Below are 57,671 nucleotides of genomic sequence, written 5' to 3'. Positions count from 1 at the left end.
TACTTTTTCCTGCCAGCAGTGCATCAAGCCAGTGATATGGCGTGAAATGCGCCGCATCATTCACGGCCGCTTCTACCCGGGGTAATGTCAGTTTCCCGTCCGGATAAAGCAATGAAAGGCGTTCCAGGGATTGTGCTAAAGCCAGTAAATTGCCTTCGTAGCAGTAGCATAGTAGCTGATTGGCGGGCTCATCGAGCTCAAGCGAAAGGGCTTTTGCACGGCGGGTTACCCAGCGTGGGAGCTGTGCCTGCTCCGGCGTCTGGCAACTGACAAACACGCCTTTATCACTCAGCGCTTTAAACCACGCGCTGTTTTCCTGGCCTTTGGTCAGTTTTGTGCCGCGAAGGACCAGCAAAATATCATCGTGCAGCAGCGTGGTCAGCTTCAGTAACGGTTCTGCCATTGGCGCGGTTGGGCCATTTTCAGGCAGCATCAGCATCAGTGTCTGCCGGCTGGCAAACAGGCTCAGTGCCTGACAGGTGCTGAAAATTGAATCCCATTCGGTATGGGCATCGAGAATAAACGTGTAGTGTTCCTGAAAATCAGCCAGCTGCGCTGCTTTGCGGATGCTGTCCTGACTTTCCTGCAAAAGAAGCGGATCATTGCCACATAACACATAACAAGCGCGCAGCCCCTCACGGAGCTGCGCGTCGAGTTGTTCCGGATAAACTCGGATCATTGTGCCGTTGTGCTGGCCGGTGTCGTTGATACCGCAGGGGTAACAGACGACGGGGACGTCATGGCATCAGAGGATTTGCTGGCAGAGGAACCGGTAGTGATCACTTCTACCTGACCATCAACTTGCTCTGCTTTACGCATTTCCGACGCGTGGACCGTTAATAATTTACGGATCAGTTGTTGAGCGGCCTGCTGACGCATCTCCTCCAGGATAATCTCCTGTTCGTTATCTTTTGCCAACGCCGTTAACGGGTTATCAAAGAATGAACGGAAGACGGTCACGTGGAGCGGATAGATGTCTTTACCCGGCATCAGAACCGTCGCGCTGACGCTCATCTGCATCTGATACTCAGCCGTTTTACCGTCCTGGAATACCGAGGCAGTAGTCTGACCGCTTAGTTCAGGCCCGATTCGCAGTGATGGAATATCTTTGTGCTTACCGGTTGGATCATCAACGATCGTCACATTGCTTAAACGCAATTGTGAACGGATATCCCGCGTTAACGGCCCGTACGGATCCCCGCTGTCCAGAACGATAGTTTGCAGTTCGTCAGGCACATTGGTTTTTCCACGTAAGTGGAATCCACAGCCTGCGGTAACCATAACTGCTGCGGTCAGCAGCAGTGTCACTATTCGATGTCGCACAGCTCCTCCTTGACTCAACCTACAACCAGGTTAAGCAGTTTGCCCGGGACGTAGATTACTTTGCGAACCGTAACCCCATCCAGATATTTAGCGACCAAATGTTCTTCTGCCGCACGCTCGCGCACTTGTTGCTCGGTAGCATCAGCGGCTACGGTGATTTTAGCACGCACTTTACCGTTCACCTGCACAACGACCAGTTTGGAGTCTTCGACCATAGCCTGTTCATCAGCCTGTGGCCACGGTGCGGTATCCACATCACCTTCGCCGTTGAGCGCCTGCCAGAGGCTGAAGCACACGTGCGGAGTGAACGGATAAAGCATGCGAACCACGGCCAGCAGGGCTTCCTGCAGCAGGGCGCGATCTTGTTCGCTTTCCTGCGGCGCACGGCCCAGCTTGTTCATCAGTTCCATCACAGCGGCAATCGCGGTGTTGAAGGTCTGACGACGGCCGATATCATCGGTCACTTTCGCAATGGTTTTATGCACATCACGACGCAAATCTTTCTGCGCTTCGTTCAGTGACGCAACATCCAGCGCGGCGGTGGCACCTTTTTGTGAATGCTCAAAGGCCAGTTTCCAGACACGTTTGAGGAAGCGGTTAGCCCCTTCAACGCCGGACTCCTGCCATTCCAGCGTCATTTCTGCCGGAGAAGCGAACATCATAAACAGACGTACGGTGTCTGCGCCGTATTTCTCGACCATAACCTGAGGATCGATGCCGTTGTTTTTAGACTTGGACATCTTGCTCATACCGGCATACACCAGCTCACGGCCCTGCGGGTCGGTCGCTTTAGTGATACGGCCTTTCTCGTCACGCTCAACGGTGGCATCTACCGGGGAAACCCAGACGCGTTCGCCGCTGTTGCCGGTGTAATAGAAGGCATCAGCCAACACCATGCCCTGACACAACAGACGTTTTGCCGGTTCGTCAGAATCAACCAGACCCGCATCGCGCATCAACTTGTGGAAGAAGCGGAAGTACATCAGGTGCATGATGGCGTGTTCGATACCGCCCACATACTGATCAACCGGCAGCCAGTAGTTGGCCGCAGCCGGATCCAGCATACCTTCATCGTATTGCGGACAGGTGTAGCGTGCGTAGTACCAGGAAGACTCCATGAAGGTGTCAAAGGTGTCGGTTTCACGCAGACCCGGCATGCCGTTCACGGTGGTTTTTGCCCACTCAGGGTCAGCTTTGATTGGGCTGGTGATGCCGTCCATGACCACATCTTCCGGCAGAATGACCGGCAGTTGATCTTCTGGTGTCGGGATCACGGTGCCGTCTTCCAGCGTGATCATCGGGATAGGGGCGCCCCAGTAACGCTGACGGGAAACCCCCCAGTCGCGCAGACGGTAGTTAACTTTGCGCTGACCGACACCCTGAGCAACCAGTTTGTCAGCAATGGCATTGAAACCGTCTTCGTGGTTCAGCCCGTCGAATTCGCCTGAATTGAACAGCGTGCCTTTCTCGGTCATCGCTTCTGCGGTGATTTCAGGATGGCTGCCATCGGCGTTCAGGATAACCGGTTTGATTTGCAGGTTATATTTGGTGGCGAATTCCCAGTCACGCTGGTCGTGACCCGGAACGGCCATCACTGCGCCGGTGCCGTATTCCATCAGAACGAAGTTAGCGACCCAGATTGGCAGCTTTTCACCGGACAGCGGGTGAATAGCAAACAGGCCGGTTGCCATGCCTTTTTTCTCCATTGTCGCCATTTCTGCTTCGGCCACTTTGGTATTACGGCATTCGTCGATGAAATCGTTCAGGGCAGGATTGTTTTGTGCACCTTGTTGCGCCAGCGGATGACCCGCGGCTACGGCGACATAAGTCGCGCCCATGAAGGTGTCCGGACGGGTGGTGTAAACCGTCACTTTTTCGTCGCTGTCTGCCACGTCAAAAGTGATTTCCACGCCTTCGGAACGGCCAATCCAGTTGCGCTGCATGGTTTTCACCTGCTCCGGCCAGCTTTCCAGCGTGTCCAGATCGTTAAGCAACTGATCGGCGTAATCGGTGATTTTGATAAACCACTGTGGAATTTCTTTGCGTTCTACTTTGGTATCACAACGCCAGCAGCAGCCGTCAATCACCTGTTCGTTCGCCAGAACGGTCAGATCATGCGGGCACCAGTTCACCGCGGAAGTCTTCTTATAAACCAGGCCTTTTTCATACAGCTTGGTGAAGAACCATTGTTCCCAGCGGTAGTAATCGGGTTTGCAGGTCGCAATTTCGCGATCCCAGTCATAGCCGAAGCCCAGCAGTTTTAGCTGGTTCTTCATGTATTCAATATTTTCGTACGTCCATGGCGCAGGGGCAGTGTTGTTTTTCACCGCCGCGCCTTCAGCTGGCAGGCCGAATGCATCCCAGCCGATTGGCTGCAGAACGTTTTTACCGAGCATGCGCTGATAACGGGAAATCACGTCACCGATGGTGTAGTTGCGCACGTGCCCCATGTGGAGGCGGCCTGACGGGTAAGGCAACATGGAGAGACAGTAGTACTTCTCCTTGCCAGGCTGTTCGGTAACTTTGAAAGTTTGCTTCTCTTGCCAGTGAAGCTGAACGTGTGACTCGATGTCTTCTGGACGGTATTGCTCTTGCATGGCGGCCGGTGGTCCTGTGAGTGAAAACAGCTACGCCTGTAGCTCAAAAAGTTTTAATCAAAAGATCCGCATAGCATAGCCGATAAGCAGAGGCAGCAACAACACCCAGCGACGGGCTAACGGGGATTTCTGCCCGCATATGGCCCATTATTCACAATCTGCGAAGCAGGCCGGGATAATCTTCGCCACGGATCAGGGATTTACGACTAAAATAAAGACAAGTAAGCAACTGCCGGGTGAACGGTTATGTGTGTTCAAGGAGAGGAAATGATGAGCAATATTACCCAAAATTACCGTCAGTTAGTCACTTCGCTGACTGAGCGATTAAAAAATGGTGAACGTGATATCAGTGCGCTGGTACAGGATGCCCGCGTACGTTTGCAGGAGGAAGGCAAGCTGTCTGAAATCCAGATTGAACAGTTAACCTCCGCCGTGCGGCGTGATTTGCATGAATTTGCCCGTAATTATACCGAGAACCAGCAGGCCGTCGCTGATGACAGCACCGACAGCGTGTTTATGCGGGTACTGAAAGAAAGTCTGTGGAAAGAGCTGGCGGACATGACCGACAAAACGCAGCTTGAATGGAAAGAAGTCTTTAAAGACGTAAATCATCACGGTGTGTATCACAGCGGGGAAGTGGTGGGGCTGGGGAATCTGGTGTGTGAGAATTGCCAGTTCAGCCTGGCGGTGTATACGCCTGAAATCCTGAGTAAATGCCCTAAATGCGGACATACTGAATTTTCACGCCATGCTTTTGAACCTTGATTGATAAGTCAGCCTGCACCGGGTTCTCCCGGTAGCAGGCTGAATCATCTTATCAGTGCAGAATTTTTGCCAGGAAGTCACGGGCACGATCGGATTGCGGATTATTGAAGAAGTCGTCTTTATTCCGGTCTTCCACAATTTTTCCTTCATCCATGAAGATCACGCGGTTAGCCACTTTGCGGGCGAAGCCCATTTCGTGGGTCACCACCATCATCGTCATGCCTTCGTTTGCCAGCTCAACCATGACGTCCAGCACTTCGTTGATCATTTCCGGATCGAGCGCGGAGGTCGGTTCGTCAAACAGCATGGCGATAGGATCCATACACAGTGCACGGGCAATCGCCACGCGCTGCTGCTGTCCCCCGGAAAGCTGACCGGGGAATTTGTTGGCGTGCGCAGATAACCCCACACGATCCAGCAGTTTCAGCCCTTTGTCTTTTGCTTCCGCCTGATTACGTTTCAGCACTTTGACCTGAGCCAGCGTCAGGTTGTCGATGATGGACAAGTGCGGGAACAGTTCGAAATGCTGAAACACCATGCCGACTTTCGCCCGCAGCTGCGCCAGATTGGTTTTCTTGTCGTTCACCTGCGTGCCGTTAACCAGAATCTCCCCTTTTTGCACGGGCTCGAGGCCATTAACGGTTTTAATCAGCGTCGATTTACCTGACCCGGACGGCCCGCAAACCACCACAACTTCACCTTTTTTAACTTCGGTACTGCAATCGGTGAGCACCTGGAAGTGCCCGTACCATTTAGAAACATTCTTCAGTGAAATCATGAAACGGTCCTTTTCTTCAAATAGCGCACCAGCAAGGAAGCGGAAAGGCTGATAACAAAGTAAATAAGTCCTGCAAACAACACCATCTCCACCAGCGTACCGTCACGGTCACCAATGTTGGAGGCGCTGCGGAAGAAGTCTGCGAGGCCGAGCACATAGACCAGCGAGGTATCCTGGAACAACACGATGGCCTGCGTCAGCAGCAAAGGCACCATCGCACGGAAGGCCTGCGGCAGGATAACCAGCTTCATCGACTGCCACTGGGTCATGCCCAGCGCCAGTGCGGCAGAAGACTGCCCGCGGGCGATACTGATGATCCCTGCACGGATAATCTCTGAGTAATAAGCCGCTTCAAATAACGCAAATGCCACCATCGCGGAAATCAGGCGGATATCGGTTTTCGGTGACAGCCCGAGCACTTTCTGCAGAAAGCCCGGCACAATCAGATAAAACCACAACAGCACCATCACCAGGGGAACGGCACGGAACAGATTGACGTACGCCGTGGCAAACCAGCTGATCGGTTTGAAGGTCGACAGACGCATTACCGCCAGCAGGGTACCCCAGAGGATCCCCACGACAATCGCCAGTGAAGTGATCTTGAGGGTAATGACCATGCCTTGCCACAGATAGGGCAGGCCGGGGCCAATAGAACTCCAGTCAAATTCATGCATATTTATTTACCTCCCATGTTGCCCGGCAGGCGGACTTTACGTTCTACAAAATGCATCAGCAGCATAATCACCGCATTAATGAGGACGTAGGCGACGGTAATGGCAGTAAATGATTCATACGCATGCGCAGAGTAATCAAGCAGCTTACCGGCCTGTGCCGCCATATCCACCAGACCGATGGTTGAGGCAATGGCGGAGTTTTTCACCAGATTGACCATCTCGGAGGTCATCGGTGGCACGATCACACGGTAGGCATTTGGCAGCAGCACATAACGGTAGGTTTGAGGCAACGTCAGCCCCATCGCCAGACCGGCATTGCGTTGTCCGCTGGGTAACGACTGGATGGCGGCGCGTACCTGCTCGCACACGCGGGCAGCGGTAAACAGGCCGAGACAGATAACGGAAGAAGTGAAGAACTGCACGTTCGGCGCGAGTTCTGATTTGAACCACATGCCGATGTTTTCCGGCAACAGCTCAGGCACCACCAGATACCAGATAAAGAATTGCACAATCAGCGGCACGTTACGGAACAATTCAACGTAACAGGTACCGATGCCGGAGAGAAAACGGTTGGGGACGGTACGCAAAATACCGAACAGGGAGCCGACGAAGAAGGCAATAATCCAGGCACAAATCGACAACGCGACCGTGACCTGAAATCCATTCCAAATCCAGCCCAGATAGGTGGTATTGCCGAAGGGGGCGTCTTGCAGGAAGATGCCCCAGTTCCAATCTATTGACATAAAAACTCCATGACACGGGTAATAAACTACCCCTCTGAGTGATGACGTAACCATAAACATGGGTGAGTGGCGGAAAAAATGCGGGGTGGGGAACGACCACCCCGCATCTGGTCTGTCTGTCCTTTCGGACCATCATCACAAGCTGGTTGGCCAGCCTTTATTTTTAATACCCGGTACTACCCGTCTGCTTACTATTACAGTGCTTTATCGTTTGGTGCTTTGAACAGGGCTTTCATGTCGTCAGACAATTCAAAGTTCATGTTCAGGTTTTTCGGAGGAATAGGTTTTTTGAACCAGGTTTCAAACCACTTGGTTGCTTCACCGGAGGTTTGCGCCTTCACGATGGTGTCATCAACCAGTTTTTTGAATTCCGCATCGTCTTTACGCATCATGCAGCCGTAAGCTTCTTTCGACTGCGGCGTACCGATGATTTCCCAGTTATCAGGTTTTTTGGCTTTGGCACGTTCGCCCGCCAGCAGTGCATCATCCATCATGAACGCTACCGCACGGCCTGTTTCCAGCGTACGGAAAGAGTCACCGTGGTCTTTGGCGCTGATAATGCGCAGATCCAGTTTCTTCTCTTCGTTCAGTTTGTTCAGCAGCACTTCAGAGGTGGTGCCGGAGGTGACCACGACGGTTTTGCCTTTCAGGTCAGAGAAATCTTTGATGTCTGAGCCTTTTTTGACTAACAGACGGGTGCCGATAACGAAGATGGTGTCTGAGAAGGCCGCTTGTTGCTGACGTTCCAGATTATTGGTGGTTGAACCACACTCAAAATCGTAAGTGCCGTTTTGCAGCAGCGGGATACGGTTTTGCGAGGTGATTGGCATCATTTTTACTTGCAGGTTTGGCAGGTCCAGCTTTTTCTTGACTGCATCAACGATAGCGTTGGAATAGTCCTGTGAATAACCTACGACTTTCTGTTCGTTATTGTAGTAAGAGAATGGCACCGAGGACTCACGGTGACCGACGACGATAACGCCATTATCTTTAATTTTTTTCAGAGTGCCGGTCAGTTCTTCCGCGTGGGCAAAGCTGCTTGCGGCAACGCTTGCCAACAGTACTGATAACGCCAATTTGCGCAATTGCATGTCCAACTCCTTGCTGTCATTAGGGATCCAAACTCAGGGATCAGAAAGTGCTAATGCCTCGTCATATGAAGCTAGAAAATAACTGAATGTGAAATTTATGAAACAACATTGTTTCTTTTTTGAGACGGGGCGCGCACCAAATCAAAGCAGACAACAGGCCATGCACTTCAAAAGTGCATGAGGAACAGCCTTTTTGTACCAAAATGATGCAAGACGTCAAAAAATGTCACTAATCAGATATCTTTCAAACAGATGTAGCAAAACGCGTGCCAGTTGGCCTGATTTAACTTCGAAGGCAAATTAAAATTCAGCGCTTAATACCGCCTTTCAAACAATCGGCAGCAGGTAACAGGGAGGGATTTTGCAGGCAGGGAAGGGGGTGCGACAAAAAAGAACAGGCGCCCGAAGGCGCCTGACAGTATAGCCCTGTCTTAACAGGGCTTATTGATGACTTACGTCAGGGGATGATCTGGCCTTTACGACGTCCCAGCCAGATAGCCACAACGGCCATGAGCAGGGTCACAAACCACACCGGCCACCAGCCCATGCGTGCGTAAGGGGTCATGCCGGTAGTTGGCGTAACCTTCACGTTCAGCACCTGACGGGTAAACTGCGGGATTTCAGCCGTAACGTCACCCTGCGCATTCACAACCGCGGTAACACCGTTGTTAGTGCTGCGCAGCAGAGGGCGCCCCAGTTCCAGTGAACGCATGCGCGCCATCTGGAAATGCTGCCACGGACCAATCGAATGGCCGAACCAGGCATCGTTGGAAATCGTCAGCAGAAAGTTAGTATCCGGTTGCAGGTTATCGCGCACCTGTTCACCAAATACCACTTCATAGCAAATCGCGGTGGTCAGATTAAGGCCGCTGACCATCAGTGGTTTCTGGACGTACGCCCCGCTGGTCAGCCCCGACATCGGTAAATCGAAGAACGGTGCCAGAGGGCGCAGTATGGTTTCCAGCGGCACGAATTCCCCGAACGGTACCAGATGATGTTTGTTGAAACGGTTGTCGTCCGGATAGCGATAAGACTGCTCGCCGCCGAGCACAATGGCGCTGTTATACACCTTCATGCCTTCTTCATTGCGACGGGCATCAATAACGCCGGTAACCAGCTGCGTACCGTGCGAGCGGTAAATGTTATCCACCATACTCAGGAAGGCTTGCTGATCGGATTCAATATCTGAAATTGCTGATTCCGGCCAGATGATCATATTGGCTTTGCCAAGGTACGGGCGGCTGAGATCCAGATAGGTTTGCAAAGCACTTTCCAGCGCTTTCGGATCCCACTTCATCGACTGTGGAATGTTGCCCTGAACCAGCGCGACATCCACCGTTTTGTCCGTCTGTTCCTGATACCAGTGAACGTAACGCAACGGCCACGGCAGCATTAACATGGCCAGCGCAATGATTCCCGGCGTGATGCGCCGCTGGTGGAATGCGTAAACCAGCAGGCCACTCAACGACGTCAGCAGCAGCGTAATGCCATCAACACCGGTGATCGGCGCGAGGCCTTTCAGCGGACCGTCGATCTGGCTGTAGCCAAATTGCAGCCACGGGAAACCAGTCAGCACCCAGCCACGCAAAAACTCGGTGATTTGCCATAGGGCGGGCGCGGCAAGCGCCAGTTTCCACCAGGTTGTCTTCGGCCACAGTTTGCTGAATACGCCGGCAAACAGCATGGTGTAAAGCGACAAATACGCCGCCAGCAAAACCACCAGAAACAGGTTGATGGCTTCCGGCATGCCGCCAAAGGTGGCGATACTGACATACACCCAGTTTACGCCACTGCCAAAAAGACCCATTCCCCAGAAGAAGCCGATCAGCGAGGCCTGAGACGGGCGGCGATCCAGCGTTAATGCCAGCAGGCCGCAGAGCGAGACAATCGCAGCAGGCCAGAAGTCATAAGGGGAAAAGGAGAACGTGCCACAGGCACCGAATAAGAGCGCCAGCAGGGCGCGAACCCGCTGGCGTTGGTATAAAGAGGCAATTGCCATGGAGAATTATTCTTCCAGTATTGGTTGCGGCGCGTCGTCCGGTATTTTTACGTGAACCTGAATGATACGGCGGCTGTCTGCCATCGCAACCTTGAACAGGTAACCGTCAATTTCAATGCTTTCACCACGGGCCGGTAAATGGCCGAATGACTGCATGACCAGACCACCAATAGTATCAACTTCGTCGTCACTGTAATTTGTCTGGAACACTTCATTGAAGTCTTCAATCGGCGCGAGGGCGCGAACAGTATACGTGTGACGGCTGAGCTGGCGGATATCCAGATCTTCCGCTTCGTCATACTCATCATCGATTTCGCCGACAATCAGTTCGAGGATATCTTCGATGGTTACCAGACCGGAAACGCCGCCGAATTCATCAACGACAATCGCCATATGATAACGCTGGGAGCGGAATTCTTTCAGCATGCGGTCGACGCGTTTGCTCTCAGGAACTACCACGGCGGTTCTCAGCACTTTATCGATGCTGAATGGCTCAGACGTTGTGCGCATAAACGGCAGCAAGTCTTTGGCCATCAGGATGCCTTCAATGTGATCCTTATCTTCGCTGATCACCGGGAAACGTGAGTGGGCAGATTCGATGATGACATCGAGGCACTCTTCCAGCGGTTGATTGCGTTTAAGCGTGATCATTTGAGAACGGGGGATCATGATGTCCCGGACGCGCTGCTCGGCGATATCCATCACGCCTTCCAGCATGTCACGGGTATCGGGGTCGATCAGATCGTTTTGTTCTGAATCACGGATCAGCTCAACCAAATCGCCACGGTTTTTCGGTTCACCGTGAAAAAGTTGGCTAAGGATAAGGGAAAAGAAGCCCTTCTTGGGACTGGGGCTGTCACTATTTTGTGAATGGTCATCGCTCATGGCGTTTGGTTTGTTTTACTCGTGTTAGTGAAAAATATTTAGCTCGCTTAGTAAACGCCGATGGAAAGGAGAACTCTCCTTTCCATCGGGTTGCTATAGACAGAACTAATCTCAGTTATCTTCTTTCTCTGAAATATACGGGTCCGGATAACCCAGCCCCTGCATGATCTCAGTTTCAATCGATTCCATTTCTTCGGCTTCTTCGTCAACGATATGGTCATACCCCAGCAAATGCAAACTGCCGTGAATAACCATATGTGCCCAGTGTGCCAGCAACTCTTTTTCCTGCTCTTTGGCTTCCTTCTCGACGACCTGACGACAAATGATCAAATCGCCCAGCAGCGGCATTTCCATGCCCGGAGGAGCTTCGAACGGGAAGGATAACACGTTGGTCGGTTTATCCATGCCACGATACGTCATATTAAGTTCATGGCTTTCAGGGATATCGACCAGACGAATGGTGACTTCTGATTCTTCCTGAAACTGTGGAAGCACGGCTTCCAGCCATGTCTGGAAGTCATTTTCTGACGGTAAACCTGCTGTCTCTTCACAGGCAATTTGTAGATCGAGGATTACCGTATTCATTGACTGACCTGTTGGGATGAAATGTGTTCATGTTTACGCTCTGCGGTAATCGCATCGCGGCGTTTCTGATCTTCTTCTTCCCAGGCTTCGTACGCGACAACGATACGCGCCACGACAGGGTGGCGAACCACGTCTTCACTGTGGAAAAAGTTAAAGCTTAGCTCTTCAACCGACGACAGCACCTCAATGGCGTGGCGCAGACCGGATTTCTGATGGCGCGGTAAGTCAATTTGCGTCACGTCGCCGGTGATCACCGCTTTGGAGTTGAAACCAATACGGGTCAGGAACATCTTCATCTGTTCAATAGAGGTGTTCTGGCTTTCGTCGAGAATAATAAAGGCGTCATTGAGTGTACGGCCACGCATGTAGGCCAGCGGGGCGACTTCAATCACGTTGCGCTCAATCAGCTTTTCGACTTTCTCGAAACCGAGCATTTCGAACAGTGCGTCATACAGCGGGCGCAGGTACGGGTCAACTTTCTGGCTGAGATCGCCAGGCAGGAAGCCCAGTTTTTCACCGGCTTCTACTGCCGGGCGGGTCAGAAGAATGCGACGCACTTCCTGACGCTCCAGCGCATCAACGGCAGCGGCCACCGCCAGATAGGTTTTACCCGTACCCGCCGGACCGATACCAAAGGTGATGTCGTGATCGAAAATATTGGCGATGTACTGCGCCTGATTCGGCGTACGCGGTTTCACCATCCCACGTTTGGTTTTGATGATGACCGATTTGCCGTAGTCAGGCACACTTTCTGCGGTTTGCTCAAGCACCCGGCTTTCTTTAATGGCCAGATGGATTTTCTCAGGATCGATATCCTGAGTTTCACCACGCACCGGTGCCGTGTCGACGTATAAATCACGCAGGATGTCTGCCGCTGCGGCGACGGCCAGGCTTTTACCGACCAGTTTAAATGCGTTATCACGACGGTTGATTTCCACGCCCAACCGGCGTTCCAGTTGTTTGATGTTGTCATCAAACGGCCCGCACAGGCTCATCAGGCGCTGATTGTCTTCGGGCTCCAGTAAAATCTCTTGTGTTACAACGTTCAAACGAATCCTCTGGGCCACTTTGGACCTGTTGCGATTTTACCCGGCTGCGAACTGCTGACAGCCGTTAACCATACCTGAGTTAATAATACATCCCCTTGGCAAAATATGCTGCGCTGCGGCGAGCGTTGCAGGGACCTTCATTCGAATATGCGGCCTGTCACGAAAAATTAAACCCTTCTGACGGCCGTAATGTGGAAATTCATAAATGAAAACAGGACGCCAAAGCGCCCTGTGCAGGTTTTTTAATGCATTACTTTGATGATTCAGGGTTGATACATTCCAACGCCTAATTCATTTTCTTTACGCGTACGGGCGATCACAGATTGCGGCGATTCATGCAGGCGCAGCGCCATTTGCTCTTCGGTCCGCACGACTACGCCACGCAACGAGTTGGTATACACATCGACGATTTCTACGTCGACAAATTTACCAATCATGTCGGGGGTGCCTTCAAAGTTGACCACGCGGTTACACTCCGTGCGCCCGGTCAGCTCCATAATATCCTTACGCGATGTTCCTTCGACCAGAATACGCTGAACTGTGCCGAGCGTGGCGCGACTAAAGCGCATGACCTGTTGCGTAATTCTGTCCTGCAACAGCGCCAGACGCTGTTTCTTCTCGTCCATAGCGACATCATCGACCATGTCTGCAGCGGGGGTGCCGGGGCGTGGTGAGTAGATGAAGCTGAAGCTGACGTCGTAATTGACCTGTGCAATCAGGTCCATGGTGCGTTCAAAATCATCGTGGGTTTCGCCAGGGAAGCCGATGATGAAGTCAGAACTGAAATGGATATCCGGACGGGCAGCGCGTAATTTGCGGATGGTCGATTTGTATTCCAGCACCGTATGAGGGCGTTTCATTATGGTCAGGATTCGGTCCGAACCGCTCTGAATTGGCAGATGCAGGAAGCTCACCAGCTCCGGCGTATCTTTATACACCTCAATGATATCGTCAGTGAATTCAACCGGATGGCTGGTGGTAAAGCGAATGCGGTCAATGCCGTCAATCGCGGCAACCAGACGCAGCAATTCTGCAAACGTACAGATCCCACCTTCAAACGCTTCGCCGCGATAAGCGTTCACATTCTGCCCGAGCAGATTAACTTCACGTACGCCTTGCGCCGCCAGTTGCGCGACTTCAAACAGAACGTCATCACAAGGACGGCTGACTTCCTCGCCACGTGTGTAAGGCACGACGCAGAAACTGCAATATTTGTTGCACCCTTCCATAATAGAGACGAACGCTGTCGGGCCATCGGCACGGGGTTCTGGTAAACGGTCGAATTTTTCGATTTCCGGGAAGCTGATGTCCACGACAGGGCTGTGCGTTCCGCGCACATGATTCACCATTTCCGGCAGGCGGTGCAGGGTCTGCGGGCCGAAGACGATATCCACGCACGGCGCGCGCTTACGCAGTAACTCACCTTCCTGAGAGGCCACGCAGCCGCCGACACCGATAATCACATCCGGGTTTTTCTTTTTGAGTAATTTCCAGTGGCCGAGCAGACTGAACACTTTCTCCTGAGCTTTTTCCCTGATTGAACAAGTGTTGAGCAGGAGAATATCTGCCTCTTCAGCATTATCCGTCAGCTGATAACCGTGGGTGCTTTCGAGAAGGTCTGCCATTTTGGATGAATCATATTCATTCATCTGGCAGCCCCAGGTTTTGATGTGCAGTTTTTTAGTCATCAGCGTGTCAGTACTCAATACGGAGGAAAAAACGGATGTTTGGCAATGCCGTAATGCATAGCGCAGTTCAGGGAAACTATTGTAAACCCTCACTCCGGTGGTGACCAGTGCAGGAAAGCAGCTTAGGTTCGGATACAGACACAAAAATCCGGTACACTTTGCTCAATGAACTGAATAAAAAGCCGGAATAAAATGAATAATCCTGAGAAGTTATTTGATGCAGTGATTGTCGGTGGCGGGATGGTGGGGGCCGCGGCGGCGCTCGGTCTGGCACAGCAGGGCCTGCAGGTGGCATTGATCGAGAATGAAGAGCCTGCCGGATTTGACCCGTCAGCACCGGCTGATTTACGCATCTCCGCCATTGGCTGTGCATCTGCACGCTTTTTACAGAAACTGGGTGCGTGGCATGCCGTTGAAAAAATGCGCTCCGTGCCTTACCGCCGCCTGGAAACCTGGGAGGTCGATGGCTCCGAAGTGAAGTTTGATGCGCAGTCCCTGGGGTTGCCGGAGCTCGGGTTCATGGTAGAAAACCGTGTGCTTCAGCTTGCTCTGTGGCAGCAGTTTGATGCCTGTCCGAATCTTGCCCGTTTTTGCCCGGCAAAATTGCGCCATCTCTTAAAGCATGACGACAATACCTGGTCGCTCCAGCTAACCACCGGTGAGCTGCTGCATACGCAGCTGGTGATTGCTGCTGATGGGGCAAACTCGCTGGTGCGCCAGCTCGCGGGGATTGGAGTGGATGGCTGGCAGTATCGTCAGAACTGCATGCTGATTAATGTCGAAACACAAACGCCGGATCAGGATGTTACATGGCAGCAATTCTTTCCGTCAGGTCCGCGGGCTTTCCTGCCACTGTTTGGGCACCAGGCCTCGCTGGTCTGGTACGACAGCCCGCAGCGTATCCGTTATTTGCAAACGCTGAACATGAAACAGCTGAGCGCAGAAATTATGCAGGCCTTTCCGGCGCGGCTTGGAAAGGTTCAGGCGCTGTCTGCCGGGGCTTTCCCATTGGTTCGCCGCCATGCCCAGCGCTATGTCTTACCGGGGTTAGCCCTGGTCGGTGACGCAGCGCATACCATCAACCCGCTAGCCGGGCAGGGCGTGAATCTGGGCTATCGTGACGTTGAGTCGTTATTATCCGTGCTGGAAAAAGCGCGTGATCATGATGAAGCCTGGAGCAGCGAAAAGGTGTTGTTGCGTTATCAGCGTCAGCGACGTCTGGATAATTTGCTGATGCAAAGTGGAATGGATTTGTTCTACACCGCGTTTAGCAATGATTTGGCGCCAGTGAAAGCCTTGCGTAATCTGGCGCTGATGACTGCTGAGCGCGCCGGTGGCCTGAAGACGAAAGCATTAAAGTACGCACTGGGGATCTGACGATCAGAAGGCTGGCAGAATCTTCTCTGCCAGCTTAAACATGGCAGAAAAATAACGCTCAGAAATGCAAAAGGCCCGCAAAATGATTTGCGGGCCTTTCTAATGTGGCTGGGGTGCCAGGATTCGAACCTGGGTATGCTGGTATCAGAAACCAGAGCCTTACCGCTTGGCGACACCCCAATGGTGTTTCTTACTGCTTTCTACAATTGAACTCTTTAATAAGAATGCTCAGTTGTAAAATGGTGGCTACGACGGGATTTGAACCTGTGACCCCATCATTATGAGTGATGTGCTCTAACCAGCTGAGCTACGTAGCCAAATTTTACTGATTTACTTCAAAACTTCAAGCACTAATTTAACTAACTTAATAATAAATTTCAAGTGCTTACCAGCGAAAAGAAGAAGTATGGCTGGGGTACCTGGATTCGAACCAGGGTATGCTGGTATCAAAAACCAGTGCCTTACCGCTTGGCGATACCCCAACAGTACAACAACTTCAAACTGGGTTTTCTCTGCTGACACATCAAAGACATGACAATAAAGAAATGGCTGGGGTACCAGGATTCGAACCTGGGAATGCTGGTATCAAAAACCAGTGCCTTACCGCTTGGCGATACCCCAACTGTGCTACCGATGTCCGGAAATGGTGCGGGAGGCGAGACTTGAACTCGCACACCTTGCGGCGCTAGAACCTAAATCTAGTGCGTCTACCAATTTCGCCACTCCCGCAAAAAAGATGGTGGCTACGACGGGATTCGAACCTGTGACCCCATCATTATGAGTGATGTGCTCTAACCAACTGAGCTACGTAGCCATCTTTTTTCGCGCTACCTTCATCGGCGTTGCGGGGCGCATTATGCGTATATGACCGTTTTGCGTCAACACCTTTTTTGGAGAAAAAGCGTTGATGGCGTTCATTTGTCTGGCTTATAACCACTCTGGTGATTAATTGGGCAAAAGACATTATTTTTATTGGCTTTACCCATAAAAAAATGGGCCAAAAGTGGCCCATTAATGAAGGGAAGAGTAACTCTGAAATCGATTATTTGTAGGCAGACTGGTGTACGCCCACCGCACGGCCAGAAGGATCGTCCATGTTTTTGAACGCTTCATCCCATTCGATGGCTTTCGCAGAAGAACAGGCCACTGAAGGGCCGCCAGGCACGCATTCTGCCGCGCTTGGAACCGGGAATAACTCTTCAAAAATCGTACGGTACAGGTAGCCTTCTTTCGAGGTCGGCGTGTTGTACGGGAAACGGAAATGTGCAGTTTCGAGTTGTTGATCGGTGATCTGCTGAGCAGCCACTTCTTTTAACGTATCGATCCAGCTGTAGCCCACACCATCAGAGAATTGCTCTTTCTGACGCCATGCAACGCTGTGTGGTAAATAGGACTCGAAACATTCACGCAGGATATGTTTCTCCATTTTACCGTTGCCGCACATCTTGTCTTTCGGGTTCAGGCGCATTGCCACGTCGAGGAATTTTTTGTCCAGGAACGGTACGCGGGCTTCAACGCCCCAGGCAGACATCGCTTTGTTGGCGCGGGCACAATCATACATATGCAGGGCCAGCAGTTTACGCACGGTTTCTTCGTGGAATTCTTTGGCGTTCGGTGCTTTATGGAAGTAAAGGTATCCGCCCAAGACTTCGTCTGCGCCTTCACCCGACAGCACCATTTTAATGCCCATCGCTTTGATTTTACGTGACATTAAGTACATCGGCGTCGAGGCGCGAATGGTGGTGACGTCATAGGTTTCGATGTGATAAATCACGTCGCGAATTGCATCCAGCCCTTCCTGCACGGTGAAATGAATTTCATGGTGCACGGTGCCCAAATGCGTTGCGACTTCTTTGGCTGCGCGTAAATCGGGTGAACCTTCCAGTCCGACAGCAAAGGAGTGCAGTTGCGGCCACCAGGCTTCGCTTTGATCTTTGTCTTCGATGCGACGACCGGCAAATTTCTTGGTAATCGCAGAAATGACGGAGGAATCAAGACCACCAGACAGCAGCACGCCGTAAGGCACGTCAGACATCAGGTGACTTTTTACAGATTCTTCCAGCGCATCTTTCAATGCTTTGGCATCCGTAACGTTGTCTTTGACGTTGTCAAAATCGAACCAGTCGCGATGATAATATTCGCGGATCTCACCGTCCTGGCTCCACAGGTAGCTGCCCGCCGGGAATTCTTTGATCGTGCGGCAAACCGGCACCAGCGCTTTCATTTCTGACGCCACATACATGTTGCCGTTTTCGTCATAACCCATGTACAGCGGGATGATGCCCAGATGGTCGCGGCCGATCAGGTAGGCGTCTTTTTCTGTGTCATAGAGAATAAAGGCGAACATGCCTTGCAGGTCATCGAGGAAGTCATGACCTTTTTCCTGATACAGCGCCAAAATCACTTCGCAGTCTGAAGCTGTCTGGAATTCATACTTGTCGCCTAACTCAGCGCGCAAAGCCTGATGGTTGTAGATTTCGCCGTTTACAGCCAGAACGTGGGTGTGTGCTGCGTTGTACAGCGGCTGTGCGCCGTTGTTGACGTCGACAATGGACAGACGCTCATGCGACAAAATCGCTTTATCGCTGGCAAATACGCCGGACCAGTCGGGTCCGCGGTGGCGCATCAGGCGCGAAAGTTCCAGCGCTTTTTTGCGCAGCTCGACGGAGTCAGTTTTGATATCGAGCACACCGAAAATTGAACACATAAGTCTTTCTCCCTAACGTTTCTCTGGCTGTCATTTTTATGAGGGTCAACGTTGCCGGTCTTTCTGTTTGAGTCTGGCGATGTTGCGTTGCTGACTATGAAAATGCGTCAAAACCCCCATCCTGTGCAAGCGGTTTAATGCTCTTCTGACAAATAGTCTGTTAACCAGTGCAGATCTTTAGCGGATTATTGGTTTTAAGATGTTTTTATTGATGAATCATCAATTTTATCGCGAAATATTGACGGGCATGCAAAAAATGAGAAAAGAGGAGATAAAACAAGCAACAAGACAAAAAAAAGCGAGCCAGAACAAAAGTCAGGGCTCGCTTTCAAGGACTTAAAGGACGTCGTTAAATGATATCGATGTCAGCGACAGAAGGATAAATCCAGGTCGGCCGGAACGGCATGCCTTCAATATCATTGAGCGTTGAAACGCCGGAGAGCACCAGAATAGTTTCCAGACCGGCCTGGAAGCCCGCCAGAATGTCGGTTCGCAGATTGTCACCCACGATCACCGTGCCATCGGAGTGCGCCTGCATTTTGTTCAGCGCTGAGCGAATGATCCATGGGCTCGGTTTACCGACATAAAAGGGTTTGCGGCCAGTGATTTTTTCGATTGGCGCGCACAGCGCACCGCAGGCCGGGGTAAATCCGTGGCCGTGGTTATCAGGGTTCGTGGCAATAAAGCGTGCGCCGTTCGCAACGAAGAACGCCGCTTTATGGATCATATCCCAGTTGTAAGAGCGGGTTTCGCCGACGATCACAAAATCAGGATTGATGTCAGTAATGGTGAAACCGGCTTTATACAGTTCGTGGATCAGCGCACCTTCGCCGACCACGTAGGCTTTCTTGCCTTCCTGACGTTTCAGGAAATCTGCGGTCGCCATAGCGGAGGTAAAGAAAGCGCTTTCCGGCACGTCAAGACCGGCCGCACTGAAGCGATTTGCCAGATCCTGCGCGGTCTGAGAAGGGTAGTTGGTGAGAATGACCAGAGGCATTCCCTGTTCCTGAATACGGGCGAGAAAACGATCGGCGCCGGGTACTGCGGAATTGTCGTGCAACAGCACGCCATCAATGTCACAGATAACATTCTTTATAGTCATGATTTCCAAACCCACTTTTCCAGCTCCATTTCTGGCAGCCAACAACTATAGCACGTCTTAATTTTCCAGCAGACGCTGCAAAAGAACGCCATTGAGCATGGCGCGTTTGACCAGTGCAAAAGCGCCAATCGCCGACTGATGATTCAGCGCCGATGTCACCACCGGCAGGTTGCGGCGAAAATCTTTCAGAACCTGCGCATTAATGCAGTTTTGAATCGCAGGCAGCAGGACTTTATCGGCCTCAGTAATTTCACCGGCGATCACCACTTTTTGCGGATTAAACAGGTTGATGGCAATCGACACGGCTTTTCCCAGCTGACGGCCTACGTGATCGATCACTTCCGTCGCGAGGGCATCGTGGCGATTTGCCGCTTTGCAAATAGCGGAAATCGAACAGTCATTGAGGCTGAGTTTGCTGGCATAGCCTTGTGTGAGCAGATGACGCACGCGATTTTCGATGGCCGCGTTGGCAGCAACAGTTTCCAGACAGCCAAAATTCCCGCAATGGCAGCGTTCACCCAACGGGTCGATCTGAATGTGGCCGATCTCGCCCACATTTCCGTTACTGCCCAGAAAAATCTGCCCGTTAACAATAATTCCCGCGCCGGTACCGCGGTGCAAACGAACTAAAATGGAGTCCTGACAGTCGCGGGTTGCACCGAAATAGTGCTCAGCGAGCGCCAGACTGCGGATATCGTGGCCAACAAAACTGGTGACTTTGAAGCGGGCTTCGAGCGCGTCCACTAATTTCCATGCGCCGACGCTGATATGCGGCATGTAACGGACGATACCTTTGTTGGGATCAACCAGGCCGGGAAGGATGACGGAAATCGCAATCAGCTCGCGGATTTTGCGCTGGTTCAGCTCGATAAATTGCGAGATTGCCTCAAAGAGCGCGTTCTCAAGGGTTTCCTGAGTGCGTTCCGGCAGGGCGTAATGCTGTTCGGCCAGTGATTTGGCGCTGAGATCGTAAAGCGTAATCGTCGCATCGTGGCGACCAAGGCGTACGGCGATGGTATGAAAAGGGCGGGTTTCGGTAATGATCGAAATCGCGCGACGGCCCCCGGTGGACGCCTGTTGTTCCACCTCTTTTATGAGGCCACGCTCAAGTAACTGTCGGGTGATTTTGGTCACACTGGCGGGCGCAAGCTGGCTCACGTCGGCAATCTGAATGCGCGAAATGGGCCCCTGTTGATCAATCAGGCGGTAAACCGCCGCGCCGTTTAACTGCTTAACCAGATCAACGTTGCCGATTTGTGCCTGCTGTCCGCCAGTTGTCATCAATGCTGTTATCCGCTCAATTAAACTTCGTCACCGTTAACGATAGTTTTTGTGATTTTAAAATCATGAGTGAACGCGGTGAGGTTGGCGACTTTGCCTGCTTCGATGCTGCCTAACTGGTCGTCGAAACCGATAGCGCGTGCCGGATAAAGTGACGCCATACGCAGCGTTTCATCCAGTGCGATGCCAACATGTTCGACGCTGTTCTGTACCGCTTCGATCATGGTCAGGGCAGAGCCGCTCAGTGTTCCGTTCTCGTCCACACAGAGTCCATCACGGTAGTATATTGTTTTACCGGCAAAAATGAACTCATCAATGTTGGCACCTGCTGGCGCAGTGGCATCTGTGACCAGCACCAGCTTGTCACCTTTGAGCTTTTTCGCGTTGCGGATATTCGCCCAGTCAACGTGCAGACCGTCAGCAATCACGCCGGTATAGACTTCAGGTGTATCGAAAATTGCACCAATCAGGCCAGGCTGGCGGCCGGTAATGGCAGGCATTGCATTATAAAGGTGCGTAGCGAAGGAGATACCCGCGGCGAAACCGGTGCGCGCCTGCTCATACGTTGAATTGGAATGTCCCGCGGACACTACAATCCCTGCATCACGCAGCTGGCGAATGTATTTTGCATCGACCTGTTCAGGTGCCAGCGTCAGCTGGGTAATCACTTCGGCATTTGCACACAGGAAATCAATCATTGCGCTGTCTGGCAGGCGGATAAAGGCCGGATTATGGGTGCCTTTTTTCTCCGGGCTGAGATAAGGCCCTTCAAGGTGCAGACCCAGTGCCTGATTAGGGTATTTTTCCAGATAAGTGCGCATCACGCTGATACCGTGTTTCATGTAGTCATCGCTACAGGTGATCAGCGTCGGTAGGAAACTGGTACAGCCAGATTTTTCGTTGGCTTTCTGCATGATCTCTAACGTTTCTACCGAAATGGCTTCCAGAGAATCGTTGAACTGCACGCCGCCGCAGCCGTTAAGCTGCAGGTCGATAAATCCGGGAGCAAGAATGGCACCGTCCAGATCGCGGGTTTCCACATTTTCTGGCAGCTCGCTGAGCGGGCAGACACGTTCGATTTTGCCATCAGCAATCACGACCGCGTGGTTATCCAGAACGTCATGACCGGTATAGATCCGGCCGTTAATCAATGCGTACATCATGCCCCCTAGTACGTTTGCCCTGCTCCAGTCGCGCGGCCGCTGCGGTGCTGCAACGCGACTGGCTTCGGGCATAATGTTTAGTTAAAGATTTTTCATATTTTCCGCTTCTAACTCGCGGAAATATTTAACAGTTTTGACTTTAAGCTCCATGGTGGACGGCTCGTCACACACCATAACGGCTTTCGCGTGCAGTTGCAGGCAGCTGATGGTCCACATGTGGTTAATGTTACCTTCAACAGCGGCTTCAAGCGCCTGCGCCTTCGCGTGGCCGGTCACCAGGATCATCACTTCTTCCGCATCCAGCAGTGTACCTACGCCAACGGTCAGGGCATATTTTGGCACCTGAGACACGTCGTTGTCGAAGAAACGGGAGTTCGCGATGCGGGTTTCATGAGTCAGCGTCTTGATACGTGTGCGGGATGCCAGTGAAGAAGCCGGTTCGTTAAACGCGATATGACCATCATTGCCCACGCCGCCCATGAACAGGTTAATTTTGCCGTAGGATTTAATTTTTTCTTCGTACTTGCGGCATTCTTCATCGATATCTGGCGCATTACCATTCAGCAGATTGATATTTTCACTTGGGATATCAACGTGATCAAAGAAGTTTTTGTACATGAAGGTATGATAGCTCTCAGGGTGTTCCTGCGGCAGGCCAACATATTCATCCATGTTAAAGGTCACAACGTTTTTGAAGCTAACCTGGCCTGCTTTATGCATAGCGATAAGGTGTTTGTAAGCTTCAAGCGGGGTACCACCGGTAGGAAGACCGAGAATGAAAGGGCGCTCGGCAGTGGGTTTGAAGGCATTGATGCGCTCAACGATATGGCGCGCAGCCCATTTGCCGACTTCAGTGGTGGTATTTAAAGGAATAAGTCTCATCACGTACCTCTTGATTTCAGAATATTGAATATACTGTTCATACCCTTAGTCGAAACTGAAGACCTTGGGACATGTGTAGACAAAACAAAAGCAAAAGTTCTTCGATTCAAAGGCGGTCTTGTTAAGCGTAAACCACCGTGAAAGTTTATGGCTGGCACAATACCGTCTAGATTTTTTTAATAATAAAATAAGTTTTGTGTGTTGACCAGTCTGATGGCATGTTATCACCTCTTTTTGGTGACAATTATCACAAAAAGAGAGGTTTTAATTTGCGATACGAAATAATCTTTTTACACTCGCAGAGCAGTTGGTTAAATCGGAACGGTAAACAGTAAAGGTAGTAACCATACTAATTAAACTACTTAGGTGATTCGCCTGACGGCGGATAGGGGGAAATGTGAATATTCTTGGATTCTTTCAGCGTTTAGGCAGAGCGCTACAGCTGCCGATAGCCGTACTGCCGGTCGCTGCGTTATTGCTGCGCTTCGGTCAGCCTGATCTTCTTAACATGCCTTTCATCGCGCAAGCCGGTGGCGGGATTTTCGATAACCTCGCGCTCATTTTCGCCATCGGTGTGGCGTCCAGCTGGTCTAAAGACAACGCAGGTGCCGCAGCATTAGCAGGCGGCATCGGTTACTTTATCCTGACCAAAGCGATGATCACCATTAACCCGGCCGTTAACATGGGCGTGCTGGCCGGTATTATCACCGGTCTGGTGGGCGGTATGGTTTACAACCGCTGGTCTGATATCAAACTGCCTGACTTCCTGAGCTTCTTCGGTGGGAAACGTTTCGTTCCTATCGCAACCGGCTTCTTCTGTCTGGTTCTGGCCGCGATCTTCGGTTACGTCTGGCCTCCGGTGCAGGATGCTATCCGCGCCGGTGGTGAGTGGATCGTGGGTGCGGGTGCATTCGGTGCCGGTATCTTTGGTTTCGTTAACCGTCTGCTGATCCCAACCGGTCTGCATCAGGTACTGAACACCATCGCATGGTTCCAGATTGGTGACTTCACCAACGCTGCAGGCACTGTGTTCCACGGTGACATCAACCGCTTCTACGCGGGTGACGGCACGGCGGGGATGTTCATGTCCGGCTTCTTCCCAATCATGATGTTTGGTCTGCCAGGTGCAGCATTTGCGATGTATTTCGCCGCGCCTAAAGAACGTCGTCCATTGGTTGGCGGTATGCTGGTGTCCGTTGCGGTTACGGCGTTCCTGACCGGTGTCACCGAGCCGTTAGAATTCCTCTTCATGTTCCTCGCTCCGCTGCTCTATTTAGTGCACGCCATCCTGACCGGGATCAGCCTGTACGTTGCCACGGCGCTGGGTATTCATGCCGGCTTCTCCTTCTCTGCGGGTGCGATCGACTATGCGTTGATGTACAACCTGCCAGCAGCAAGTAAAAACGTCTGGATGTTGCTGGTGATGGGTGTGGTCTTCTTCATCATCTACTTCGTGTTGTTCAGCGTGATCATCCGTATGTTCAACCTGAAAACGCCGGGTCGCGAAGATGACACGGTAGACATGGGTGCACCGGAAGCCAACAGTAATACTGAAGAAGGTCTTAACCAACTGGCGCTGAGCTACATCGGTGCGTTGGGCGGTTCTGATAACTTCAAAGGGATTGATGCGTGTATTACCCGTCTGCGTCTGAATGTAAAAGATGCGGGTACGGTTGACGATGCTGCCTGTAAGCGCCTTGGTGCATCGGGTATCGTTCGTCTGAATAAACAAAGCATTCAGGTTATTGTGGGTGCAAAAGCTGAATCTCTGGCCGATGCCATGAAGAAGGTGATTGCCCGTGGTCCGGTTGCTGCCGGTGTGGCAACTGCCGCCCCAGTCGCCATGAGCAACGCTGCCCCTCAGGCCGTGCCAAACACAGTGAAAACGGTGGTTGAAACTCTGGTGTCTCCGGTCACCGGTGACATCGTGGCGCTGGATCAGGTACCTGATGAAGCTTTCGCCAGCAAAGCCGTTGGTGATGGTGTCGCCATTCGTCCTACCGGTAAAATCGTGGTATCGCCTGCTGCGGGTACTGTGGTGAAAATCTTCAATACCAATCATGCGTTCTGCCTGGAAACTGTTTCTGGCGCTGAAATCGTGGTTCACATGGGGATTGATACGGTTACGCTGAACGGTCAGGGCTTTACCCGCCTGGTCGAAGAAGGTGCCACTGTGACAGCCGGTCAGCCTGTTCTGGAACTGGATCTGGATTATCTGAATGCCAATGCGCGCTCAATGATTAGCCCGGTCGTCGTCAGCAATATCGATGATTACACAGGTGTCAGTGCACTGGCGAGCGGCTCAGTTGTCGCGGGTCAGACCAAGCTGTTCGACATTCAGGGCAAATAATTTTTTGACTGAGTGAGGCGGTGTCAGTCACCGCCGCTGCTGAAAATGTCGTTACAGTGATAACAAAACGGGAAGAGAGCGATCTCTTCCCGTTTTTTATTGTTTTCGGACAGCCTGTGAGGGGATAACCACGATTTAATGCAACTAACGGTTGTTTCCCGACGTGGCTTGTTGGAACATAAGCGGTTATCCGTAGAGTCAATGTTGCGTAGAGGAATTGCACAATGAGTGAGGCTGAAGCCCGCCCAACAAATTTTATCCGTCAGATTATTGATGAAGATCTGGCGACCGGGAAACACAATAGCGTTCACACCCGTTTCCCGCCTGAGCCTAATGGCTATTTGCATATCGGCCATGCAAAGTCTATCTGCCTGAACTTCGGCATTGCACAAGACTACCAGGGTCAGTGCAATCTGCGTTTTGATGATACCAACCCGGCAAAAGAAGACATCGAATTCGTTGAGTCTATCAAGCACGACGTCCAGTGGCTGGGCTTCGACTGGAGCGGTGATATCCACTACTCTTCAGACTATTTCGATCAACTGCACGCATACGCGCTGGAATTAATCAACAAAGGTCTGGCTTACGTTGATGAACTTTCCCCCGACCAAATTCGCGAATATCGCGGTTCCCTGACTGCGCCGGGTAAAAATAGCCCGTACCGCGATCGCTCCGTGGAAGAAAACATCGCGCTGTTTGAAAAAATGCGCAACGGTGAATTCGCTGAAGGTGCGGCCTGTCTGCGTGCCAAAATCGATATGGCATCGCCATTCTTCGTGATGCGCGATCCGGTTATCTACCGTATTAAGTTTGCTGAGCATCATCAGACCGGCACAAAATGGTGCATCTACCCGATGTACGATTTCACCCACTGCATTTCCGATGCGCTGGAAGGGATCACCCATTCTTTATGTACGCTGGAATTCCAGGACAACCGCCGTCTTTATGACTGGGTGCTGGATAACATCACTATTCCATGCCATCCGCGTCAGTATGAGTTTTCCCGTCTGAATCTCGAATACTCCATCATGTCCAAGCGTAAGCTGAACCTGCTGGTGACCGAGAAGATTGTAGAAGGCTGGGACGACCCGCGTATGCCGACCGTTTCAGGTCTGCGCCGCCGTGGTTATACCGCTGCATCTATCCGTGAATTCTGTCGTCGTATTGGCGTGACCAAGCAAGACAACAACGTCGAAATGATGGCGCTGGAATCCTGCATTCGCGACGATCTGAACGAGAACGCACCGCGAGCCATGGCTGTTATCAATCCGGTTAAAGTGATCATTGAAAACTTTACCGGTGATGACGTGCAACAGGTGAAAATGCCAAACCATCCGAGCAAGCCGGAAATGGGCACCCGCGACGTTCCTTTCACCCGCGAGATTTACATCGATCAGGCTGATTTCCGCGAAGAAGCTAACAAGCAGTACAAGCGTCTGGTGCTGGGCAAAGAAGTGCGCCTGCGCAATGCGTATGTGATTAAAGCGGAACGCATTGAGAAAGATGCCGAAGGGAATATCACCACTATCTTCTGTTCTTACGATATCGACACGCTGAGCAAAGATCCTGCTGATGGCCGCAAGGTGAAAGGTGTGATCCACTGGGTTTCCGCCACTGAAGGTAAGCCAGCAGAATTCCGTCTGTATGACCGTCTGTTCAGCGTAGCGAACCCCGGTCAGGCAGAGGATTTCCTGACCACCATCAACCCGGAGTCTCTGGTTATCGCTCAGGGCTTCGTTGAGCCTTCTCTGGCAGGGGCGCAGGCGGAAGTCAGCCTGCAGTTCGAGCGTGAAGGTTACTTCTGTGCCGACAGCCGCTATTCCAGCGCGGAGCATCTGGTGTTTAACCGCACCGTCGGTCTGCGCGATACCTGGGAAAGCAAACCGGTTGCCTGATTGAAGTAAGACTTATTTTTAACGCAGCTTCGGCTGCGTTTTTTTATGCCTTAAGCAATATCGAAATTGATTTCTGTCGCGAATTAATGTGTTTATGATGCGCACTTTTTAGCGGCTCTGATTAAATATCGCTGAAAGCTGAAACGTGTAAACCACAGACTTATCTTTTTAGTTATTTGATTCTTAATTGTTTTCACTTTTTTCCTCGCTTAAATTCCCACAAAGTTCTTTCTGTAATACTTTTTCATCTTTATGTGCACTTTGTCATATTTCAGAGATCAATGATGAATTACTCATTGATAATTCGCGTCGCGAAAAATACTCTACCCTTGCTTTTACGGTGACGTCTCTGACGCCCGCTTTTAATACCCGTTTGGGTTTTGCAGTTACTTTTTAGTCAAAAATGAGGAATTTCTATGCACAAGCACCTTAACCGGGGCAGGGGATCGGCTTATCTGAAACCTGTGATGTATTCTCTGGCCGGCACCTTATTGGGTGGCGGATTAATGTTTTCTGAAGAGGCAAACGCGGCGGGCTTTATTGATGATTCGACGCTCACTGGTGGCGTGTATTACTGGCAGCGCGAACGTGATCGCAAAGATCTGAATAAAACCAAAGAAGAAACCCGCCCCGACGGCTCTAAAGTCACCGTCAACAACTCTGATTACGATAAATACGCCACTAACCTTTCTCATGCCACCGCCAACCTGAATCTGGATTTCTCCTCCGGTTATGCGTGGGATATGTTCGGCATCGACGTTGCGGCTTTCACGGCAATTGAAATGGCCGAAGCCAGCGACAGCGGCCACCCGAACGAAATTGCATTCTCCTCAAAAAATCACGCCTACGATGAAGATTACTCTCGCGATAAAGGCGGAGTCAGCCTGTATAAAGCTGCCGGTAAGTTTAAGTACGGCGGCTTCTGGGGCCACGCGGGTTACATTCAGCCGACCGGCCAGACCCTGATTGCGCCGCACTGGAGTTTCATGCCGGGCACGTATCGCGGCGCAGAAGCCGGATATAAACATGATTTCGGCGAGCCGGGCGAACTGAGTTTTTCCTACATGTGGGCGGATGAATATAAATCACCGTGGCATCTGGAAATGGATGATTTCCGCCAGAATGACAAAAAAACCGGTGTTTCCTATATTCACTCGCTGGGCGCGAAATACGACTTCAAAAATGATCTGGTGCTCGAAGCCGCCTATGGCGAAGCGGAAAGCTACGTCGATCAGTATTTCGCTAAAGCCTCTTACAAACTGGATCTGCTGGGTAACCCGCTGACCACCAGCTACCAGTTCTACGGTGCAGAAGACCGCATCAGTGATAAAAACGATCCTAACAGTTTGTACGACGGGCTGGCATGGTTGCAGGCTCTGACGTTCGGTTACACCACCGGCCAGTTTGACTGGCGTCTGGAAGGGACGATGGTCAAGGCGGAGGGGAATCAGGGCTACTTCCTTCAGCGTATGACCCCAACGTATTCCTCGTCCAATGGTCGTCTCGATGTGTGGTGGGATAACCGTTCAGACTTCAACGCCAACGGCGAAAAAGCGGTATATGCCGGAGTTTTATATGATCTGGCGAAATGGGATCTGCCGGGCTTCGCGGTCGGCGGTTCTTATGTTTATGCATGGGATGCCAAGCCAAGCACCAATGCGGCTTATGACCAAAGCCAGCGTCTGAAAGAAAGTGCGTGGAGTCTGGATGCGCTTTACACCCTTCAGGAAGGGCGCGCCAAAGGCACGTTGTTTAAATTGCATTACACCCAGTATGACAACCATTCAGATATTCCGAGCTGGGGCGGTGGTTACGGCAACATCTTCCAGGATGAAAAAGATGTGAAATTTATCGTTATCGCTCCATTCACTATTTTCTGAGGTCACTATGTCGATGAATAAATTACTGCTGATCGTGACCACGTCTTTATTGCTGGCCGGTTGTTCCCAGACGTCAGGGCAGGCTGAAGATGCCAGACTGCGTAAGGCTTACAGCGCCTGCATCAACACTGCCGAAGGTTCGCCGGACAAACTTGCATCCTGCCAGGCGGTTCTTAACGTTCTGAAGGAAGAGAAAGCTCACCAGCAGTTTGCACAACAGGAAACGGTACGCGTGCTGGATTACCAGCGCTGCCTGACGGCACGCAAAACCGGTGACGGGCAGGCTTACGCCGCCGATTGTGGAAAAATCTGGAAGGAAATTAAAGCCAATAACTCACCCGTGCCGGTGCAGTAGACCTCATCAATCACCTGAAGGTGAGACAGAAAACCCCGGCTTGCCGGGGTTTTTTATGTCTGTCATCGCTGATAAACGGGCATAAAAAAACCGCTTTTCAGCGGTTAATTTTGGTCGATATCAACGAGCCCGGCAGATTACTGCGCAGGTTTATCATTGTGCAAAGAGTCATCTTCGCGGCAGTCGCCTGCTTCACAGTGGCCGTACAGGTACAGGCTGTGGTTGGTCAGTTTGATACCGTGTTTTTTAGCAATTTCGCGCTGACGACCTTCAATGTATTCGTCACGGAATTCAATAACACGGCCACAATCTAAGCAAATCAGGTGATCGTGATGGTGTTGCTGAGTCAGTTCGAACACGGACTTGCCGCCTTCGAAGTTATGGCGGGTCACGATACCGGCGTCATCAAACTGGTTCAGAACGCGGTAAACCGTCGCCAGACCAATCTCTTCACCCATATCAATCAATTGTTTGTACAGATCTTCCGCACTAACGTGATGACCTTCCGGCGCTTGCAACACTTCCAGGATTTTAAGGCGCGGAAGCGTGACTTTTAAGCCGGCTTTCTTCAGTGCGGTGTTGTTGTCAGTCATGCGGATTCAGTCCTGTTACTATGTGCTAATCAAGTTGAGGCATGGAGCCTGTGGCATCAGCGGCACAAAATTCTTCGATTAGGATCCTTCTTTTAACGGAAGTGTGCCGATCCCCTAAACGATAGCCTGTTAATAAAGATCACTAAATGCCAGTCACATAAGACAATGCAACGACTTGATCGATAGAAAAAACAGATGAACTCAGTGTACCTTGATACCACCGAAAGTAACAATTTTGTTGTGGCTAAATTGTTAATTTCAGTAATAGTTTGGCCCTTCAATTGTAGAATAAATCCTCAGGGCCAACAGGGTTTTTAGCCAATAATTTCTGAAAGGCTCAATTCTTCAGTAATTTGCTTAACCCAGGCGTCAACGCGCTCATTGGTTAATTCCGGCTGACGGTCTTCATCAATAGCCAGTCCGATGAAATGTTTATCATCTGCCAGACCTTTGGATGCTTCGAAGTGATAGCCTTCGGTTGGCCAGTGACCCACAATCACCGCGCCGCGTGGCTCAATGATGTCGCGCACGGTGCCCAGCGCATCACAGAAATATTCTGCGTAGTCTTCCTGATCGCCGCAACCAAACAGCGCAACCAGCTTACCTTCGAAATCTATCTCTTCCAGGCTTGGGAAGAAGTCGTCCCAGTCACACTGAGCTTCACCGTAATACCAGGTTGGAATACCGATCAGCAAAATATCGAATTTTTCCAGATCCTCTTTGCTGCTCTTCGCAATGTCATGCACCTCTGCAACATCTTTACCCAGTTGTTTCTGGATCATTTTTGCGATGTTTTCGGTGTTACCTGTATCGGATCCAAAGAAGATTCCTACTACGGCCATAAGATGTCTAACCTCTTGTTCTCAATGATAAGCCCTACATTGCAGGCAATAATAGTGCTGATAATAGCAAACTCGTGAGGCGGAGAATATGCTTCTGCTCGCCTTCTTAACTGACGAATAAGTTTATCGGGCAATCTTTTTAAGTGGTATCGCCTTCGTGTGCTTTTAATCCAGATAAAATCCTCAAAATTGACGGGGTTAAAAGCAAAGTGAAGAAATATATCTTAACAATACTAAATTTTAAGCACGTCCCGCCGATAGATGATGCGAGAGCAATCTCAACATAATAAAGAAATCGATGCCCGGAGAGGTGTTCAAACATGTCCTGGGGCACTTGCCTGATGGTTACTTGTCTTGATTCTCCGCATCCCCCTCAATCCTCAGACCAGAAACAGTCATGTTTCGAGAGAGGCATATCGTGCAGTTTTTAAAAAATATCACCATCAGGGCCGCGTTATTAACCATTCTTGGCGTTTTCTGCGTTATGTGGGCGGGTGTATCCCTTTACACCGTCAACTCACTGAATACGCTGACGCAAAACACCCGCAACAGTTCTGAGCTCGTCAACAATATGGCGCTGATCAGCAAAGGAAATGATCAGTATTTTCGTACCGTAACCCGCTTAAGCCGTGCGGTGTCGCAGCTTCAGGCCGATCCGACCAAAGGGCCGGAAATTTTTGATACCGCAAAACAATCCCTTGAAGCCCTGACGCAGGCGCAGGCGGATTTCAAAGCGGCCCCGCATCCGGGGCTGGAAGATTCAGCGGTTCAGGAATTACTCACCAGTTGGGAAAGTCTGATAACGCAGGGCGTGAAGCCGTTATTTGAGGCGGCCAGCAGCAAAAATATCGATGCGTACAATCAGCTGGCGCAGTCTGGCGTTCCGGCGTTAAGCCGTGATTTCGGGGCTGCCATGCAAAAAGTCAGCAGCCAGATCGCGGTGGATTTCAGCGCGGCGCAAACGGAGTCTAATCATCTGACTAATCTCAGCAAAGTGATTCAGATCACCGCGTTTGTTATTGGGCTGATTATCCTGCTGCTGACCGATCGCTATCTGGTGATGGCGTTAGTCAAACCGCTGGATAAACTCCGCGATCAGTTCGCGCTGATTGCCAGTGGTGACCTGACGCATAGCATGGAAGAGTTCGGTAAAAACTGCGCCGGTAAGTTGATTCCTTTGCTGAACATCATGCAAGCCAGTCTGGTGAATACCGTTCAAACCATCCGTAACTGCACGAACAATATTTACCAGGGCGCGTCTGAAATTTCTGCCGGCAATAACGATCTCTCTTCCCGTACCGAAGAGCAGGCGTCTGCGCTGGAAGAGACGGCGGCCAGCATGGAAGAGCTGACAGCCACGGTGAAACACAATGCTGACAACGCGCATCACGCCAGCCAGCTGGTGATAGAAGCTTCTACCACGGCGCAGAAGGGCGGCAGTATTGTCGCGGATGTGGTCAGCACCATGAAAGATATTTCAGGCAGCTCGAAGAAAATCGCGGAGATTACCTCGGTCATCAACAGTATCGCCTTCCAGACCAACATTCTGGCGCTGAATGCCGCGGTTGAAGCCGCCCGTGCAGGCGAACAGGGCCGCGGGTTCGCCGTGGTCGCCAGCGAAGTGCGCAATCTGGCACAGCGTAGTGCGCAGGCAGCAAAAGAGATTGAGTCGCTGATCAGCGAATCCGTTTCCCGCGTTGACAGCGGTTCCAAACTGGTCGAAAACGCCGGTCAGACCATGAATGAAGTGGTGCGTTCGATCACACACGTCACGGATATTATGGCCGAAATCGCGTCAGCATCTGATGAGCAAAGTAAAGGCATCAGCCAGGTAGCTGTGGCCGTGACGCAGATGGACAGCGTCACGCAGCAGAACGCCGCGCTGGTTGAACAGGCGTCTCAGGCCGCCGTCTCTCTGGAAGAGCAGGCTGCATTGCTGAACAACGCCGTCGCGACCTTTAAACTCAGCGACAGCGTGACGCGCGTTGGGGCAAAACCGACCGGTAAGATGCCAGCGCCGTTATTGCGACCGGACACAGGAATGATGTCGGCGAAGGGTGCTGAAAACTGGGAAACGTTCTGAGTGGGAAGAAGGAAGTTAGCCGGGAATAAGTAAGAAAAAACAAACGGGTAGCCTGAGAAGGTTACCCGTTTTCAATCAGCCTTCATGACCGTTAAGATGCGCAAGCAGCATCTCTTCAATCAATTCGCTACGACTGATATTGCGTTCTTCTGCCAGCTTATTGAGGGTATCAACAGCATCGGCGTTCATTTTCAGCTCCACGCGACGCAGACCGCTCGCTTTATCGCGGCGTAACTGATTGCGCTTGTTGATCCTGAGCTGTTCATCACGGGATAGCGGATTTGTTTTTGGACGCCCCGGACGGCGGTCATCTGCGAACAGATCAATCGTCGTGCGATCCAGTTGTTCTTTTGCCATAGGTAGCGGTACAACCAGGGAAGTTTTTACATCGGAAAACGGCAAGCCGATTCCTGACGAGCGTTTCACACATTTTGGGCTAAGAAACCCTGACCCAATTCACCTCCCGCCACTCGACCTGAGTGAAACGGGGCGGCAAAAATTATAGCGCGCAATCATACCCTAGCGCGCCTGGGGTTCACAACGCCTGATTGCCCTGATTTCATGATAACTTCTGACGTTGTGCAGACTTTTTGCACAATTTATCCCCAGGATGTTAAACCTCAGGCTGCATCGATGAAACGATGCACAGCGCGCAACACCGCCTCAGGTTTTTCCGCATGCACCCAGTGACCGGCACCGGCCACCACATGCGCTTTCGCCTGCGGGAACTGGCGGGCAATGGCGCTGCGATATTCATCCTGTACATACGGCGATAACCCGCCACGGATAAACAGCGCCGGGTGATCCCACGCCGGGACGTCTTCCCAGCCGGTAATGGTGTCGTATTGACTGAGCAACACCGGCACGTTGAAGCGCCATTCTCCCTGCGCGAACGATTTCAGCAGGAACTGGATCACACCGTCTTCCTTTATATGCTCGCGCATACACTCCGTGGCGGACGTGCGGTCGCGCAGCCCTGTTTTCGTTACTGCGTTGATCGCCGCAAAAATCTCGTCATGGCGGCGCACATGGTAATCCACCGGCGCGACATCTATGGCAATCAGCTTTTCGATGCGATCGGGGATAAGCGCCGTCAGCGCCATCGCCGCTTTTCCGCCCATTGAATGGCCAATAACGATGATTTTTTGGAAACCGACGTCATCCAGCGTTTCCACTAAATCCTGCGCCATCGCGGCGTAAGACATCTCATCCGCGCGGCCGGACTGGCCGTGATTACGCAAATCAACCTGCAACACTCTATGCTGTTGTTTCAGGTCGCGGGCCAGAATGCCCAGATTATCAAGGGTTCCGAACAAACCGTGGATTAACAAAACCGGCAGGGCAGTGCTGCCAGCCACTTCAGGTTCTTGCAGGCGATAATGTAATTTCATGGCGAAGTTCATACAGATAAACAATCTCATTAGGTTATCATGAGTGGCGGATAATTTTTCAAAACAGAAAGTTTCTGCCAGATGCCTGAGCGGGATTTCACTATGTGGGACAGAACAGGCCGGGGCCAGCATGCAGCGAAAAGGTAATAATTCTGCTTTTTGCTTCGCGGCACAATTCCCCTGTTCGTTACTGCGTAGAAATTTGTATAATCCTTTTGAATTAAGTAGAAAAACAGTACTGGATAAAGATGAAAACTATTGAGGTTGACGAAGAACTCTACCGCTATATTGCCAGCCACACACAAGCCATCGGTGAGAGTGCGTCTGATATTTTGCGCCGCATGCTGAAATTTACTGCCGGTCAGACCTCGCCTGCCGCGCCCGCGAACACTCCTGTTATTGCCGGCACCGTGGCTGCGGGAAAACCCGCCGCTGCCGCTCCGGCACCGACGTCGCGCGATAAAGTCCGCGCCGTGCGTGAAATGCTGCTGTCTGACGAGTACGCAGAGCAGACCAAAGCGGTCAACCGGTTTATGTTGATCCTGTCTACGCTCTACAACCTTAACGCGAAAGAATTTGCTGTTGCGACCGAGTCACTGACTGGCCGCACGCGGACCTATTTTGCCGGTGACCAGCAAACGTTGCTGCAAAACGGCATTCATACCAAGCCTAAACACGTTCCCGGAACGCCGTATTGGGTTATTACAAATACCAACACAGGTCGCAAACGCAGCATGATCGAACACATCATGCAGTTCATGCAGTTCCCTGCGGAACTGACTGACAAAGTGTGCGGCACCCTCTAATTTCAGCGTCAGGGAGAAGCGCCAATGGCTAATCACCCCCGTGCAGGGCAACCTGCTCAGCAAAGCGATTTGATCAACGTGGCGCAGTTAACGTCACAGTATTACGTTCTGCAACCGGATCCGGCTAACACAGCGCATGCTGTGAAATTCGGCACATCCGGCCATCGCGGGAGTTCGTTGCGTCACAGCTTTAACGAAGCGCACATCCTGGCCATTGCTCAGGCGATTGCCGAAGTGCGTAAAGAGCAGGGCACCACCGGCCCGTGCTACGTGGGTAAAGATACCCACGCGCTGTCCGAACCGGCGTTTATTTCTGTGCTGGAAGTGCTGACGGCCAATGGCGTTGACGTCATTGTGCAGGAAGATAACGGATTCACCCCCACTCCGGCGGTGTCTCACGCGATCCTGACCCATAACCGCAAAGGCGGCGCGCTGGCTGATGGCATTGTCATCACCCCATCGCACAACCCACCGGAAGATGGCGGCATCAAATACAACCCGACCAACGGCGGCCCGGCAGATACCAATCTGACATCCGTCATTGAGAAACGCGCCAACGCGCTGCTGGCAGCAAAACTGGCCGGTGTGAAGCGTCAGTCTCTGGATCAGGCGTGGAAAAGCGGTCATCTGGTGGCACAGGATCTGGTTCAGCCGTTTATCGAAGGGCTGACCGAGATCGTCGATATGGCCGCGATTCAGAAAGCGGGCCTGAAACTGGGCGTTGATCCGCTCGGCGGTTCCGGTATCGAATACTGGAAACGTATTGCTGAGCATTACAAACTGGATCTGACGCTGGTGAACGATGAAGTCGATCAGACTTTCCGTTTCATGCACCTCGACCACGACGGCGTGATCCGTATGGACTGTTCGTCGGAATCCGCCATGGCCGGTCTGCTGGCGCTGCGTGATAAATTCGATCTGGCTTTCGCCAATGACCCTGACTATGACCGCCACGGCATCGTAACGCCAGCCGGTCTGATGAACCCGAACCATTATCTGGCGGTGGCGATTCAGTACCTGTTCCAGCACCGTCCGCAGTGGGGCAAAGACGTTGCCGTCGGTAAAACGCTGGTATCGAGTGCGATGATCGACCGCGTGGTGGAAGATTTGGGCCGTAAACTGGTGGAAGTGCCGGTCGGTTTCAAATGGTTCGTTGATGGCCTGTTTGACGGCAGCTTCGGTTTTGGTGGCGAAGAAAGTGCAGGGGCTTCTTTCCTGCGTTTCGACGGCACTCCGTGGTCTACCGACAAAGACGGTATCATCATGTGCCTGCTGGCGGCGGAAATTACCGCTGTCACCGGCAAGAACCCGCAGGAACATTACAACGAGCTGGCGGCCCGCTTTGGTGCGCCAAGCTACAACCGTATTCAGGCACCTGCGACTCACGCGCAAAAAGCCGCGCTGTCCAAACTTTCTCCTGAACAGGTGAAAGCCGACACGCTGGCCGGTGACCCGATCACTGCCCGTCTGACCAACGCGCCGGGTAACGGCGCGTCTATCGGCGGCCTGAAAGTGATGACCAAAAACGGCTGGTTCGCGGCACGTCCGTCCGGCACAGAAGAAGCCTACAAAATCTATTGTGAAAGCTTCCTCGGTGCTGAACACCGCGAACAAATCGAGAAAGAAGCGGTAGAAATCGTCAGCAAAGTGCTCGCTGACGCCAAATAAGCCCCTTTCTTCCTCTCATCAAAAGCGCTGATTATTCAGCGCTTTTTTTTTGCCTGTCGTTCAGATACAAAAAGATATATCTAAATGCGCATTCCTGCTTGCCAGTGTCGAAAAACTGATCTAGTTTAGATATATCGAAATAATTCGATATATCTAAATGGGACATACATTATGTTTAGTAAAATGTTTGAAGGCCGCCATCGCGGTCACGGTAGCCGGGAAGAAGGGCATCGCGGCCATTGCCGCCATGAATCAGAATGCAGCGATCACAGTGAACGCCACATGTTACGCCGTGATGGTCGTCATCGTGGTGAAGAACGCGGTGAAGAAGGGCATGAGCGTCGCGGACGTGGCGAAGGTCGCCGCGGGGGGCGTGGTGAGCGCGGAGTACATCGTCTGTTTGAACACGGTGATTTACGCCGCGTGCTGCTGGCGCTGGTGGCGAAAAAGCCGAGCCACGGCTATGAGCTGATCAAAGCCATCGAAGAAGCCTCTTCAGGCCTTTATGTGCCAAGCCCTGGTGTGATTTACCCGACGCTGACGCTGCTGGAAGAGCAGGATTTCCTCGAGCCTGTCGCCACCGGTAATGGCCGTAAAAGCTATCAGATCACCGACGCCGGCAAAGTGGAACTGGCGCAACATCAGGAGGCAGTCGATGCGATTTTTGCTCGTCTGGCGGGTGCGCAGCGTCCGCGTGAAAACAATCTGGCAGAGGGGATTCACGACGCGATGCACCGCCTGCGTCACGCGCTGCGCGGCAACATGATGCGGGCAGATTTAACGCCGGAGCAGGTGGTGCGGGTCAGTGCGATTTTGCAGCAGGCGGCAGAAAGCCTGGAAGCCGAATTTGGCGAAGCCAAACCGGAAACTGACCAGCCTAAGGCATAAAACGATAGCCCACGCCGGTTTCAGTCAGTAAATGACGTGGCCGGGTGGCGTCGGCTTCCAGTTTCTGGCGCAGATGCCCCATGTAGATGCGCAGATAATGGCTGTGTTCGACATAATTCGGGCCCCAGACGTGGCTCAGTAACTGACGCTGAGTAATGACTTTTCCGCTGTTTGCCAGCAGTTCGGCCAGCAGGCGAAACTCAATCGGCGTCAGATGACAATCTTCTCCGTTACGCTGCACGCGCCGGTTGATCAAATCCACCGTCACATCCGCAAACGTCACCAGCGGGCTTTCCTGCGCGCTGCCCGCATGGCGGCGTAATGCCACGCGAACCCGCGCCAGCAGTTCACCGACGCCAAACGGCTTGGTGAGGAAATCATCGGCACCGGCATCCAGCGCCGCAATTTTGTCTTCTTCGCTGGTGCGGGCCGACAGCACAATAATCGGGATAGCGCTCCAGTGGCGTAAATCGCGGATATAGGTCAGGCCGTCACCGTCCGGTAAACCGAGATCGAGAATGATCAGATCCGGTTTACGGGTTCCGGCCTCAATCAGCCCGCGTTGCAGCGTTTCACTTTCAAACACCCGCAGGCCTTCCGCCTCCAGTGCCGTGCGCACAAAGCGGCGGATCTCTTTTTCGTCTTCAACAATTAAAATATTGACCGGGGATGCGCTCACGATACCTCATTGATGTCTGATTCCATGTCACTTTCCATCTCCGGCAACGCCTCGAGCGGCAACCTGAAACGAAAACGTGCACCGCCGTTCGGGCCGTTTTCAGCCCAGATCCGTCCGTCGTGCACCTCAATAATGGCACGACATATGGCTAATCCCAAACCGACACCGGGAATGGCCGATTCTTTGTTTCCGCGCGCGAATTTCTCGAAGATGATGTGTTCGCTGCCCGGCGCAATGCCGGGGCCATTATCCCAGACTTCAATCTCCAGCCATTCGTCGAACGGCGTGGCTTTAATGCCGATCGTCGCGCCGGTTCCGGCATATTTATGGGCGTTTTCCAGCAGATTGATCAGCACCCGTTCGATCAGGCTGGCGTCGCAACTCACCAGCACCATTTCCTTCGGCAAATCGATCTCAATGTTGTCGTGCGCCAGCACCGGTTCCAGCATCCGCAGCGCGCTGCCGGTGATTTCCTCCACCGACTGCCACTCTTTGCGCAGATTAAATCCGCCGGACTGAATGCGCGCCATATCCAGCAGATTGTTCACCAGCCGCGTGGTGCTCAGCACCTGCTGGCGGATCTGGCTGGCCTGCGGCGCGTGCTTCGAGCCTTCCGACGCCAGATCCAGCGTCAGAATTTCTGCCTGCCCGAACAGCACCGTCAGCGGCGTGCGCAGGTCATGAGAAAGCGCCGAAAGCAGCGAGTTGCGCAGTTGCTCTCGTTCGGTTTCCAGCCGGGCGGATTCGGCGCGGGCGGCGAGATGCAGACGTTCGAGGGCATTGGCAATCAGCACGGTAAAGGTCTGCAACAGGCGCTGCTGTTCCGGCACCAGTAACTGACGGATGCTCGGCGGTTCGACCGCCAGCAGCCCGCGCGATTCTCCTGAAGCGACCAGCGGCAGCAGCTGATACGGCACGCCGGGCAGGGTGTCAGTACCCGCGCCGGCTGGCAGTTTTTTGTCGAAACTCCAGCGAGCGATCGCGTCATCCACCACGATGGCGGTGACCTCTCCGGCGGGCTGCGCCAGTTCGCCATTTTCCTGCGGCAGCAGAATGGCGGTTTTCGCGTGCAGACTGGAGGAGATAAAGTGGCGGCTGGTTTGCGCGATGGCTTCCGGCGTCAGCGCCTGACTGAGGCTTTTCGACATTTCATACAAATGCTGGGCGCGTTTTTCGCGGTGGCGGGCGATGCGCGCCTGATAACGTACCCCGGCGGTGAGATTGCCGATCAGGATCCCGACCAGCAGCATCACGCCGAAGGTCACCAGATATTGCGCGTCAGTCACGGCGAGCGAACCGCGTGGCTGTACGAAAAACAGATCAAAGCTGACGACGTTAATCACCGCCGCCAGCACCGACGGCCAGCGGCCATAAAACAACGCAACGACCACCACGCCGAGCAGATACACCATCACCAGGTTGGCCTGATCGAAGGTCGGCACCAGCCACTGCGACATCACCGTAATCACTGCGCACAGCGCCACGGCCAGCGAACAGCCCCACAGCTGGCGGCTGAACCGGTCGGCGAAAGTGCGTGAATCTTGTTCTTTGCGCGCCGGTGATGCCGGGGAATCTTCCAGCCCGACAATAATCAGATCAAGATCCGGCCCGATATCGGCCAGCTTGTCGGCAAAACTGCCGCCGGGCTTCCAGCGTTTTTCACGGCGGCGACCCATCATGATTTTGCCCAGACGGTGCTCGCGGGCGTAGCGCAAAATCGCCTGTTCTTCATGTGGCTCGGAAAGCGTGGCGGTTTCTGCGCCCAGCTCCTGCGCCAGTTTCAGCGAATGCAAAATGGCCCGGCGCTGTCCTTCCGGTAAACGGTGCAGACGTGGGGTTTCGACATACACCGCGTGCCAGACACAGCCAAGACGCGCCGCCAGCCGTGACGCGACGCGCACCAGTTTCTCGTTACCGCCGCCGTGCCCGATGCACAACAGCAGCGCATCGCGGGTATGCCAGACGCGGTTGACACCCTGATCGTCGCGGTATTCGCGCATCTGATCGTCAACGCGATCGGCGGTGCGCCGCAGGGAAAGTTCGCGCAGGGCAATCAGATTGCCTTTGCGGAAGAAGTGTTCGATAGCGCGCTCGGCCTGACCGGGAATATAAACTTTGCCTTCTTTCAGACGCTGGCGCAGGGAATCGGGGGGTAAATCCACCAGCACCACTTCGCTGGCGTCATCAAACAAACGGTCGGGAACCGTTTCGCGAATAATAATGCCGGTGACGCCGCTGACCACGTCGTTCAGACTTTCCAGATGCTGAACGTTCACGGTGGTAAAAACGTCGATACCGGCATTGAGTAATTCTTCGATATCCTGCCAGCGTTTAGGGTGGCGCGAACCGGCGGCATTGCTGTGCGCCAGTTCGTCCATCAGGATCAGGGCAGGGCGGCGGGCCAGCGCGGCGTCGAGGTCAAATTCATGCACCTGACGGCCACGATGTTGAATGCGTTTTGGCGGTAACAGCGAAAGCCCCGGCAGCAGTGCCTGCGTTTCCTGCCGTCCGTGGGTTTCCACCACGCCAACCAGCACGTCGAGGCCGGTGGCGCGCAGGCGCTGTGCTTCCTGCAACATGGCGAACGTTTTTCCGACGCCCGCACAGGCGCCGAAAAAGACTTTCAGTTGCCCGCGCGGCTTCTCATTGGCAAGCGCCAGCAGGCTGTCAGGATCGGGGCGATCGTCAGTCATATTTTCCTTATTGAGCTTTCAGTGCATCCAGCGCCTGGTTCAGCCCGAGCACGTTGACCACGTCGGGGCCGAGGAAACCTATCAGCGGTGATGATGTATTATCATCAATCAATTTATTCACTTGCGCCAGTGGCAGTCCGCGCGCGGTGGCAATGCGCGGTGCCTGCCATTGCGCGGCCTCAACGGAAATCTGCGGATCCAGCCCGCTGCCGCTGGCGGTCACCAGATCCACCGGCACCGTCGCCGGGCTTTGCGGATTGGCTTTGCGCAGCGCCGCCACGCGGTCTTTCACCGCCTGATCCAGCGCCGGGTTACTGGCTGCCAGATTACTGCCCGCCGAGGCCATCGGGTTGTACGGCGAATCAGACGTGACAGAGGGGCGGCCCCAGAAGTAATCATTGCGGGTAAAATTCTGCCCGATGAGCTGTGAGCCAATCACTTTATTGCCGCTGTCTTTCATCAGCGAACCCATCGCCTGCGCGCGGAACACCAGCTCGGAAACGCCGGTGGTCAGCAGCGGATACGCCACGCCGGTCGCCAGCGTCAGCAGAACCGTCATCACCAGAGCCGGACGGACATAGGACATTTTTGTTACGGACATAGTGGTCTTCCTCAAAATCAGCTCAGATGTAAAACGGTCAGAATCATGTCGATAAGCTTGATACCAGCAAACGGCACCAGCAAACCGCCGACGCCATAAATCCACAGGTTGCGGCGCAGCAGCGCGGCGGCACTCATGGCTTTATAGCTCACGCCTTTCAGCGCCAGCGGGATCAGAAACACAATCACCAGCGCGTTGAAAATGACCGCTGACATAATGGCCGAAGACGGCGACGTCAGGTGCATGACGTTCAGCGCATTCAGCTGCGGATAGGTCGCCGCAAACGCCGCCGGGATGATAGCGAAATACTTCGCCACGTCGTTGGCGATACTGAATGTGGTGAGCGATCCGCGCGTCATCAGCATTTGTTTACCGATGTGCACCACTTCGATCAGCTTGGTCGGGTTGGAATCGAGATCGACCATGTTCCCGGCTTCTTTCGCCGCCTGGGTGCCCGAATTCATCGCCACCGCCACGTCAGCCTGCGCCAGCGCAGGGGCGTCGTTGGTCCCGTCACCGGTCATCGCCACTAAACGGCCTTCCGACTGATACTGACGAATCAGGGCCAGTTTGGCTTCCGGCGTGGCTTCTGCCAGAAAATCATCCACGCCCGCTTCAGCGGCAATCGCCGCCGCGGTCAGACGGTTATCCCCGGTGATCATCACCGTTTTGATGCCCATTTTGCGCAGCTCGGCAAAGCGTTCCTTGATGCCGCCTTTGACGATATCTTTCAGCTCCACCACGCCCAGCACTTTCCCGCCTTCCGCCACCACCAGCGGCGTGCCGCCTTTACGCGCGACGTTTTCCACCAGGCCATCGACGGCTTTCGGGAAGGTGCCGCCGTTGGATTCCACATGGCGACGGATCGCATCGACCGCGCCTTTACGGATACTGCGCTCGCCGACGTTAACGCCGCTCATGCGGGTTTGTGCGGAGAAGGGCACAAAGGTCGCATTCAGCGAATGAATGTCGCGTTCGCGCAGGTTAAAGCGTTGCTTCGCCAGCACCACGATACTGCGGCCTTCCGGCGTTTCATCGGCCAGCGACGATAACTGCGCGGCATCGGCCAGTTCCTGTTCCGTCACCTGAGGCGCGGGCAGGAACTGCGATGCCTGGCGGTTACCCAGCGTGATGGTGCCGGTTTTATCCAGCAGCAGCACATCCACGTCACCGGCGGCTTCCACCGCACGGCCACTGGTGGCAATCACATTGGCTTCCAGCATGCGGCTCATACCCGCCACGCCGATAGCCGACAACAAGCCGCCGATGGTGGTTGGAATGAGACACACCAGCAGCGCCACCAGCACGGTGACGGTCACCGGAATACCGGCGTGGCTGGCGCCCACGCTGAACAGCGAGAACGGGTACAGCGTGGCCGTCGCCAGCACGAACACCAGCGTCAGCGCCACCAGCAAAATGGTCAACGCCACTTCGTTTGGCGTTTTGCGGCGTTTCGCGCCTTCGACCATGGCAATCATGCGGTCGAGGAAGGTATCGCCGGGGTTCGCCGAGCACTCGACCACCAGCCAGTCAGACAGCACGCGCGTCCCGCCGGTGACCGAGGAGAAGTCGCCGCCGGACTCGCGGATCACCGGCGCAGATTCGCCGGTAATGGCGCTTTCATCCACCGATGCGCCGCCGACCAAAACTTCACCGTCGCATGGCACGGTATCACCGGCCTCGATCAGCACGTAGTCGCCTTTACGCAATGTATCGGCGGCGACTTTAATCACCGGCGATTCAGGGCGCGGTTCGTAGATCTTCTTCGCCCAGCTGGTTTTCTGCACGCCTTTCAGGCTCTGTGCCTGCGCCTTGCTGCGGCCTTCCGCCAGCGCTTCGGCGAAGTTGGCAAACAGCACGGTGAACCACAGCCACAGCGAAACGCTGCCGGTAAAAGCCGCGCTGCCATCGGTGCGATGCATCAGGATCGCCAGCCAGATAAGCGTGGTCAGAATGCTGCCCAGATACACCACGAACATCACCGGATTGCGCCACTGAACGCGGGGATCCAGTTTTTTCACCGAATCCAGCAGGGCAGTGCGGATCAGACGGGGTTCAAATAACGCACGTTGTTTACGACTCATCTTTTTAGTCTCTATATTCATCAGTTCAACGAGTTACGCAGCATTACTGTGCTGACCAGACTTGCAAATGTTCCGCCACCGGACCCAGCGCCAGCGCCGGAATAAAGGTCAGTGCGCCGACCAACAACACGGTGCCGACCAGCAGGCCGATAAACAGCGGGCCGGACGTCGGCAGGGTGCCGTTGCCTGCCTGCTGGCGCTTTTTCGCCACCAGTGAACCGGCAATCGCCAGCACCGGAATGATCACCCCGAAGCGGCCGAAGAACATGCAGGCTGCCAGCAACAGGTTGTAGAACGGCGTGTTGACGCTCAGCCCGGCAAACGCGCTGCCGTTGTTGTTGGCGGCGGAAGACACCGCGTACAGCACTTCACTGAAACCGTGGGCGCCGGGGTTTAAAATCCCTGCGCGACCGGCATCGGTGACCAGCGCCAGCGCGGTGCCGAGCAGTACCAGCGTCGGTGTCACCAGGATCGCCAGCGCCGTCATCTTCATGTCGTAAACGTCGATTTTCTTACCGAGATATTCCGGTGTGCGGCCAATCATCAGCCCGGCGATAAACACCGTCAGCAGCACGAACAGCAGCATGCCGTACAGGCCGGAACCGACGCCGCCGAACACCACTTCACCAATCTGCATCAGCCACATCGGCACCATGCCGCCGAGCGCGGTAAAGGAATCGTGCATGGCGTTAACCGCACCGCACGACGCGGCCGTTGTGACCACCGCATACAGGCTGGAGGCCAGAATGCCGAAGCGGCTTTCCTTACCTTCCATATTGACATTGCTGCTGGCACCGAGCGCGGTGAAGTGCGGATTGCCCTGGAGTTCGGCGTACATCACCACCACCACGGAAACCACGAAAATCACTGACATCGCCCAGACCAGCGCGTGGCCCTGACGGTTGTCGCCGACCACGCGGCCAAACGCGAAACACAGCGCGCACGGGATGATGAAAATCGCCAGCATCTGCACCATGTTGGTCAGTGCCGTCGGGTTCTCAAACGGATGCGCAGAGTTAGCACCGAAGAAACCACCGCCGTTGGTGCCGAGCATTTTGATCGCTTCCTGAGACGCCACCGGCCCCATCGGCAACGTCTGTTGCAGACCTTCCAGCGTGGTGATGTGCTGATACGCTTCGAAATTTTGCAGCACGCCCTGGCTGACGAAAAACAGCGCCAGCAGGAACGACACCGGCAGCAGCAGATACAGCGTGATGCGCCATAAATCCGTCCAGGCGTTACCGAGGGTCTGCGCTGAAGGGCGCGCAAAAGCGCGGATCAGGGCAAACGCCACGGCGATACCGGTCGCGGCGGAGAGGAAGTTCTGCACAGTCAGCCCGACCATCTGGCTGAAATAGCTCAGCGTGCTTTCGCCGCTGTAGGCCTGCCAGTTGGTGTTGGTGACAAAACTCACCGACGTGTTAAATGCCAGATCCCATGACAGCCCGCCAAAATGCTGCGGGTTCATTGGCAACGCGCCCTGCGACATCAGCATGGCCATCAGGACAACAATGCCCAGAATGTTAAATACCATGATCGCCAGCGCGTACTGCCACCAGGTCATTTCGGCATGGCTGCTGCCAGAGGTGCTTAAAACACCGTTTTCTATGCGCTGAATAAATGCGCCGGGCTGTCCTTCAATCAGTTGTGCAATAAAGTTACCCAGTGGTTTTGCCAGCAGCAAAAGCACCAGCATAAAACTGGCAATCAGTAAGAATCCGGTTGCAGCCATTTAAAAATCCTCCGCATTCAGCAGGGCATAAACCAGATAGCCGAGCAGCAGAAGAACCAGTAATGCGCCGCAGATTACGCCAACACTCACAATCCACCTCCACAGGTGTGTTTTTATGTTGTGGCGAGAATAAGGAAAGGCGGGAAAAGATCCTGAAAAGAAAGCGGCCCAACGTGTAAAAAAAGTATAAAAATGCGCAAAAAATGAAACCCAAAAGAAACCTAAATTGCGTATTTATTTAACCATTCTGTAACTCAATTACACCGGCAAGCCAAAAATGGTGAATATTTACACATTAAAGTGGTCAGATGAGTGGTAAAATTTCATCAATTGCGGTATATTTTTCGCCAATTACAGTTTCCGAAAAATATGACAGGAGCAACGCCATGAATGATTACACGCCATATACAATGACCCGCATACTGGCCCGCCGCGCTTTTGTTATCGCAGCCGGTGTGCTGGCTCTGCCGGTCATGCTGTTCCGCGCTGACCGCGCCCGTTTTTACAGCTATTTACACCGCGTCTGGATGAAAACCAGCGACAAACCGGTCTGGCTGACCCACGCTGAAATGGCGACACAAGATTTTTATTGAGTTAGTCCCCTCCCGGCCTCTCCCCTTCGCAGGCTGAGAAACCCAGGAAACCCCGCTTTCACAGCGGGGTTTTTTATTGCCCGCGATAAAACCTGTACAACATTATTTTTATGTATAACTTGTGCTAAGGTTATACCTACAGGTGATGAGTTACGGGCACCTCCTTTTCCTCTTTCAACGTCCGGAGCTGACAATGACTAAAACGATTCCCATTGGCATCAGTGCATGCCTGCTGGGCGACAGGGTCCGCTTCGATGGCGGGCATAAGCGGCTGGCATTCGCGGTGGAGCAACTGGCGCCGTATGTGCGTTTTGAACCGATCTGCCCTGAAATGGCGATTGGCTTGCCGACGCCACGCCCTGCGCTGCGGCTGGTCAGAATGGATGACGGCGTTGCCATGCGTTTCAGCAATGACGAAACCATTGATATCACTGAAAAGATGCAGAGCTATTCCGAGACGCGCGTCGCCCCTCTGACCGCGCTTTGCGGCTACATCGTCTGCGCCAAATCGCCAAGCTGCGGCATGGAACGCGTGCGGGTGTACAGCGCCAACGGTAAAGATGCGAAGAAAAGCGGTGTGGGGATCTATACCGCTGAACTGATGAAGCAGCATCCGTGGCTGCCGGTGGAAGAAGACGGGCGGCTCAACGATCCGGTGCTGCGCGAGAATTTTGTCGAGCGCGTATTTACGCTGTTCGAGCTGAATCAGCTGCGTGAAAGCGGCCTGACGCGCGGCAAACTGATGGCGTTTCACAGCCGTTACAAACTCTCTTTACTGGCCCATTCTCAGCCTGAATACCGTGAGCTGGGGCGCTTTGTCGCCGCCATGGCCGAATGGACATCCCTTGAAGACTACTTCATCGAATACCGTCAGCGGCTGATGAAACTGCTTAATCACAAAGCCACCCGTCGTAATCACACCAACGTGCTGATGCATGTGCAGGGCTATTTCCGCAAACAGCTCAGTTCGGCACAGCGTCAGGAACTGGCGGGTCTGATCGACCGTTACCGTCAGGGGATGCAGCCGCTGCTGGCACCGATCACTTTGCTTAAACATTACATGTCGGAATATCCGGATGAATACCTGGCAGGACAGCGATATTTCGAGCCCTACCCGGAAGCGTTAAGACTTCGATACGGACATTAAAAGGAAACGTATGACCACGCATTTAGTCTGGTTCCGAAATGACTTACGGATAACCGATAACCGCGCGTTACACGCCGCCTGTGAAGATCCGCAGGCGCGCGTCATTGGCGTTTTTGTCGCAACGCCTGAACAGTGGAAACAGCATGAGATGGCGCCGCGTCAGGCCGCGTTTATTTATCAGCATCTTCAGGCGCTGCAACATGCGCTGGCTGAGCGCGGGATCCTGCTGCATTACCATCAGTGTGATGATTTTACGCAGAGCGTCAGCTGGCTGAAGGATTTTTGTGCCAGCGAACAGGTGGATGCGCTGTTTTACAATAAACAGTATGAAATCAATGAACGGCTGCGTGATGAGGCGCTGGAGAAAACCCTGAGCGCAGAGGTGTTATGCCGCGCTTTTGACGACAGCCTGCTGTTGCCGCCGGGTTCTGTCACTACCGGCAATAACGAAATGTACAAAGTCTACACGCCGTTTCGCCGGGCATTTTTATCCCGCCTGACCGAGTCCGACAGCCGCTCTTTGCCTGCGCCGAAAGCGCGTGAACATGGGCAGAAAACGGTGCTGCATAAGCTGATGCCCTTTGACTATCCGCTGGAAAACATCGACGACGCTTTCCCCATTGGCGAGGAAGCGGCGCGCAATCAGCTGCGCAGTTTCTGCCGTGAAAGGGTGCAGGATTATCTCGAACAGCGCGATTTACCAGCGGTCGATGGCACCAGTTCTCTGTCTCCGTATCTGGCGATCGGCGTGCTTTCTCCGCGTCAGTGCCTTAACCGTTTGCGCACTGAGTGCCCGCAGGTGCTGGAGAGAACCGACGGCGGCGCGTTTGGCTGGCTGAACGAACTGGTGTGGCGCGAGTTTTACCGTCACCTGATTGTTGCCTGGCCGAAGCTTTGCAAGCATCAGCCCTTTGTGGCCTGGACAGACGGCGTGCGCTGGCGTCATGCCCCGGACGAATTACAGGCGTGGAAAGACGGCAAAACCGGTTACCCGATTGTGGATGCCGCCATGCGTCAGCTCAATGCCACGGGCTGGATGCATAACCGGCTGCGTATGATTGTCGCCAGTTTTCTGGTGAAGGACTTGCTGATTAACTGGCGTGAAGGCGAGCGATATTTTATGTCGCAACTGCTCGACGGGGATCTGGCGGCGAACAACGGCGGCTGGCAGTGGGGCGCGTCAACCGGCACCGATGCCGCACCTTATTTCCGAATTTTTAACCCGACAACGCAGGGCGAACGCTTCGACAAAGCCGGACGATTTATCAAGGCCTGGGTACCAGAATTGTCGGACGTGCCGGAAAAAGACATTCATCAGCCCCATCGCTGGGCAGAAAAACACCATCGCGTGCTAGACTACCCGTTGCCGATTATTGATCACGCACGGGCGCGAAAAGACACGCTGGCGGCGTTTGAGGCGGCAAAAAACCGGTCAGACTGACCTTTTGCTAATCACCACGACAAGGAGCGATGTGATGAACAAACACCTGCTGGCGCTGATGCTGACGTGCTGGGCAAGCCAGGCCATGGCGGCCTTTGATGTGGTTGCGCTGGGCGTCAATGGAGGGGTCGAAGAGGGCAATCTGACGTCGTATCTGGTGCGCAGTGACGATCAAAAACTGTACCTCGGGCTGGATGCCGGTTCGGTGATGCCGGGGATCCGTAAGGCGCTGGAGAAGGGCAGTTTCCCTCAGGTGACGGCTGAAAATGCCGCGCCGCTGACCCCGCAGGGTGCCGTGTTCCGCAACCTGATCGGCGGATATTTTATCAGCCATGGACATCTCGACCATCTGGCGGGGCTGATCATCGGCTCGCCGGAAGACAGTAAAAAACCCATTTATGGCACCGCCGACACCATCGGCACCCTGCGTCAGCATTACTTCAATGGCCGTGTCTGGCCGAACTTCACCGACTCCGGCAGCGGTCTGCGCATCGGCACGTACCGCCTGAACTTACAGCGCCCTGAACAACGTTTTTCCCTCGGCCTGACCGGGCTTGACGGCAATATTTATCCGCTCAGCCACGGCGGTACGTCTTCGAGCATGATCCTGGTGAGCCGCAACAATCAGTCGTTTGCCTTCTTCGGGGATACCGGCCCGGACGAAGTGGAAAAATCGAAGAATCTGGACACTGTCTGGCGCGTGCTGGGCAGCGAAATCAAAGCCAAACGCCTGAAAGGGCTGATCATCGAAACCTCCTATCCTGACGATGTTCCTGACAGCAAACTGTATGGTCATCTCACACCGCACTGGCTGCTGAAAGAGCTGGCGAGCCTGCAACAACATGCGGGCGGCGACGGTTCGCTGAAAGACCTGACGGTGATTATCAGCCATGTTAAACCGAGCCTGAAAGCGGGCGTGGATCCTGAAAAAGAGATCATGGCGCAGCTGGAAAAAGGTAACAATCTGGGCGTGAAGTTTGTGCGGATGCAGCAGGGCGACAGGCTCGAGCTGTAAACGCAGGGAAGGGGAAACGGCCACGTTTCCCTTTTTTATTTCAATCCGTGAATGTCAGTTAATCTCAGAAGACCCACAGGCAGACAGCGGGCATTTGGGGCATTGGGGAAATGTCGGTTATCATCGTGAGAATCGTCCCTATGTGAGAAGCCGAACACCATGAACAATCTCCAGCTCGAAGCCCTGATTAACCAGAAACTGGATGTCAGTAATTTCCATGATTACGCGCCGAATGGCCTGCAGGTCGAAGGGCGTCGTAACGTGCAGCGCGTGGTCACCGGCGTGACGGCCTCTCAGGATCTGCTGGATGCGGCGATTGCGGTGGAAGCAGATGCGATTTTGGTGCACCACGGTTATTTCTGGAAAAATGAACCGGCGGTGGTGCGCGGAATGAAGCGCAACCGGCTGAAAGCCCTGCTGGTCAATGACATCAATTTATACGGTTATCATTTACCGCTCGATGCGCACCCCGAACTGGGCAACAACGCGCAGTTGGCGGAGTTGTTCGGCATTGATGTGCAGGGAGAAGTGATGCCGCTGGTGCCTTATGGCGAACTGAAAAAGCCGCTGTCCGGTGAAGCATTACGTCAGCGCATGGAAGTGATTTTGGATCGCAAAGTGCTGCACAGCGCGCAGGGCGGGCCGGATGAGATCCGTCGCATCGCCTGGTGTTCCGGCGGTGGTCAGGGGTTCATTCAGCAGGCGGCAGACTTTGGTGTAGATGCTTTCATCAGCGGTGAAGTTTCCGAACAAACCATTCATATTGCCCGCGAAATGGGGCTGCATTTTTACGCCGCCGGCCATCACGCCACGGAACGTTATGGCGTGAAAGCGCTGGGCGAATGGCTTCAGGATTATCACGGATTAGATGTCATGTTTATCGACATCGACAATCCGGCTTAAGGGCTGACGTATTTGCCATGGGGGATCCGGGCAGAACAGGTGACCATCACGTACGCTTGGTACGCGTCGGTTCCTGTGCGCTGGCCGGATCCCCACGGACGTCAAGCATTAGGTTTCTGACTTGGCTGACGCTTTCTCTGTCGTTTCATCAGGCACGCTGTCTTCAAGCAAGGTAAATGCCCGCTGTAAGCCGGTATCCACGTCGGGGTCTGCGCCCTGCGGCGGATACGGGCTCTCTTCCTCCTCATCGGCTGCCACTTCACTTTCTTCCACCACCGGTTCGGTGACGTTTTCCGGCGCGGGCATGGTTTCCTGAATCATCTGCTCGTCAAAGGCCGGATTCAGCGCCGGAGAAAGAGGCGAACTGCTCAGACTGTCCGGCATCGCAATATGCGGCAGCGGCGCATCCACCGCCATCACCGTCTCTTCTTCTTTGGCCGATGTCCGGCTCAGCGCCACAATGGCGGCACCGCACAGCGCGAAAAAGGCGTACAGAATATTGCCGCCCAGCGGCTCCATCAGCGCGCCGACGGCCAGCGGCCCGATACAGGCACCGACGCCGAATGCCATCAGCAGACAGGCAGAAAGTGAGACGCGCCGCTCCGGTTCGATCATGTCATTGGCGAGTGCGACCACCAGCGGGTACAGCGTGAACTGCATCAGGCTGACCACAAAACCGATGCCCAGCAGCAGCGGGAACGAGATGTGGGTCAGCAGCGCCAGCGGCAGGGCGGCGACCGCCAGCAGGATCGCGTTTATGCGCATCAGCATGTTGCGGTTATAACGGTCCGACAGCCAGCTCAGCGGGAACTGCGCCAGCAGACCGGCGAAAATCGCCAGCGCCATAAACAGACCGGTTTGCTGCGTGGTGAGCGATTGCTGGCTGGTATAGATCGGCGCCATGCCGTAAAACGACCCGACAACCATGCCGATGACCAGGGTGATCGCCAGCACTTTAGGGATCGCGCCGATAAAGAATTTCAGCTCCATGGGGGCGGGCGACATATGGCCGACGTTGGTGCGCGTGGTCAGGGCGATAGGCACCAGACAGAGTGCAAAACACAGCGCAATCATGATAAGCGTGCTGACGCCCAGGCCGCTGTCGAGCATCAGCACCACCTGGCCCAGCGACATCCCGAGATACGACGCCACCATGTAAAAACCGAACACCACGCCGCGCTGATTCGCTTCTGCCTGATCGTTCAGCCAGCTTTCCAGCACCATATATTGCACCATCATGCACAGGCCGATGATCAGACGCAGTACCACCCAGACCGGAATAATGTCGGTCAGACCGTGGCCGAGGACGGCGGCGGTGATGATGCCGGAGCAGGAGACATACGCACGAATGTGGCCGACGCGGGCGATCAGGATATGGCCGACTTTGCCGCCGATCACCAGCCCGATGTAGTTAGCCGCGATGATCGCACCAATCATGGCACCGCTGACGTGTATCGCTGACAGTCGCAGGGAGATGTAAGTGGTGAGCAGGCCGGAACCGAGCAGCATCAGTAATGTGGTGGTATAAAGCGGAAAAAAGAGTGCTAAAGGTTTTCTCACGGGTCGTCCCTTTCTTGTTGTGACGTTCTTGATGTAAAGAATGCGTTATCCAAACGCTAAAAAACTTCAACACCCCCGAGAGTAGCAGGTGCGGGCGGCAGGGGAAACCTTCACCGGCCTGAACATGCCGTGGACAAGTTGACATCATCAGTCGCTTTCCCGCATAACTACCCTTAATCTAAAAACAAATTCCGATATATTGAGTTGCTGAATAACTTGATGATCCACAACCCTTCTTTGAGGAGTGTCTGAGTGCAACGAGCACGATGTTACCTGCTGGGTGAACGCGCGGTAGTGCTGGAGCTGGAACCGCCAGTGACCCTGGCCAGCCAGCAGCGGATCTGGGGACTGACCCAACGTTTACAGGATCGCACGGCCTATCCTGGCGTTCGCGAAGTCATTCCCGGCATGAATAATTTGACGGTTCTGCTCACTGATGCGCAGAGCTCTGCGCTCGACGCGATTGAACGTCTGCAAAACTGGTGGGAAGAGAGTGAAGCCATTGAACCGGAATCACGGCTGATTGAGATCCCGGTGATTTACGGCGGGAAGCAGGGCCCGGATCTGGAGAATGTTGCCAGCCATACCGGTATGACGCCGCGTCAGGTGGTGGAATGCCATTCGGGCATTGATTACACCGTCTATTTTCTGGGGTTCCAGCCGGGTTTTCCTTACCTCGGTGGGATGCCGGAACAACTGGCGACACCGCGTCACGGCGAACCCCGTCTTTCCGTGCCCGCAGGTTCTGTGGGCATCGGCGGCAGTCAGACCGGCATTTACCCGCTGGCCACGCCCGGCGGCTGGCAGTTGATCGGGCTGACCTCGCTGGCGATGTTTGACCCCACGCGCGCCTCGCCGACCTTATTATTACCCGGTGACACCGTGCGCTTTGTGCCACAAAAGGAGGGCGTATGCTGAAAATTTTACGCGCCGGGATGTTTACGACCGTGCAGGATTTGGGCCGCAACGGCTATCGCCAGCAGGGTGTGAGTCAGTCCGGTGCGCTTGACGGCCCCGCACTGCGCATCGCCAATCTGCTGGCCGGGAATGATGAGGATGCCGCAGGGCTTGAGATCACCCTCGGGCAGTTCAGCGCGGAGTTTCATCGCGAAGGCTGGATAGCGCTGACCGGTGCCGGCTGCCACGCCCAGCTCGACGGGAAAGACGTCTGGACCGGCTGGCGTTACGCGGTGAAGCCGGGCCAGGTTCTGACGATGAAAATGCCGACGCGCGGAATGCGCAGTTATCTGGCGATTTCCGGGGGCATTGATGTGCCGCAAGTGATGGGCTCGCGCAGCACCGATCTGAAAGCTCAGTTCGGCGGCTTTAACGGGCGTGCGCTGCAGGACGGCGATCTGCTGCCAACCGGGGATACTTTCCATACACCGAAAAGCATCGGCGGCATCAAACAGTTGCTGTTCGGCAATCGTATCCGCGCATTAGCCGGGCCGGAATATCAGGAGTTCAGCGCCGAATCACGCGATGCTTTCTGGCGCGCCTCATGGCAGCTGAGCCCACAAAGTAACCGCATGGGATATCGCCTGCATGGCCGCGCGCTGAAACGGGAAACGGATCGCGAAATGCTGTCTCACGGCCTGTTACCGGGCGTGGTGCAGGTGCCGCACGGCGGTCAGCCAATTGTACTGATGGCCGATGCGCAGACCACCGGCGGTTATCCCCGTATCGCCTGTGTGATCGAAGCTGATCTCTATAATCTGGCCCAGATCCGCCTCGGCGAGCCCATTCATTTTGTGAAATGCACGCCGGAAGAGGCGCAAAAAGCGTTACGCGAACAGTCGCTGTTTATCGGACAGATTAAGCGGGGATTGTATGATCGTTGATCTTAATGCCGATCTGGGTGAAGGCTGTGCCAATGATGAGGCGCTGTTGCAGCGGGTCAGTTCCGCCAATATCGCCTGCGGTTTTCACGCCGGAGACGCCCTGACCATGCAACAGTCGGTGCGCCTGGCGATGAAATACGGCGTGGCAATTGGCGCGCACCCGAGTTTTCCCGATCGCGAAAACTTTGGCCGCAGCGCCATGCAACTGCCGCCGGAAACGGTGTATGCGCAGATGGTGTATCAGCTCGGCGCGCTGGCGGCCATTACCCGTGCCGAAGGCGGGAAAATGATACATGTCAAACCGCACGGGATGCTCTACAACCAGGCGGCGACCGACGCCGTGCTCGCTGATGCCATCGCCCGCGCGGTCTTTGACGTCGACCCGACGCTGCGGCTGGTCGGGCTTGCGGGCAGCGAACTGATCCGCGCCGGTGAGCGCGCGGGCCTGCAAACGCGTCAGGAAGTGTTCGCCGACCGCCGCTACCAGAGCAACGGTGCGCTGGTCCCCCGCAGTCAGCCCGATGCGATGATCGACAGTGACCAACAGGCGCTGGAGCAGACGCTGACGATGGTTCAGCAGCAGAAAGTGCTCAGCCGCGAAGGCGTCTGGGTGCCGGTGAAAGCCGACACGGTTTGCCTGCATGGTGATGGTGAGCACGCACTGACTTTTGCGATGCGGTTGCGTGAGGCGTTTGATGAACAAGGGATAGAAATTCATTCATAATGATCTCATGACCCCAGACGAGGTTCCGTTTTGCCCTACAACAAGGATCTATCATGCGTAAAGTCTTAGTGACCGGTTTCGAACCCTTTGGCGGCGAGCGCGTCAATCCGTCGTGGGAAGTGGTGAAACAACTGGGTGACCTGGAGTTGTCGGGCGCGCAGATTGTGGTGCGCCAGCTACCTTGTGTGTTTGGTAAAGCCATTGAAGCGCTGAATGCCGCGATTGATGACGTGCATCCGGAAATGGTGTTGTGCGTGGGGCAGGCGGGCGGACGCAGTGATTTTAGCGTTGAGCGTGTGGCGATTAACATCGACGATGCGCGTATTCCTGATAACGAAGGGAATGAGCCGGTGGACGCAGCGATTGTCGCTGACGGTCCTGCCGCCTATTTTTCTTCTCTGCCGATTAAGACGATTGTGAACGGCCTGCGGGAATCGGGCATTCCGGCGTCGGTATCTCAGACGGCGGGAACCTATGTCTGCAATCACGTGATGTACGGGCTGATGCACCGTCTGGCGCAGCCGTCCTGCAACGTGGTGAAGGGCGGTTTTATCCATATTCCTTATTTGCCGGAGCAGGCAGCGAAGCATCCGGGCGAGCCAAGTATGTCAGTACACACTGTCATGAACGCCCTTGAACTCACTATCGCCATCGCGCTGCATACCGAGCAGGATTTGCGAATTGCTGAGGGTGCGACTCACTGATGCCTGAAGGTCCTGAAATTCGCCGCGCGGCCGATCTGCTGGTGCGCGCGGTCGTGAACAAACCCCTTACGGATGTCTGGTTTGCCTTTCCTTCGTTGAAACCTTATCAGTCTGCGCTGCGTGGCACGAAAATCACGGCCATTGAAACACGCGGGAAAGCGCTGCTGACGCACTTTTCCAACGGTCTTACCCTGTACAGCCACAATCAGCTTTATGGCGTGTGGCGGGTGGTGAATGCCGGTGAAACACCGAAAGAAACCCAGCGGTCGTTACGCGTACAGCTGCAAACCACCGATGCGGCGATCCTGTTATACAGCGCGTCCGAAATTGGGATTTATGATACGGCAGAGATAGAGAATCATCCCTTCCTGCGGCGTATCGGCCCTGACGTACTCGATGCGTCTCTGACAGTCGCACAGGTTCGTGAGCGTTTACTCTCCCCTAAATTTCGCAACCGTCAGTTAGGCGGCATGTTGCTCGATCAGGCCTTTCTCGCCGGATTGGGAAACTACCTGAGGGCGGAAATTTTATGGCTGGCAAAACTGTTGCCGGGGCATAAACCCAAAGACCTGAAAGAGGCTGAGCTGGATGCGCTGGCGGATGCCTGCCTGTCGGTAGCGCGGTTGTCCTATGCCACGCGCGGGACGATGGATGAAAATGTGCATCACGGCGCACTGTTCAGATTTAAAGTTTTTGGCCGGACCGGGAAACCGTGCGAGCGGTGTGGCGATCCGATTGAAAAGGGCAGTGTGTCATCCCGTCCATTTTTCTGGTGCCCTGTGTGCCAGATATAAAATGTTATTTACCGCGATGAGATTTGTGCTGTTCATGAATGAGCGGGTATGATTTTTAATGCCCTCAGGGGAATTATACAGTGAAGAACGCAATATCTTTCTCTTATTGCCTCTTTGCAGTTTAATTAACTGAGGGTGTTTTATGCGTAAACGTACCAGTGCGTTATTTATTTCCATTTGTAGTCTGAGCGTTATTCCCTTTGTCAGCCATGCTGATTATTATCAAACCAGTGTGCAATGTGCTTATTCTCACACATTAGGGGATGACGCTATTATGATGTTTAATATGCCGGGGCATGCGATGTGGCATGACTTTTTCGGTAATACAAGTACAGATGCCTCATCGACATATACAACCTTACGACAAAAAGCCACCACAACCTGTACAGATCTGGCCGACTCATCTGCCTACTGGGCACCTTCCCTGAAATTGCCGGATGGTACAGAAGTCCGGCCTCAGTATCAGAAAACCTATTATCAGACCGTTAACAGCCCGCAAAACCCGCTGACCTCATTTCCGGACGGTTTACAGCTTTTAGCCGGTAATCACCAGGGCACGTCACCAAACCCGCGTATTAGTTTTTTATGTAATGATGGCACGGGTTATTCCAGCAGCGCTGAACGCACCTGTACCAAGCCTGCGAACGGAGACACCTTGCAGTTTAATATCGGGATTCAGTTCCCTAACTGCTGGGATGGTAAAACCATCGCCGCAAAACCTTCCGGTACGGCACATAAGCCTAACGCGGTATACGCTGACAATAATGGCGCCTGCCCGGCTGATTATCCGAAGCATATTCCTACGGTAAATATGAATGTCGCCTATCTGTTCCCCGGGCTGACATCTCTTGACCTGAGAACGGTTCAGCTGTCACTGGATCCGATCATGAACGGCGATCAGCGTCTTGAGCAATGGGGCAGTGTTTATACCGCGCATGGAGATTTTGTCAACGGCTGGACAGAAGATGCGGCGAAATTTATGACGGAACGCTGCATGAATAATAATTATGATTGCACAAGTTATATGCCTTATGCCTATAACGATCCTATTGCTGATACTTATGTAAGTAATCAGGAAGAGAGTGATAAAAACTTTGGTTCAGCCACACAGTTATTAGTACATGGTAATACGAAAAATACGTCAGAAACAAATAATCCGCAAAAAATGACATTGCTTAAATATCAGATACCGCCAATGCCAACGACGTATTCAGATGAGCTGACAGCGCTGTTTAAATATAAACTCCATATTTATGGCGGAAGAACTACGTCAACCGGCGGTATGACAATTTATATGTACCCGACCACCACGGACTGGGATGAAAATACCGTCACCTGGAATAATCATCCTGTTTGTGATTACCAGACGGCCTCTACCTTGTATCTGGATGAGAAAAATCAATACCGCGATTTTGATGTCACGACATTGGTTAAACAGGCCCAGCAAAAGGGACAACAGCAGATCGCTTTTTGTATCAGCACAGGCGGGAACAACAATACCAATATTTTCACCTTTAACACCAAGGAAACAACGTATCCACCACAACTGATGCTGGTCGGCGTGCAGAACGAATAAAGAAATAATGTTTTTCAGCCATAAAAAACGCCAACGTAAAAGTTGGCGTTTTTTATACTGCTGAAAAGAGACGAGCTTATTTTTTCAGCTGGGAGTGGAAATCACGTTTGTCGTAGCCGGTATACAGCTGGCGTGGACGGGCAA

At 53.5% G+C, this 57,671-nt stretch carries 50 protein-coding genes and 6 tRNA genes (2 of these 56 running past the window's edge); 21 read left to right on the top strand and 35 right to left on the bottom strand.

Annotated elements, in window-relative coordinates; all coding sequences use genetic code 11:
* The 3 genes in view from holA to leuS are tightly spaced (at most 14 nt apart) and all read right to left on the bottom strand, a layout consistent with a single transcriptional unit that may run on beyond the window.
* Window positions 1-679, bottom strand: partial view of a DNA polymerase III subunit delta gene (holA, locus tag ACO0U8_RS05170; protein ID WP_056771502.1) — the 5' portion only. The gene continues 347 nt to the left of window position 1, outside the view; 679 of the gene's 1,026 nt are visible here — the first part of the coding sequence; its start codon is at window positions 677-679; the stop codon falls past the left edge of the window.
* Complete coding sequence (lptE, locus tag ACO0U8_RS05165) at window positions 676-1,323, bottom strand: LPS assembly lipoprotein LptE (RefSeq protein WP_183846184.1); 648 nt, start codon at window positions 1,321-1,323, stop codon at window positions 676-678. Before lptE ends, holA begins: the two co-directional genes overlap by 4 nt.
* Window positions 1,324-1,337: 14 nt before the next feature.
* Window positions 1,338-3,920 (bottom strand): leucine--tRNA ligase, encoded by a 2,583-nt coding sequence (gene leuS, locus ACO0U8_RS05160; RefSeq protein ID WP_056771509.1) that lies wholly within the window; start codon window positions 3,918-3,920, stop codon window positions 1,338-1,340.
* 270 nt (window positions 3,921-4,190) lie between these two features.
* On the opposite strand from leuS, the gene ACO0U8_RS05155 reads away from it, so the two are divergent.
* The gene (locus tag ACO0U8_RS05155) at window positions 4,191-4,685 is read left to right on the top strand and encodes a zinc ribbon-containing protein (RefSeq protein ID WP_056772013.1); all 495 of its coding nucleotides are present in this window, start codon (window positions 4,191-4,193) and stop codon (window positions 4,683-4,685) included.
* Between the two features lie 52 nt (window positions 4,686-4,737).
* On the opposite strand, the gene ACO0U8_RS05150 is transcribed toward ACO0U8_RS05155, so the two are convergent.
* From ACO0U8_RS05150 to miaB, 9 genes are all read right to left on the bottom strand, one after another.
* The gene (locus tag ACO0U8_RS05150) at window positions 4,738-5,463 is read right to left on the bottom strand and encodes an amino acid ABC transporter ATP-binding protein (protein WP_056771512.1); all 726 of its coding nucleotides are present in this window, start codon (window positions 5,461-5,463) and stop codon (window positions 4,738-4,740) included.
* Window positions 5,460-6,137 carry a glutamate/aspartate ABC transporter permease GltK gene (gene gltK, locus ACO0U8_RS05145; protein ID WP_056771515.1) on the bottom strand — a complete coding sequence of 226 codons (678 nt, stop codon included), beginning with the start codon at window positions 6,135-6,137 and terminating at the stop codon, window positions 5,460-5,462. The genes ACO0U8_RS05150 and gltK overlap by 4 nt, the downstream gene beginning before the upstream one ends.
* A gap of 2 nt (window positions 6,138-6,139) precedes the next feature.
* The gene (locus tag ACO0U8_RS05140; protein WP_056771518.1) at window positions 6,140-6,880 is read right to left on the bottom strand and encodes an amino acid ABC transporter permease; all 741 of its coding nucleotides are present in this window, start codon (window positions 6,878-6,880) and stop codon (window positions 6,140-6,142) included.
* A 194-nt stretch (window positions 6,881-7,074) separates the two neighbouring features.
* Window positions 7,075-7,971, bottom strand: coding sequence for an amino acid ABC transporter substrate-binding protein (locus tag ACO0U8_RS05135; RefSeq protein ID WP_056771522.1), 897 nt, complete (start codon window positions 7,969-7,971; stop codon window positions 7,075-7,077).
* Window positions 7,972-8,428: 457 nt separating this feature from the next.
* Complete coding sequence (gene lnt, locus ACO0U8_RS05130; protein WP_421670407.1) at window positions 8,429-9,970, bottom strand: apolipoprotein N-acyltransferase; 1,542 nt, start codon at window positions 9,968-9,970, stop codon at window positions 8,429-8,431.
* Between the two features lie 6 nt (window positions 9,971-9,976).
* Window positions 9,977-10,855: a CNNM family magnesium/cobalt transport protein CorC gene (gene corC / locus ACO0U8_RS05125; RefSeq protein WP_056771527.1), complete on the bottom strand. Its 879-nt coding sequence runs from the start codon at window positions 10,853-10,855 to the stop codon at window positions 9,977-9,979.
* A gap of 111 nt (window positions 10,856-10,966) precedes the next feature.
* Window positions 10,967-11,440, bottom strand: a complete 474-nt coding sequence (ybeY, locus tag ACO0U8_RS05120) for an rRNA maturation RNase YbeY (RefSeq protein WP_122095877.1) — start codon at window positions 11,438-11,440, stop codon at window positions 10,967-10,969.
* The gene (locus ACO0U8_RS05115) at window positions 11,437-12,435 is read right to left on the bottom strand and encodes a PhoH family protein (RefSeq protein WP_371414304.1); all 999 of its coding nucleotides are present in this window, start codon (window positions 12,433-12,435) and stop codon (window positions 11,437-11,439) included. The genes ybeY and ACO0U8_RS05115 overlap by 4 nt, the downstream gene beginning before the upstream one ends.
* 317 nt (window positions 12,436-12,752) lie before the next feature.
* The gene (gene miaB / locus ACO0U8_RS05110) at window positions 12,753-14,177 is read right to left on the bottom strand and encodes a tRNA (N6-isopentenyl adenosine(37)-C2)-methylthiotransferase MiaB (RefSeq protein ID WP_421670406.1); all 1,425 of its coding nucleotides are present in this window, start codon (window positions 14,175-14,177) and stop codon (window positions 12,753-12,755) included.
* A 192-nt stretch (window positions 14,178-14,369) separates the two neighbouring features.
* On the opposite strand from miaB, the gene ubiF reads away from it, so the two are divergent.
* The gene (ubiF, locus tag ACO0U8_RS05105; RefSeq protein ID WP_217204931.1) at window positions 14,370-15,554 is read left to right on the top strand and encodes a 3-demethoxyubiquinol 3-hydroxylase; all 1,185 of its coding nucleotides are present in this window, start codon (window positions 14,370-14,372) and stop codon (window positions 15,552-15,554) included.
* 105 nt (window positions 15,555-15,659) lie between these two features.
* On the opposite strand, the gene ACO0U8_RS05100 is transcribed toward ubiF, so the two are convergent.
* From ACO0U8_RS05100 to nagB, 11 genes are all read right to left on the bottom strand, one after another.
* Window positions 15,660-15,734, bottom strand: a tRNA-Gln gene (locus tag ACO0U8_RS05100).
* Window positions 15,735-15,794: 60 nt separating this feature from the next.
* A tRNA-Met gene (locus tag ACO0U8_RS05095) sits at window positions 15,795-15,871 on the bottom strand.
* Window positions 15,872-15,961: 90 nt separating this feature from the next.
* Window positions 15,962-16,036, bottom strand: a tRNA-Gln gene (locus ACO0U8_RS05090).
* Between the two features lie 64 nt (window positions 16,037-16,100).
* Window positions 16,101-16,175, bottom strand: a tRNA-Gln gene (locus ACO0U8_RS05085).
* A 23-nt stretch (window positions 16,176-16,198) separates the two neighbouring features.
* Window positions 16,199-16,283: transfer RNA gene (locus ACO0U8_RS05080), tRNA-Leu, on the bottom strand.
* Between the two features lie 8 nt (window positions 16,284-16,291).
* Window positions 16,292-16,368 (bottom strand) — tRNA-Met (locus ACO0U8_RS05075).
* Window positions 16,369-16,596: 228 nt separating this feature from the next.
* Entirely contained in the window at window positions 16,597-18,261 is a 1,665-nt protein-coding gene (gene asnB, locus ACO0U8_RS05070) for an asparagine synthase B (protein ID WP_056771545.1), read from the bottom strand.
* Window positions 18,262-18,610: 349 nt separating this feature from the next.
* Window positions 18,611-19,363 (bottom strand): HAD-IIA family hydrolase, encoded by a 753-nt coding sequence (locus ACO0U8_RS05065; RefSeq protein WP_421670405.1) that lies wholly within the window; start codon window positions 19,361-19,363, stop codon window positions 18,611-18,613.
* A gap of 57 nt (window positions 19,364-19,420) precedes the next feature.
* Window positions 19,421-20,644, bottom strand: coding sequence for a DNA-binding transcriptional regulator NagC (gene nagC, locus ACO0U8_RS05060; RefSeq protein WP_056771547.1), 1,224 nt, complete (start codon window positions 20,642-20,644; stop codon window positions 19,421-19,423).
* Between the two features lie 20 nt (window positions 20,645-20,664).
* On the bottom strand, window positions 20,665-21,804 hold the full coding sequence (nagA, locus tag ACO0U8_RS05055) for an N-acetylglucosamine-6-phosphate deacetylase (RefSeq protein ID WP_056771549.1): 1,140 nt from the start codon (window positions 21,802-21,804) through the stop codon (window positions 20,665-20,667).
* Window positions 21,805-21,888: 84 nt separating this feature from the next.
* The gene (gene nagB, locus ACO0U8_RS05050) at window positions 21,889-22,689 is read right to left on the bottom strand and encodes a glucosamine-6-phosphate deaminase (RefSeq protein WP_056771552.1); all 801 of its coding nucleotides are present in this window, start codon (window positions 22,687-22,689) and stop codon (window positions 21,889-21,891) included.
* 397 nt (window positions 22,690-23,086) lie between these two features.
* On the opposite strand from nagB, the gene nagE reads away from it, so the two are divergent.
* From nagE to chiQ, 4 genes are all read left to right on the top strand, one after another.
* The gene (nagE, locus tag ACO0U8_RS05045) at window positions 23,087-25,039 is read left to right on the top strand and encodes a PTS N-acetyl glucosamine transporter subunit IIABC (RefSeq protein WP_056771555.1); all 1,953 of its coding nucleotides are present in this window, start codon (window positions 23,087-23,089) and stop codon (window positions 25,037-25,039) included.
* A 224-nt stretch (window positions 25,040-25,263) separates the two neighbouring features.
* Window positions 25,264-26,934 (top strand): glutamine--tRNA ligase, encoded by a 1,671-nt coding sequence (gene glnS / locus ACO0U8_RS05040; protein ID WP_217204930.1) that lies wholly within the window; start codon window positions 25,264-25,266, stop codon window positions 26,932-26,934.
* A 467-nt stretch (window positions 26,935-27,401) separates the two neighbouring features.
* Window positions 27,402-28,814 (top strand): chitoporin ChiP, encoded by a 1,413-nt coding sequence (gene chiP / locus ACO0U8_RS05035; RefSeq protein ID WP_421670675.1) that lies wholly within the window; start codon window positions 27,402-27,404, stop codon window positions 28,812-28,814.
* A 13-nt stretch (window positions 28,815-28,827) separates the two neighbouring features.
* Entirely contained in the window at window positions 28,828-29,169 is a 342-nt protein-coding gene (chiQ, locus tag ACO0U8_RS05030) for a ChiQ/YbfN family lipoprotein (protein WP_136375050.1), read from the top strand.
* 137 nt (window positions 29,170-29,306) lie between these two features.
* Here chiQ and fur read toward each other — a convergent pair whose 3' ends face one another.
* Together fur and fldA are read right to left on the bottom strand one after the other, a co-directional pair.
* Window positions 29,307-29,762: a ferric iron uptake transcriptional regulator gene (gene fur / locus ACO0U8_RS05025; protein WP_013576469.1), complete on the bottom strand. Its 456-nt coding sequence runs from the start codon at window positions 29,760-29,762 to the stop codon at window positions 29,307-29,309.
* 314 nt (window positions 29,763-30,076) lie between these two features.
* Window positions 30,077-30,604, bottom strand: a complete 528-nt coding sequence (gene fldA, locus ACO0U8_RS05020; protein ID WP_056771565.1) for a flavodoxin FldA — start codon at window positions 30,602-30,604, stop codon at window positions 30,077-30,079.
* Window positions 30,605-31,022: 418 nt separating this feature from the next.
* Here fldA and ACO0U8_RS05015 point away from each other — a divergent pair, with 418 nt between their 5' ends.
* Window positions 31,023-32,687, top strand: a complete 1,665-nt coding sequence (locus ACO0U8_RS05015; RefSeq protein WP_421670404.1) for a methyl-accepting chemotaxis protein — start codon at window positions 31,023-31,025, stop codon at window positions 32,685-32,687.
* Window positions 32,688-32,762: 75 nt separating this feature from the next.
* Here ACO0U8_RS05015 and ybfE read toward each other — a convergent pair whose 3' ends face one another.
* Together ybfE and ybfF are read right to left on the bottom strand one after the other, a co-directional pair.
* Entirely contained in the window at window positions 32,763-33,044 is a 282-nt protein-coding gene (ybfE, locus tag ACO0U8_RS05010) for a LexA regulated protein (protein ID WP_056772022.1), read from the bottom strand.
* A 263-nt stretch (window positions 33,045-33,307) separates the two neighbouring features.
* A complete protein-coding gene (ybfF, locus tag ACO0U8_RS05005) occupies window positions 33,308-34,090 on the bottom strand; it encodes an esterase (protein ID WP_421670674.1) in 783 nt (260 codons plus the stop codon).
* Window positions 34,091-34,326: 236 nt separating this feature from the next.
* On the opposite strand from ybfF, the gene seqA reads away from it, so the two are divergent.
* The 3 genes from seqA (at window position 34,327) to ACO0U8_RS04990 (ending at window position 37,440) form a co-directional block, all read left to right on the top strand.
* Window positions 34,327-34,884, top strand: a complete 558-nt coding sequence (gene seqA, locus ACO0U8_RS05000; RefSeq protein ID WP_122095872.1) for a replication initiation negative regulator SeqA — start codon at window positions 34,327-34,329, stop codon at window positions 34,882-34,884.
* 24 nt (window positions 34,885-34,908) lie between these two features.
* Entirely contained in the window at window positions 34,909-36,552 is a 1,644-nt protein-coding gene (gene pgm, locus ACO0U8_RS04995; RefSeq protein WP_056771576.1) for a phosphoglucomutase (alpha-D-glucose-1,6-bisphosphate-dependent), read from the top strand.
* Window positions 36,553-36,723: 171 nt separating this feature from the next.
* Complete coding sequence (locus tag ACO0U8_RS04990; protein ID WP_056771579.1) at window positions 36,724-37,440, top strand: PadR family transcriptional regulator; 717 nt, start codon at window positions 36,724-36,726, stop codon at window positions 37,438-37,440.
* Here ACO0U8_RS04990 and kdpE read toward each other — a convergent pair.
* From kdpE to ACO0U8_RS04960, 6 genes are read right to left on the bottom strand one after another with little or no spacing between them, the layout of a single operon-like run.
* Window positions 37,430-38,119 (bottom strand): two-component system response regulator KdpE, encoded by a 690-nt coding sequence (gene kdpE, locus ACO0U8_RS04985; RefSeq protein ID WP_056771582.1) that lies wholly within the window; start codon window positions 38,117-38,119, stop codon window positions 37,430-37,432. The genes ACO0U8_RS04990 and kdpE overlap by 11 nt on opposite strands.
* Window positions 38,116-40,812: a two-component system sensor histidine kinase KdpD gene (gene kdpD / locus ACO0U8_RS04980; protein ID WP_390974688.1), complete on the bottom strand. Its 2,697-nt coding sequence runs from the start codon at window positions 40,810-40,812 to the stop codon at window positions 38,116-38,118. Before kdpD ends, kdpE begins: the two co-directional genes overlap by 4 nt.
* Before the next feature lie 7 nt (window positions 40,813-40,819).
* The gene (gene kdpC, locus ACO0U8_RS04975) at window positions 40,820-41,413 is read right to left on the bottom strand and encodes a potassium-transporting ATPase subunit KdpC (protein ID WP_056771588.1); all 594 of its coding nucleotides are present in this window, start codon (window positions 41,411-41,413) and stop codon (window positions 40,820-40,822) included.
* Between the two features lie 17 nt (window positions 41,414-41,430).
* Entirely contained in the window at window positions 41,431-43,497 is a 2,067-nt protein-coding gene (kdpB, locus tag ACO0U8_RS04970; RefSeq protein ID WP_056771591.1) for a potassium-transporting ATPase subunit KdpB, read from the bottom strand.
* 43 nt (window positions 43,498-43,540) lie between these two features.
* The gene (gene kdpA / locus ACO0U8_RS04965) at window positions 43,541-45,229 is read right to left on the bottom strand and encodes a potassium-transporting ATPase subunit KdpA (protein WP_421670403.1); all 1,689 of its coding nucleotides are present in this window, start codon (window positions 45,227-45,229) and stop codon (window positions 43,541-43,543) included.
* Complete coding sequence (locus ACO0U8_RS04960) at window positions 45,230-45,319, bottom strand: K(+)-transporting ATPase subunit F (protein WP_071823630.1); 90 nt, start codon at window positions 45,317-45,319, stop codon at window positions 45,230-45,232.
* 296 nt (window positions 45,320-45,615) lie between these two features.
* Between ACO0U8_RS04960 and ACO0U8_RS04955 the strand changes: the two genes are divergently transcribed.
* The 5 genes from ACO0U8_RS04955 to ACO0U8_RS04935 all read left to right on the top strand — a co-directional run bounded on the left by ACO0U8_RS04955 (window position 45,616) and on the right by ACO0U8_RS04935 (window position 50,328).
* The gene (locus tag ACO0U8_RS04955) at window positions 45,616-45,822 is read left to right on the top strand and encodes a YbfA family protein (protein ID WP_056771596.1); all 207 of its coding nucleotides are present in this window, start codon (window positions 45,616-45,618) and stop codon (window positions 45,820-45,822) included.
* 193 nt (window positions 45,823-46,015) lie between these two features.
* Entirely contained in the window at window positions 46,016-46,969 is a 954-nt protein-coding gene (locus ACO0U8_RS04950) for a YbgA family protein (protein ID WP_056771599.1), read from the top strand.
* Window positions 46,970-46,979: 10 nt separating this feature from the next.
* On the top strand, window positions 46,980-48,410 hold the full coding sequence (phrB, locus tag ACO0U8_RS04945) for a deoxyribodipyrimidine photo-lyase (protein WP_421670402.1): 1,431 nt from the start codon (window positions 46,980-46,982) through the stop codon (window positions 48,408-48,410).
* A gap of 34 nt (window positions 48,411-48,444) precedes the next feature.
* Window positions 48,445-49,425 carry an MBL fold metallo-hydrolase gene (locus ACO0U8_RS04940; protein ID WP_421670401.1) on the top strand — a complete coding sequence of 327 codons (981 nt, stop codon included), beginning with the start codon at window positions 48,445-48,447 and terminating at the stop codon, window positions 49,423-49,425.
* Between the two features lie 159 nt (window positions 49,426-49,584).
* Window positions 49,585-50,328, top strand: a complete 744-nt coding sequence (locus ACO0U8_RS04935; protein ID WP_056771606.1) for a type 2 GTP cyclohydrolase I — start codon at window positions 49,585-49,587, stop codon at window positions 50,326-50,328.
* Window positions 50,329-50,436: 108 nt separating this feature from the next.
* Here ACO0U8_RS04935 and ACO0U8_RS04930 read toward each other — a convergent pair whose 3' ends face one another.
* The gene (locus ACO0U8_RS04930; RefSeq protein ID WP_221298088.1) at window positions 50,437-51,837 is read right to left on the bottom strand and encodes an MFS transporter; all 1,401 of its coding nucleotides are present in this window, start codon (window positions 51,835-51,837) and stop codon (window positions 50,437-50,439) included.
* A 303-nt stretch (window positions 51,838-52,140) separates the two neighbouring features.
* On the opposite strand from ACO0U8_RS04930, the gene pxpB reads away from it, so the two are divergent.
* From pxpB to ACO0U8_RS04900, 6 genes are all read left to right on the top strand, one after another.
* Window positions 52,141-52,806 carry a 5-oxoprolinase subunit PxpB gene (gene pxpB / locus ACO0U8_RS04925; RefSeq protein WP_421670400.1) on the top strand — a complete coding sequence of 222 codons (666 nt, stop codon included), beginning with the start codon at window positions 52,141-52,143 and terminating at the stop codon, window positions 52,804-52,806.
* Window positions 52,800-53,729: a 5-oxoprolinase subunit PxpC gene (pxpC, locus tag ACO0U8_RS04920; RefSeq protein ID WP_421670399.1), complete on the top strand. Its 930-nt coding sequence runs from the start codon at window positions 52,800-52,802 to the stop codon at window positions 53,727-53,729. Before pxpB ends, pxpC begins: the two co-directional genes overlap by 7 nt.
* Window positions 53,719-54,453 carry a 5-oxoprolinase subunit PxpA gene (pxpA, locus tag ACO0U8_RS04915; RefSeq protein WP_421670398.1) on the top strand — a complete coding sequence of 245 codons (735 nt, stop codon included), beginning with the start codon at window positions 53,719-53,721 and terminating at the stop codon, window positions 54,451-54,453. The genes pxpC and pxpA overlap by 11 nt, the downstream gene beginning before the upstream one ends.
* A gap of 53 nt (window positions 54,454-54,506) precedes the next feature.
* A complete protein-coding gene (gene pcp, locus ACO0U8_RS04910) occupies window positions 54,507-55,157 on the top strand; it encodes a pyroglutamyl-peptidase I (protein WP_056771620.1) in 651 nt (216 codons plus the stop codon).
* Window positions 55,157-55,951 carry an endonuclease VIII gene (nei, locus tag ACO0U8_RS04905; protein WP_217204921.1) on the top strand — a complete coding sequence of 265 codons (795 nt, stop codon included), beginning with the start codon at window positions 55,157-55,159 and terminating at the stop codon, window positions 55,949-55,951. Before pcp ends, nei begins: the two co-directional genes overlap by 1 nt.
* A 142-nt stretch (window positions 55,952-56,093) precedes the next feature.
* Window positions 56,094-57,527, top strand: a complete 1,434-nt coding sequence (locus ACO0U8_RS04900; RefSeq protein ID WP_421670397.1) for a DUF7594 domain-containing protein — start codon at window positions 56,094-56,096, stop codon at window positions 57,525-57,527.
* A 76-nt stretch (window positions 57,528-57,603) separates the two neighbouring features.
* On the opposite strand, the gene ACO0U8_RS04895 is transcribed toward ACO0U8_RS04900, so the two are convergent.
* Window positions 57,604-57,671: the end of a citrate synthase gene (locus ACO0U8_RS04895; protein WP_056771627.1), read on the bottom strand. 1,216 nt of this gene lie beyond the right edge of the window; 68 of the gene's 1,284 nt are visible here — the last part of the coding sequence; its start codon lies beyond the right edge, outside the window — the gene reads right to left on this strand; the stop codon is at window positions 57,604-57,606.

Origin of the sequence: Rahnella sp. EDr1-12, from assembly GCF_049206505.1 — a bacterium.
Taxonomy (GTDB): domain Bacteria; phylum Pseudomonadota; class Gammaproteobacteria; order Enterobacterales; family Enterobacteriaceae; genus Rahnella; species Rahnella rivi.
Note: the sequence above shows the minus strand (reverse complement) of the source record. Positions and strands in the feature narration are given on the sequence as shown.

What these genes read in the sequence shown, in the direction of transcription:
- leuS (WP_056771509.1), bottom strand. Translation starts at nt 3,920, where the DNA reads ATGCAAGAGCAATACCGTCCAGAAGACATCGAGTCACACGTTCAGCTT.
- ACO0U8_RS05155 (WP_056772013.1), top strand. Translation starts at nt 4,191, where the DNA reads ATGAGCAATATTACCCAAAATTACCGTCAGTTAGTCACTTCGCTGACT.
- ACO0U8_RS05150 (WP_056771512.1), bottom strand. Translation starts at nt 5,463, where the DNA reads ATGATTTCACTGAAGAATGTTTCTAAATGGTACGGGCACTTCCAGGTG.
- gltK (WP_056771515.1), bottom strand. Translation starts at nt 6,137, where the DNA reads ATGCATGAATTTGACTGGAGTTCTATTGGCCCCGGCCTGCCCTATCTG.
- ACO0U8_RS05140 (WP_056771518.1), bottom strand. Translation starts at nt 6,880, where the DNA reads ATGTCAATAGATTGGAACTGGGGCATCTTCCTGCAAGACGCCCCCTTC.
- ACO0U8_RS05135 (WP_056771522.1), bottom strand. Translation starts at nt 7,971, where the DNA reads ATGCAATTGCGCAAATTGGCGTTATCAGTACTGTTGGCAAGCGTTGCC.
- lnt (WP_421670407.1), bottom strand. Translation starts at nt 9,970, where the DNA reads ATGGCAATTGCCTCTTTATACCAACGCCAGCGGGTTCGCGCCCTGCTG.
- corC (WP_056771527.1), bottom strand. Translation starts at nt 10,855, where the DNA reads ATGAGCGATGACCATTCACAAAATAGTGACAGCCCCAGTCCCAAGAAG.
- ybeY (WP_122095877.1), bottom strand. Translation starts at nt 11,440, where the DNA reads ATGAATACGGTAATCCTCGATCTACAAATTGCCTGTGAAGAGACAGCA.
- ACO0U8_RS05115 (WP_371414304.1), bottom strand. Translation starts at nt 12,435, where the DNA reads ATGAGCCTGTGCGGGCCGTTTGATGACAACATCAAACAACTGGAACGC.
- miaB (WP_421670406.1), bottom strand. Translation starts at nt 14,177, where the DNA reads ATGACTAAAAAACTGCACATCAAAACCTGGGGCTGCCAGATGAATGAA.
- ubiF (WP_217204931.1), top strand. Translation starts at nt 14,370, where the DNA reads ATGAATAATCCTGAGAAGTTATTTGATGCAGTGATTGTCGGTGGCGGG.
- asnB (WP_056771545.1), bottom strand. Translation starts at nt 18,261, where the DNA reads ATGTGTTCAATTTTCGGTGTGCTCGATATCAAAACTGACTCCGTCGAG.
- ACO0U8_RS05065 (WP_421670405.1), bottom strand. Translation starts at nt 19,363, where the DNA reads ATGACTATAAAGAATGTTATCTGTGACATTGATGGCGTGCTGTTGCAC.
- nagC (WP_056771547.1), bottom strand. Translation starts at nt 20,644, where the DNA reads ATGACAACTGGCGGACAGCAGGCACAAATCGGCAACGTTGATCTGGTT.
- nagA (WP_056771549.1), bottom strand. Translation starts at nt 21,804, where the DNA reads ATGTACGCATTGATTAACGGCCGGATCTATACCGGTCATGACGTTCTG.
- nagB (WP_056771552.1), bottom strand. Translation starts at nt 22,689, where the DNA reads ATGAGACTTATTCCTTTAAATACCACCACTGAAGTCGGCAAATGGGCT.
- glnS (WP_217204930.1), top strand. Translation starts at nt 25,264, where the DNA reads ATGAGTGAGGCTGAAGCCCGCCCAACAAATTTTATCCGTCAGATTATT.
- chiP (WP_421670675.1), top strand. Translation starts at nt 27,402, where the DNA reads ATGTATTCTCTGGCCGGCACCTTATTGGGTGGCGGATTAATGTTTTCT.
- chiQ (WP_136375050.1), top strand. Translation starts at nt 28,828, where the DNA reads ATGAATAAATTACTGCTGATCGTGACCACGTCTTTATTGCTGGCCGGT.
- fur (WP_013576469.1), bottom strand. Translation starts at nt 29,762, where the DNA reads ATGACTGACAACAACACCGCACTGAAGAAAGCCGGCTTAAAAGTCACG.
- fldA (WP_056771565.1), bottom strand. Translation starts at nt 30,604, where the DNA reads ATGGCCGTAGTAGGAATCTTCTTTGGATCCGATACAGGTAACACCGAA.
- ybfE (WP_056772022.1), bottom strand. Translation starts at nt 33,044, where the DNA reads ATGGCAAAAGAACAACTGGATCGCACGACGATTGATCTGTTCGCAGAT.
- ybfF (WP_421670674.1), bottom strand. Translation starts at nt 34,090, where the DNA reads ATGAACTTCGCCATGAAATTACATTATCGCCTGCAAGAACCTGAAGTG.
- seqA (WP_122095872.1), top strand. Translation starts at nt 34,327, where the DNA reads ATGAAAACTATTGAGGTTGACGAAGAACTCTACCGCTATATTGCCAGC.
- pgm (WP_056771576.1), top strand. Translation starts at nt 34,909, where the DNA reads ATGGCTAATCACCCCCGTGCAGGGCAACCTGCTCAGCAAAGCGATTTG.
- ACO0U8_RS04990 (WP_056771579.1), top strand. Translation starts at nt 36,724, where the DNA reads ATGTTTAGTAAAATGTTTGAAGGCCGCCATCGCGGTCACGGTAGCCGG.
- kdpD (WP_390974688.1), bottom strand. Translation starts at nt 40,812, where the DNA reads ATGACTGACGATCGCCCCGATCCTGACAGCCTGCTGGCGCTTGCCAAT.
- kdpC (WP_056771588.1), bottom strand. Translation starts at nt 41,413, where the DNA reads ATGTCCGTAACAAAAATGTCCTATGTCCGTCCGGCTCTGGTGATGACG.
- kdpB (WP_056771591.1), bottom strand. Translation starts at nt 43,497, where the DNA reads ATGAGTCGTAAACAACGTGCGTTATTTGAACCCCGTCTGATCCGCACT.
- kdpA (WP_421670403.1), bottom strand. Translation starts at nt 45,229, where the DNA reads ATGGCTGCAACCGGATTCTTACTGATTGCCAGTTTTATGCTGGTGCTT.
- ACO0U8_RS04955 (WP_056771596.1), top strand. Translation starts at nt 45,616, where the DNA reads ATGAATGATTACACGCCATATACAATGACCCGCATACTGGCCCGCCGC.
- ACO0U8_RS04950 (WP_056771599.1), top strand. Translation starts at nt 46,016, where the DNA reads ATGACTAAAACGATTCCCATTGGCATCAGTGCATGCCTGCTGGGCGAC.
- phrB (WP_421670402.1), top strand. Translation starts at nt 46,980, where the DNA reads ATGACCACGCATTTAGTCTGGTTCCGAAATGACTTACGGATAACCGAT.
- ACO0U8_RS04940 (WP_421670401.1), top strand. Translation starts at nt 48,445, where the DNA reads ATGAACAAACACCTGCTGGCGCTGATGCTGACGTGCTGGGCAAGCCAG.
- ACO0U8_RS04935 (WP_056771606.1), top strand. Translation starts at nt 49,585, where the DNA reads ATGAACAATCTCCAGCTCGAAGCCCTGATTAACCAGAAACTGGATGTC.
- ACO0U8_RS04930 (WP_221298088.1), bottom strand. Translation starts at nt 51,837, where the DNA reads ATGCTGCTCGGTTCCGGCCTGCTCACCACTTACATCTCCCTGCGACTG.
- pxpC (WP_421670399.1), top strand. Translation starts at nt 52,800, where the DNA reads ATGCTGAAAATTTTACGCGCCGGGATGTTTACGACCGTGCAGGATTTG.
- pxpA (WP_421670398.1), top strand. Translation starts at nt 53,719, where the DNA reads ATGATCGTTGATCTTAATGCCGATCTGGGTGAAGGCTGTGCCAATGAT.
- pcp (WP_056771620.1), top strand. Translation starts at nt 54,507, where the DNA reads ATGCGTAAAGTCTTAGTGACCGGTTTCGAACCCTTTGGCGGCGAGCGC.
- nei (WP_217204921.1), top strand. Translation starts at nt 55,157, where the DNA reads ATGCCTGAAGGTCCTGAAATTCGCCGCGCGGCCGATCTGCTGGTGCGC.
- ACO0U8_RS04900 (WP_421670397.1), top strand. Translation starts at nt 56,094, where the DNA reads ATGCGTAAACGTACCAGTGCGTTATTTATTTCCATTTGTAGTCTGAGC.